The organism is Paraplanobispora takensis, assembly GCF_016863195.1.
GTDB classification, from domain to species: Bacteria; Actinomycetota; Actinomycetes; order Streptosporangiales; family Streptosporangiaceae; genus Planobispora; species Planobispora takensis.
Window position 1 is genome coordinate 114,154 of the sequence record NZ_BOOK01000004.1, and the last position, 57,671, is coordinate 171,824.

The following is a 57,671-nucleotide window of genomic DNA, read 5'->3' on the forward strand; positions in this document are numbered from 1 at the left end:
ACCACCCTCGACGCCGGCCCGGTGACCCTCACCGCCCGCCCGCTCTCCCACCCCGTCGAGGCGTACGGCTACCGCGTCGACGAGCCGGACGGCCGCCGCATGGTCCCCGAGGCGCTGCGGGAACGCGGCGTCGAAGGAGCCATGATCAGCCGGCTCCGGCGCGAGGGGACGGTGACCATGCCCGACGGGTCGGTCGTCGGGCTGGAGGACTGCAGCGAGCCCCGTCCCGGCCAGAGCGCCGCCTTCGTCATGGACACCCGGCTCTGCGACGGGGTGTTCGCGCTCGCCGAGGGGGTGGACCTGCTGGTGATCGAGTCGACGTTCCTGTCGGAGGAGGCGAAGCTGGCCGAGGCGTACGGGCACCTCACCGCGGCCCAGGCGGGCCGGGTCGCGGCGGAGTGCGGGGTCCGCCGCCTGGTCCTGACCCACATCTCCGAACGCTACGGCGCCGACGAGGAACCCCGCTTCATCGAGGAGGCCGGCCGGGCCTTCGACGGCGACGTCGTGCTCGCTCAGGACCTGGCGCGCGTGCCCGTCCCCAGGCGGGCCACGAAATAGCCCACCCCGTAGGGGGCGTCGTCGTAGAGGACCTCACCGTCGAACGGCCCGCCGCCCGCCGCGGCGAGGACCTGCAGCGCGGCCCGCCCGGCGACCCCGAGCTCCCGCGCCTCCCGGGGATCGAGGCCGGGTGCCTCCCCCCGGCCGAGCGCGCGGACGATCGCCGCGTTGTACGGCTGCGCGCGGGGGTCGAGATAGCCCGGGGACTTCTCGGTCAGGCAGGCCGAGCCGTCCGCCATGACCAGCATGGCCACCCGACCGGCCGTGTCCGCCAGGCGCGCGCCCAGCTCCGCGCACTCCTGCGGGGAGGCGTCGAAGGGCACCGCGTGGAACCCGCCGGAGGCGGTCAGGCCGCCGCCGTCGAGGATCCGGCGGCCGATCGCGAGCGAGAGCGGCAGCACCGGGGCGCCGTCGCCGTAGCGCACGTCCACCCCCCAGGGCGCCAGGCTCCCGGCGGCGTCCGGCCCGTAACCGCCGCCCTCCTGCGCACCGCCGACCACCACCAGCACGTCGGGCTCCGCCTCCGCCAGACTGCCCGCCGCGGCGGCGCAGGCCGCCCGGAGCCCGTCGAGCTCACCCGCGGCGGCACCGGCCAGCTCGGGGGCCATCAGCGGGGGGTGGGGGCACACGGCGGCGGCGACAAGCACGCGGCCAGCCTAGACGAGCAGGCCTTGGGGCAGCAGGGAGGGTACGGCGGCGCGTGCCGGGTGTCGCCTGTAGATGGGATGTACGCGTGGTGGGCCGCGCGCCGCCGTACCCGCTCGCAGTCTCAGGACTCACTCGCCCGGCCCGGATCGGCGGACCGGTGAGCATCGGTCAGGCGCCGGGGCGGGGCGTCAGTAGCCGCCGATCGGCCCCTTGGGCGGGACGAAGCCCGGTTCGCCGTCCGCTCGGGGGTCGACGGCGCCGTCCTCGAGCGGCGGTGTCTGGACGTCGCCCCGGCCGCCGGAGGACGAGGAGTCGGTCTCGTCGCCGGAGCCGGAGCCTGAGCCGGATTCGGCCGGGTCGGCGCCCGGACCGTCGCCTCCCCGCCTCCCGTCGCCGGAGTTCTCACCGGAGCCGTCGGATCCGTCCGGCCCGTCGGCCCCTTCGGTCCCGTCAGCCCCGTCGGCTCCCGAGGTGACGTTGTCGGGGTCGGAGACACCGGGATCGGCGGGGTCGTCGGCTTCCTGAGCTGAGCCGGGGCTCTGCGGGGCGCCGGACACTCCGGGCGCCGGTGAGGCGTCGCGGTCGTCACCGGTGAAGTGGACGAAGGCGAAGACGGAGCCCGCGCCCACCGCGGCGGCGACGAGGGCGGAGGCGACGACCACGGCCGGGCCGGGCTTCCGCCGGGGGGAGGGGTCACCGGCGGGACCGGTGAGGATCTCGGGTTCTCCCGGCGGCTCGGTGCGGCCGGAAGAGGAGGGGGCGTGCATAGGGACAACTCCCTGGGTTTTCGTTGGAAACCTCCGCAGCTTCCGAGGGTGTCGGACCACACTAGCCACAGCAGTCAATGCCTCGTATAGCAATCACAGAGGAATCACGACTTGTCATCCATTAAGAGGCTAGCTGGAGATTTCAAGGCTTATGTCCTATTCGGCGCCCTGATCACCACCGGCCTGGGCCTGCTCCTGGCGGCGGGCGCCGACCCGGAGCCCTCTCCGTTCATCCCCTCCGCCGCGCCCGAAGAGCGTCCCGCCGACGGGAAGGGCCCCTCCCCCGCCGGGGACTCCGCGGCCGGGCAGAACCTGCTCGCCGGGAGGGACCTCTCGTCCGGACGAAGTCCCGCGCCCGGAGAGGATCACGTCGCCGGGCATCGGCCGGTCCCGCACGGGCCCGTCTGGAGCTCGCCCGTTCCCCCGCCCTCCGGCCAGGACTCCCCCGGTCTTCTCTGGACCCTGCGGGTGCCCGGCCCTCCCGGACGCGAACCGCTCTCGCGCGCCGTACCCCCGGGTCTTCAGGATCGCCCCCCGCACCCGCCGCCCGCCGTACCGGACGCGCCGGGACGGGGCCCCGGCGCGATCTCTCCGTCCGGGGCGGATGACGGGCCCGGTGTACGGCGCGCACCCGGTGTACGGCGCGCACCCGACGCACCGCGCAGGCCCGAGGTCCGGCCCGCGCCCCGCCCGCGTCCCACGCCGGTCGCGCCGCCGCCCGGATCCGCGGGCCTGCCGCCGAACGTCCCCGACCCGTGCGCGACCTTCCACGACGTCCGCCGCGACTACTGCTACGCCGTCATGCGCGACATGCTGGACGGCTGAGCCGCACCGCGGCACCGGACGCGGACGGGCGGGCCGATCGGGAACAGAGGGACGCGGACGGGCCGGTCGGCGACAGGCGGGGTCGGCGACAGGCGGGGTCAGTGGGCGGAGCAGCCCGGGGTCTCCTGGGCGAGCGGGGCCGGGCGGCCGACGGAGGGCATGCCGAGCATGACGCCCGGACCCTTGCCGGCCGGGGCGCCCTGGCGGGCCTGCCAGGCGTCGCCCGCGCGGGTGCGGCGGAGCTTCAGCACGGGCCCGTCGGCGACCAGGTGGTGCGGCGCGGCGTAGGTGACCTCGACGGTGACCATGTCACCCGGGCGCGGCGCCCCCTCGCCTCCGTACCGCTCCCCGGGGGAGAAGTGCACCAGGCGGTTGTCGGGGGCACGGCCGGACAGCCGGTGGGTCGCCTCGTCCTTGCGGCCCTCGCCCTCGGCCACCAGCACCTCGAGGGTCCGGCCGACCTGCTTCTTGTTCTCCTCCCAGGAGATGTCGTTCTGCAGGGCGACGAGACGCTCGTAGCGCTCCTGCACGACCTCCTTGGGGATCTGGCCGTCCATGGTGGCGGCGGGCGTGCCGGGGCGGATGGAGTACTGGAAGGTGAAGGCGTTGGCGAAGCGCGAGGCGCGCACCACCTCCAGCGTGCCCTGGAAGTCCTCCTCGGTCTCGCCGGGGAAGCCCACGATGATGTCGGTGGAGATCGCCGCGTCGGGCATGGCCGCGCGGACCCGCTCGATGATGCCCAGGTAGCGCTCGGCCCGGTAGGAGCGGCGCATGGCCTTGAGGATCCGGTCGGAGCCCGACTGCAGCGGCATGTGCAGCTGGTGCATCACGTTGGGCGTCTCGGCCATGGCGGCGATGACGTCGTCGGTGAAGGCGGCCGGGTGCGGGCTGGTGAAGCGCACGCGCTCCAGGCCGTCGATCTCGCCGCAGGCCCGCAGGAGCTTGCCGAAGGCCAGCCGGTCGCCGAACTCGACGCCGTAGGTGTTGACGTTCTGGCCCAGGAGGGTGATCTCCAGGACGCCCTGGTCGACCAGGGTCTGCACTTCTTTGAGGATGTCGCCGGGGCGGCGGTCCTTCTCCTTGCCGCGCAGCGACGGCACGATGCAGAAGGTGCAGGTGTTGTTGCACCCGACCGAGATCGACACCCAGGCGGCGTAGGCGGACTCGCGCTTGGTCGGCAGCGTGCTGGGGAAGGTCTCCAGGGATTCCTTGATCTCGACCTGGGCCTCCTGCGCGATCCGGGCGCGCTCGAGCAGGACCGGCAGCGAGCCGATGTTGTGCGTGCCGAAGACCACGTCGACCCAGGGCGCCCTGCGGACGATCTCGCCCTGGTCCTTCTGCGCCAGGCAGCCGCCCACGGCGATCTGCATGCCGGGGTTGCCCGTCTTCGCCGGGCGCAGGTGGCCGAGATTGCCGTAGAGGCGGTTGTCGGCGTTCTCCCGCACGGCACAGGTGTTGAACACGACCACGTCGGCCGTCTCCCCCTCCGCGGCCGGGACGTAGCCCGCGTCCTCGAGGAGGCCCGACAGGCGCTCGGAGTCGTGCACGTTCATCTGGCACCCGTAGGTACGAACCTCGTACGTGCGGGCGCTCTCCACGGTGACAGTCATCTCAACACACAAGGGTAGGCGCTCCGCCGACCTCCGGGTACGGCTCCCGCGAAGCGCACGCAGTGTGATCGGCCCGCACCGCCCTCCACGGGGCGGCGGGGCCGTACCCGGACCTTCCCCAACCACCTACGCGATCTTTGACAATCAATGCCATATACCACTTTTCCAGGTCTTTTCATGCCAGGCATTCGCCTCGCCGGCGGGTTGAAACCTGCGATGACCCCACCCTTGGCCGTCCGTGATCGGATCGGTACCACAGGGTTAGCGCGACTTGCCCTTTACAGAATTACGTTGTGATCCATGACGGAGAACGGGGACTCGACTCCTCTGGTCGTGCTTGAAGGCGTCAACAAGCACTTCGGCAGCCTCCACGTGCTGCGCGACATCAACCTGACCATCTCGCGCGGCGAGGTGCTGGTCGTCATCGGCCCATCGGGCGGAGGCAAGTCCACTCTCTGCCGGGCGATCAACCGGCTGGAGACCATCGACGGCGGGACCATCCTCTTCGACGGGAAACCTCTCCCGGAGGAGGGCAAGGCCCTGGCGGGGCTCAGGTCCGAGGTCGGCATGGTGTTCCAGTCCTTCAACCTGTTCGCCCACAAGACGATCCTCGAGAACGTCACCCTCGGGCCGACCAGGGTCCGCGGCGTTCCCAAGGCGCAGGCCGAGCAGCGCGGCATGGAACTGCTGGAGCGGGTCGGCATCGGGGCCCAGGCGTCGAAGTACCCGGCGCAGCTCTCCGGCGGTCAGCAGCAGCGCGTCGCCATCGCCCGGGCACTGGCCATGGACCCCAAGATGATCCTGTTCGACGAGCCGACCTCGGCGCTGGACCCGGAGATGGTCCAGGAGGTGCTCGACGTCATGATCGGTCTGGCCCGTGACGGCATGACGATGATGGTCGTCACCCATGAGATGGGCTTCGCCCGGAGGGCGGCCAACCGCGTGGTCTTCATGGCGGAGGGGCAGATCGTCGAGGAGAACACTCCCGATGAGTTCTTCACCAACGCCAGGACCGATCGCGCCAAGGACTTCCTTTCCAAGATTCTGACGCACTGATCTCTCGGTCGGCTGGTCATCCCAGAGAAGAAGAGGACAGAACATGCGAGTATCGCGTATCGGCGCGGCGCTGGCCGCCGTGAGCGCACTCACCATGGGCCTGGCGGCCTGCGGTGACGACGGCGGCGAGGGCGGCGGCGACACCGCGGCCTACACCACGGTCGTCGACAAGGCCAAGGGCGCCAAGAAGCTGGTCGTCGGCACCAAGTGGGACCAGCCGAGCCTGGGCCTGAAGACGGGCGCCGAGCCCGAGGGCTTCGACGTCGACGTCGCCAAGTACGTCGTCAAGGAGCTCGCCGGCGGCGCGGACGTCGACATCGAGTGGAAGGAGTCCGCGTCGTCCAACCGCGAGGCCTTCCTCGCCAACGGCACCGTGGACATCATCTTCGCGACCTACTCGATCACCGACAGCCGCAAGGAGAAGGTGACCTTCGGCGGGCCGTACATCGTGGCCCACCAGGACGTGATGGTCCGCGCCGACGACACCTCGATCACCAAGCCGCAGGACCTGGAGAACAAGCGCATCTGCCAGGCCGCCGGCTCCAACTCCTACAAGCGGATCACCGACCCGCCGCCGGACGGCCAGCTCGACCTGGACGCCCAGCTCGTGGGTGCGGCCAACTACTCCGAGTGCGTGGCCAAGCTCAAGGGCAGCAACCTGGACGCGGTCACCACCGACGACCTGATCCTGGCCGGCTTCGCCAAGCAGGCCGGTGGCGGCTTCAAGATCCTCGGCCAGCCGTTCACCGACGAGAAGTACGGCGTCGGCCTGAAGAAGGGCGACACCAAGACCTGTGAGGCCGTCAACGCGGCCATCACCAAGATGTACCAGGACGGCACCGCGCAGAAGCTGTTCGAGAAGTGGTTCGCCGGCACCCAGGGCGTCACCGCCCCGACCGGTGTCCCGCCGTTCGAGGCCTGCGCCTGATCCTGCCGCATGTGGCGGCCGGCGATCCGGAGGAGCGGATCGCCGGCCGCCGCCGTCCTTTGGTGGAGCACGATGAATGATCTGATCAAATACGCGCCGGACCTGCTGGCGGGCTTCCTGAAGAACGTGCAGCTCTCGCTGGTCTGCGCGGTCTTCTCCATGATCCTCGGCACGGTCCTGGTGTCCATGAGGGTGTCGCCGACGCCGGTCCTGCGCGCGGCGGGAACCGGATACGTCAACATCGTGCGCAACACCCCGCTGACCCTGGTGCTGGCCTTCTCGGCACTCGGCCTCAGCGACACGCTCGGCGTGTCCTTCTCCGACGAGCCCAGCACCAACAGCTTCTGGCTGGTCGTCCTGGGCCTGTCCCTCTACACGGCGACCTTCGTCTGCGAGGCGCTGCGCGCGGGCATCAACACCGTCCCGATGGGTCAGGCCGAGGCGGCCCGCGCCATCGGGCTGACCTTCTTCCAGTCCCTGAGGATGATCATTCTTCCGCAGGCCTTCCGGGCCGTCATCGCCCCCCTGGGAAGCGTGATGATCGCGATGATCAAGAACACCACGGTGGCCATCGCCGCCGGATACCTGGCGGAGTCGGCCTTCGTCATGAAGGACACCTTCGACGACACCGGCGTGTCGATCCCCATCTTCGTCGGGATCGTCGTCGCGTTCATGCTCTTCACCCTGCCGATCGGGTTCTTCACCGGCTGGCTGGCCAACCGCCTGGCGGTGGCCCGATGAACGGGCAGGCCAGCGTCCTGTTCGACGCGCCGGGACCGCGCGCCCGGCTGCGCAACAACATCCTGACCCTGCTCGCCGCGGTCGTGATCGCGGCGCTGCTCTACGTCGTCTACGCCAGGTTCGCCGAGAAGGGCCAGTTCGACGGCCAGATCTGGAAGCCGTTCGCCGACCCGTTCACCTGGACCGAGTACATCATCCCCGGTCTGCTCGGCACGCTGAAGGCCGCCGGGCTCGGCGCCGTGTTCGCGCTGATCTTCGGTGCGGTCTTCGGCCTGGCCCGGCTGTCGGACCACCGGTGGATCAGGGTGCCCGCCGGGGCGATCGTGGAGACCTTCCGCGCGATCCCGCTGCTGCTGCTGATCTTCTTCCTGTTCTATCTGGCGCCCAGCGTGCTCGGCGGCGGCGACTACACGCTGATCGCCCTGGTGGCCGGCCTGACCCTCTACAACGGCTCGGTGCTGGCCGAGGTCGTGCGGGCGGGCGTGCGGGCGGTGCCCAGGGGGCAGTCCGAGGCGGCCTACGCCATCGGCCTGCGCAAGAACCAGGTCATGCGGCTGGTCCTCCTGCCGCAGGCGGTGACCGCGATGATGCCGGCGATCGTCAGCCAGCTCGTCGTGCTGCTCAAGGACACCGCGCTCGGCTACATCATCGCCTACGTCGACCTGCTGAACTACGGCTTCAAGATCATTCCTGCGGTCAACTTCGGATCCCTCATCCCCGCGGCGATCGTCATCGGAGTCATCTACGTCGGGCTCAACATGGCGCTCAGCGCTCTGGCCACCTGGCTGGAGAGGCGCAGCCGCCGCAGCCGCAAGACGTCCGCCAAGCCGATCGTCCCCCCGGGGGCGGTGGCGGTGGGCGACACCACGGCCGCCGTGGACTGACCGGCCGGGAGCCGCGGCCGTCGAGGACCGCGGTAGTCCATCGGAACGGTGGGGCGGTCACCCGATCGGGTGGCCGCCCCTCGCCGTCTGCGGATGCCGCGGCACACGATGAGCGTCATACCGGCGACACGCGGCGCGTTATCGGGCAGGATTACGCCATGTCCGCAGAGCGCGATGCCGTGCCGCACGGCACCTGGCCCTCGCCCGTCTCCACTTCCGACGTCGCCCGGTCGGGACTCCACCTGGGCTTCCCGACCGTGCTGGGCGAGGAGGTCTGGTGGACCGAGGACCGCCCCGCCGAGGGCGGCCGGACCACGATCGTGCACCGGGGCGCCGACGGTGCCCGGCGGGAGCTGCTCGCCGCACCGTGGAGCGCCCGGACCCGCGTGCACGAGTACGGCGGGCGGTCCTACGCGGTCGTCCCCGGCGACGGCTCCGGCCACGGCGTCGTCTTCACGAACCTGGCCGACCAGCGGCTCTACCTGCTGACCGACGGCGCCGAACCCCGACCGATCACCCCGCAGCCCGACCTGGACGCCGGCCTGCGCTATGCCGACCTGCTCTTCCACGACGGGCAGATCTGGTGCGTCCAGGAGCGGCACCACGACGGCAAGGTCAGCCGGTCGATCGTCTCCATACCGCTGCACGGCGGCGCCGAGCCCCGCGAGCGGGTCGGCGGCAACGACTTCTACGCCTTCCCCACGATCTCCCCCGACGGCGAGCACCTGGCCTACATCTGCTGGAACCACCCCCGCATGCCGTGGAACGGCACCGAGCTGCGGATCACCCGCCTGTCCGACGGCCACTCCTGGACCGTCAAGGGCGGCGCCGGCGAGTCCATACTCGCCCCGCAGTGGCGCGACGACCGCACCCTGTACCTCGTCTCCGACTGGTCGGGCTGGTGGAACCTCTACCGGATCGGGATGTACGGCACCTCCTCCCAGGCGCTCCACCCGGCCGAGGAGGAGTTCGCCGGGCCGCTGTGGCAGCTCGGCGGCCGGCCGTACGCCGTGCTCGACGACGGGCGGCTCGCGGTCCTGCACGGGCAGGGGGACCTGAGGCTGGCCCTGCTCGACCCCGAGGACGGCACGCTGACCGACCTCGACGTGCCCTACGACGGCTGGGCCCCGGTCCTGGCCGCCGACGGCCGCACGCTCGCCGGGATCGGCTACGGCCCGGCGGTGCCCCGGTCGATCGTCCGGGTGGACACGGTGACCGGGCGGGTGGAGGGGCTGCGCCGCGACGTCGGCGAGCTGCCCGACGTCGCCTATCTGCCGGTCCCCCGGTCCGTGGAGATCGAGGGGCGCTTCGGCCGCAAGGTGCACGCCCTCGTCTACCCGCCGTCGAACCCCGACGTCGTCGCCCACACCCCGCCGCCGTACGTCGTGTTCGCCCACGGCGGCCCGACCGGTCACAGCACGACGGCGCTCGACCTGGAGAAGGCGTTCCTGACCAGCCGCGGCATCGGCGTGATCGACGTCAACTACGGGGGCTCCACCGGCTACGGCCGCGCCTACCGCGACCGGCTGCGCGGCCAGTGGGGCGTGGTCGACGTGGAGGACGTGATCGCGGCCGCCGAGTGGCTGTCCGGCGAGGGGCTGGCCGACCCGGCGCGGATCGCGATCCGCGGCGGCAGCGCCGGCGGCTGGACCGTCATGGCGGCCTGCGCGCTGTCCGACGCGTTCGCCGGGGGCGTGTCCTACTACGGGGTGAGCGCCCTGGGCCCGTTCGCCGAGACCACCCACGACTTCGAGTCCCGCTACGTCGAGTGGCTCGTCGGCCCCCAGGACCCCATCCTGTACGGCTCCCGCGAACCCCTCGGCCAGGTCGCCGGAGTGACCTGCCCCATGCTCCTGCTCCAGGGCCTGTCCGACCCGGTGGTGCCGCCCGCGCAGTCCCAGGCCTTCGCCGACGCCCTCGCCGAGCGCGGCGTCCCCTGCACCTATCTCACCTTCGAAGGCGAGTCCCACGGCTTCCGCCGCGCCGAGACCCGCAGCGCCGCCCTGGCCGCCGAACTGGCCTTCTACCAGCAGATCTTCCGCACCTGACCCCCGGCCCCCACCGTCCCCTCCACCCGTGGGACCTTCCCCACCGCCGACACCACACGGCCATCACCCACCGTCCCCTCCACCCGTGGAGCCTTCCCCACCGCCGGCACCACACGGCCATCACCCACCGTCCCCTCCACCCGTGGGACCTTCCCCACCGCCGGCGCCACACGGCCATCACCCACGGATCCCGCCTCGCCCCGGCGCCGCACGGCCGTCGTCCACCGGCCCTTAAAGCCTCGGCGCCGGTACGGCGAGCAGTCGGGCGGCGGTGACCGGCGCCGCCGTATGGCGGGATCGGGCGGGTCAGCGGGCGAACTCGGTGGCGCGGGACTCGCGTACGACGGTGATGCGGATCTGGCCGGGGTAGGTGAGCTCCTCCTCGACCTGCTTGGCGACGTCCCGGGCGATCACCGAGGCCTGGATGTCGTCGACGGAGTCCGGCTTGACCATGACCCGGATCTCGCGGCCGGCCTGCATCGCGAAGACCTTCTCCACGCCCTCGTAGGACTGGGCGATCTCCTCCAGGCGCTCCAGCCGCTTGACGTAGGCCTCCAGCGACTCGCGCCGCGCGCCCGGCCTGCCGCCGCTGATCGCGTCGGCGGCCTGGGTCAGGACCGCCTCGACGGTGCGGACCTCGACCTCGTTGTGGTGCGCCTCGATCGCGTGGACGACGTCCTCGTGCTCGCCGTACCGGCGGGCGATCTCCGCACCGATCAGGGCGTGGCTGCCCTCGACCTCGTGGGTCAGGGCCTTGCCGATGTCGTGCAGCAGCGTGCAGCGCTTGAGTAGGGCCTGGTCCATCTTCAGCTCGGCGGCCATTATCCCGGCGATGTGCGCGGACTCGACGAGATGGGCCAGCACGTTCTGCCCGTAGGAGGTGCGATAGCGGAGCTGGCCGAGCAGGGTGATCAGCTCGGGGTGCATGTCGGTGATGCCGAGCTCCACCAGGGCGTCCTCGCCCGCGCGCACGCACAGTTCCTGGACCTCGGCCCTGCTGCGCTCGTAGGCGTCCTCGATGCGCTGCGGGTGGATGCGCCCGTCGAGGACGAGCTTCTCCAGCGTCAGCCGGGCGGTCTCGCGGCGGACCGGGTCGAAACACGACAGCAGCACCGCTTCGGGCGTGTCATCGATGATCAGGTTGACGCCGGTGGTCGACTCGAAGGCGCGGATGTTGCGGCCCTCGCGGCCGATGATGCGCCCCTTCATCTCGTCGCCGGGCAGGTGCAGCACGCTGACGACGGACTCGGCGGTCTGCTCGGCGGCCATGCGCTGGACCGCCAGAGTGACGATCTTGGTGGCCCGCTTCTCGCCCTCCTTGCGGGCGTCGGTCTCGATCTCCCTCACGATCAGCGCGGCCTCGCGCTTGGCCTGGTTCTCGATCTCCCGGACCAGCTCGGCCTTCGCCTGCGCACCGGTGAGCCCGGCCACCCGTTCCAGGACGGCCCTGCGCTCCTGGGAGAGCCGGTCGAGATCCTCGCGGCGGTCGGCCAGCTCGGTCTCGGTCTCGGCGAGCTTGCGGGCCCGCTCGGCCTGGCGCCTGGCCTCCTCGTCGAGCCGCTGCTCGCGTTCGGCCAGGCGGTTCTCTCTGCGCTCCAGGTCGGAACGGAGCTCCTTGAGCTCGTACTTGAGCACCTGGCTCTCTGCCTCGACCTCTTTGCGCATCTGGGCGGCGCTCTCGGCGGCGGCCTCGGAACGGCGCAGCACCGCCTCGGCGTCCTGCTCGGAACGGCGCATGACCTCTATGGCCTGCTGCTCCGAACGCTGGAGGATCTCCGCGGCCTCCTGCTCGGCCTTGACGCGGGTGTCCATCGCCTCGCGCCTGGCCTCTTCGAGCTCGGACTGGATCTCCGTCATGTGCTCAGGAGAGGGTCCGGCCGACCGGCCGGTGAGCCCTCCGGTGCGGCGCAGCAGCATGACCAGCACGGTTATCGTCACCCCGGCAAGGACCACCATCGCTCCCGCCAGCACGATGACCACAACTGGCTCCATGCGCGCCCCGCCCTCCTCGCGTCTCCGATATCAAGCACGCGAGGGTCACACGCACGGCACGAAAGCCCAAGCGGTGTCGCCACCAGGACAGATATAAACGGACCGGCGCCGCGCCGACTCCTTTCGCTGACACCCCGCCCGTCCGCGTCGCCAAGCCTGCTCGTCCGTAGTTCACCGTTATGACAATCCGCGCTGCGCGGAGTAACTCCTCACTGCCGTCGAGATTAAGCGTCAAAGTGGTAACGAGCAAGCAAAGACCCGCTGACTCCTGCGTTCGGATAAGGTCCCTTTCCCCCCGATCCACCAGCCGCGGATCCCCCGGCCCGCCCCGTCTCGGCCCGTCCTCCGCCACGTCCACACGACGGCGCCCGTTCCGCCCCGGCCCGTCCTGTCCCGGGCCATCCCCCGTCACGTCCACACGACGGCGCCCGCCCGGCCCTGCCCCAGCCCTGTCCCTGACGGCACCCGTCCCGGCTGTCCCTCACAACGGCGCCCGCCCCGACCCGTTCCCTACGACGGCGCGGGTCCCGCTGTGCTCTGTGCCCCACGGTCGCATCGCCGTCCACCCACCACCGTGGCGGCATGGCCGTACCGGCCGGCGCCCAGCGCATCGGGCGAATCACGCCTTCCCCATAGAGGGGCGACCCCTCCCGTAGAGGGGCGACATCGCCCTCTCCCAACGGGAGGCGACACCGCACCCGCCGTTCCCCGCTCCGCCGCGTTCGCCCGCCATCGCGAAATCCCGCTGCGAAGGAAACGCCGGCAAGCCCTCCGGCTCGGCCGGACAGCTCTTTCGAAGGAGCAATCGGTGTCCCGGCGAACCGGTCGGCGGCACATATCCGATCATGCTCAGACCAGGAGACCCGAGCATGATCGGATATCAAGACGCAGCAGGCTCGGCCCGAAGGACCGTGCCGGCGCAGGTGGGGCCATAGAGACCGCCTCGTCCCACCTGTCGCGGACCGGCGCCCCATGGCCGTTTTCCTGACGCCGGTGATGAACGGACAGCGGCGATCACGATGTGAGCCGAGGACGGCTCACGTCATGAATCCGCCGACCGGCGATGTCAGACCGAATCCAGCGGATAATCGGGGTCATCGGGAAATGCGGAGTCTTCCGTTTCCTCGTTTTCGAGGGCCTCGCGGATGACGCGGAAAGCCAGGCCCGGGCCGTACCCCTTGCGGGCGAGCATTCCGGCGAGCCGGCGCGTTCTCACCGTGGGATCGAGGCCGCGGGTCGCCGGGAGCTTGCGCTCCACGAGCCTGCGGGCGGTCTCCGCCTCCTGCTCGGGGTCGAGCTGCTCGACCGCTTCCTTGACCGTGTCCTCCTCGACCCCGCGGCGCCGTAGCTCGGCGGCCAGGGCCCGCCGGGCGAGGCCCCGGCCGGCATGGCGTGAGCTCACCCAGGCCGCCGCGAACGCCTCATCGTCGATCAGGCCGACCTCGGAGAAACGCTCCAGCACGGCCTCGGCGGCGTCATCGGGCACCTCGCGCTTGCGCAGTGCCTCGGCGAGCTGGGCGCGCGTCCGCGGTGCCATGGTCAGCAGCCTCAGACAGATCGCTCGCGCGACCGCCTGCGGATCGGCCGGCGGCCCCTGGCTCGCCGGAGAACCTTCCATCGGCCCGTCCGGCAGGAACCCACCGGACCCCGCCCTCCGGCCCTTCCGGGAACCCCGACGACCGGACTTCCCCCGGCCACCCCGTCCCGCCGTACCGGCCTCAGGGTCACGGCCGAGCTCCGAGCCGCCACCCTGCCCCACGGCATCCGTCTCGGGATCATCACCGGACCTCGCCCGGCCACCCGGTCCCGGCTCGTCCGGTGCGGAGGCCGGCTCGGGGTCTGCGGCGGCGGACGGTTTCTCGGAGTCCTTGGTGGGTGCTCGGGGGAAGCCGTCCCACACGGGACCGGTGGAATCGTCCGTGGTGCGTCGTGTGGAGCCCTGTGAGCCACGGCGCCTGCCGCCGGTGGGGCGGGCGGGCGGATCGTCCCGTGGAGCGGCCCCGGGGCCGGTCGCCGGACCGGCTCCGCCGATGAACGCCTCCCAGGCCGCCGCCGGATCACGGCGGGGCCGCTCTCGCTGGTCCGCCTCCCACGCCGCCGCCAGGTCGTGACGGGGCCGCGCGCGCCGGTCCGCCCCATCGGGGAGGCCGGGCTCGCGCCCGGTGGCGGAAGACCTCGATCGACGCCTTCCGCTGTCAGGCCCGGCCTGTGGCAGGTCGGGCCAGGCGCCCCAGTCTCGCGGCCCGGCCTCGTCGGCCGGACCGGAGTCGGGTCCCCTCGTCATCGGTCAGCTCCGGATCAGACGTCACCGGGCTTGGGGGTGGCGGCCGCCTTGGAGCCACGACCGGAGGGGGCGGGAGTGACCGGAGCGGCCGGCGGCGCGGCCTCGGGCGCGTCGACGCGGGGGCCGACGCCCAGCTTCTCCTTGATCTTCTTCTCGATCTCGTTGGCCATGTCGGGGTGGTTGCGCAGGAAGTTACGCGCGTTCTCCTTGCCCTGGCCGAGCTGGTCGCCCTCGTAGGTGTACCAAGCGCCGGACTTGCGCACGAAGCCGTGCTCGACACCCATGTCGATCAGACCGCCCTCGCGGGAGATGCCGATGCCGTAGAGGATGTCGAAGTCGGCCTGGCGGAAGGGCGGGGCCATCTTGTTCTTGACGACCTTCACGCGGGTGCGGTTGCCGACCGGCTCGGTGCCGTCCTTCAGCGTCTCGATGCGGCGGACGTCGAGACGGACCGAGGCGTAGAACTTCAGCGCCTTTCCACCGGTCGTGGTCTCGGGCGAGCCGAACATGACGCCGATCTTCTCGCGGAGCTGGTTGATGAAGATCGCGGTGGTGCCGGTGTTGTTGAGCGCGCCGGCGACCTTGCGCAGCGCCTGCGACATCAGGCGGGCCTGGAGACCCACGTGGCTGTCGCCCATCTCGCCCTCGATCTCGGCCTTGGGCACCAGGGCCGCGACCGAGTCGATGACCAGCAGGTCGATGGCGCCGGACCGGATCAGCATGTCGGCGATCTCCAGCGCCTGCTCACCGGTGTCGGGCTGGGAGACGAGCAGCGCGTCGGTGTCGACGCCCAGCTTCTTGGCGTATTCCGGGTCGAGCGCGTGCTCGGCGTCGATGAACGCGGCGATGCCGCCCTGGCGCTGGGCACTGGCCACCGCGTGCAGGGCGACGGTGGTCTTACCCGAGGACTCCGGACCGTAGATCTCGACGATGCGGCCGCGCGGGAACCCGCCGATGCCGAGGGCGACATCGAGGGCGATGGCGCCGGTCGGGATCACTTCGATGGGTGCGCGGGCGTCGTCGCCCAGACGCATGACGGAGCCCTTGCCGAACTGCCGCTCGATCTGAGCGAGTGCGGTCTCGAGCGCCTTCTCGCGGTCGTTAGCTGCCACTGGGAGCCCCCTGGAGGGTTGCGGGTCGAATCGGTGTTGCCAGAAAGCTACGGGGTGCCACCGACATTTTCCGGAGAGCACGCCACGAGGGATGGCATGTCCAATATAGCCGAACGACTGTTCGATCGTTGCTCAATCGCATCACGGGTTCCACGGGTGCGCAAGCCGTACGGCCCGCCCCGCCCGGCGGCCGGGTGACATTCCCGGGCATTCCGTCGAACCCGGTGTCACCGGGCTGACCTGGGGGAATCCTGGAGCCAAAACGATCCTGAGGTGTAGACGACGTGACCGACGCGTTCACTCAGCAGCGCCTGGCCCATCTCGAGGCCCTGGCCACCGAGCTGCCCGATCGGGGGATGGTCAGCCGCATGCTGGGAGGCGACGACCCCGTGCTGTGGGTCTGGCATCCGGACACCGGGAGGCAGACGATCGTCTTCGCCACCCCGGCCAAGAACGGCTGGCTCTTCCTGTGGTCGCCCGACGGACAGGAGGGCACCGGCGACCCCGGCCATGCGGCCGAGTCGGTCGAGAAGCTGCTGGGAGGCACCCCGGTCTCCTGAGAAGCCGCCGATGTCCCGGAACAGCCGGTCTCCCGCGACAGCCGAGGACAGCGGCCGCGCCTCCTCAGCGGAGCCTGGGAATCAGCGGAGCCTGGGGGCGACGTCCGTCACGCCGCACACGGCGTGCCAGACGTCCTTGGCCGACTCGCCGTCGGCCAGCGCCTGCACCACGGTCCGGCTGCCCAGGTCGGCGATGACGTAGTCGCGTGCCCACGACTCGGCATAGCCGTCACCGAAGTGCAGCTTCATCCGCTTCCAGAAATCCGACAGGCGCATGCCTCCAGTATGAGCGCTCCGGAATGACCTCCGGGACACATCGCGACCCGCCCGCCGTCGCACCCGTCCCCGCCGGACCGGCATTGGGCCTGGAAAGTCCCCGGCCACCGGGTGAGACTCGGGGACATGCTGAGACTCCCCCTGACCGTCGTCCTGTTCGCCTCGGCGCTGAAGCTGACCCATGCCGAGAAGGCCGAACGCCGCGCCCGCCGCCGCAGATTCCTCCGGGAGCTGCGCCTGTCCGTACAGCAGGACAAGGCCGAACGCGCGGAGAGGCACGCCGCACAGGTCCAGCCGCCGCGTGAGGGCAGACCGCGCACCCGGCGGGCGTCCCGGCGCTGAGGGGCGTCCGGGGACCGGCGATGTCCGGGGGCCGAGGACGTCCGGGGACCAGGGACGTCCGGGAACCGGGGACCCCGTCAGATCACGCGGGAGCCGTACATCTCGCCGAGCGGGTCGGCGAGCAGCTCCAGGCGGACCCCGTCGGGGTCCCTGAAGTAGATCGAGGCGCCGCTCTCGATCTGGTGCGGCACGCCTGCGGCCTCCAGCTTGCCCCGCAGCCGCTCCCAGGTCGACGGGTCCACCGAGATGGCGATGTGGTGGAGGCCGCCGACGACCTCCCTGTAGGGGTCGAGGTCCAGGCCCGGGAAGTCGAAGAAAGCCAGCAGGTTGCCGTTGCCGATGTCGAAGAAGAAGTGGTTGGAGCCCTTGTAGTCGCGGTTCTCGAAGATCTCCGTCAGGGGGAACTCCAGGAGACCCTGGTAGAAGGCGATCGTCCTTTCGACGTCGGAGGAGATCAGGGCGAAGTGATGCAGCCCTCTGGCGCTGCTCGGAGGGCGGTGCTCCCGGAGGTGCTCCGCCCTGATCCGTTCACGTGCCGTCTCGATGGCCGGATAATCGATGCTCATGCTGTGTCCCACCGATCAATGTGTCGGACGTTCGTCTGAGCTATCTCCGTGGCGACGGTGACTGAACCTGTCCATGGCGTCATGCCATGGTGGCGAGGATCTCCTCCACGATCTCCATGGTCGTGCCGGGATGCAGGAAGGCGAACCTCGCGACGGTCTCGCCCTCCCAGCCGGTGGGCGTGACGAAACCGATCTGCCCGGCCAGCAGCCGCTCGGACCAGTCGTGATAGTCCCGGCCCGTCCAGCCGGCCCGGCGGAAGAGCACGGCCGACAGCTCCGGCTCGCGGATCAGCTCCAGGTGCCCGGTCCGGTCGATCAGGGCCGCGGTCTCGCGGGCGAGGCTCAGCCCCTTCTCGATGGCGTCGGTGTAGGCGTCGGTCCCGTTCACCGCCAGGGAGAACCACAGCGGCAGCCCCCGGGCGCGCCGGGTCAGGTGGTAGGCGTAGTCGGTGGGGTTCCACTCGTCGCCCTCGGTGTGCAGGACGTCGAGGTAGGAGGCGTCCTGGGTGTGTACGGCGCGGGCCAGGCGGGGGTTCCTGTACAGCAGCGCCGCGCAGTCGAAGGGCGCGAACAGCCACTTGTGCGGGTCCACGACGAAGGAGTCGGCGTGCTCGATCCCGGCGTAGCGGTGGCGGATCGACGGTGCGAACAGCCCCGCGCCGCCGTAGGCGCCGTCCACGTGGAACCACAGGTCGCGCTCCCGGGCGACCTCGGCGACTCCGGCCAGGTCGTCGATGATCCCGGCGTTGGTGGTGCCGGAGGTGGCGACGACGGCGATCACGTTCGACGGGTCGGGGTCGGCGGCCAGGGCGGCGCGCAGGGCCTCACCGGTCAGGCGGTGGTCCTCGGAGGGGACGACGAGCGCGTCCACGTCGATGATCCGCAGAGTGTTGGAGATCGAGGAGTGCGCCTGGTCGCTGACCGCGACGCGCAGGCGTCCGCCGGGGATCCTGCGGCGGGCGGTGTCGCGGGCGACGACCAGCGCCGACAGGTTGCCCGCCGATCCGCCCGAGACGAAGCACCCGCCGGCGCTTTCCGGCATCCCCGCCCTGTCGGCGAGCAGGCGGAGCACCTGGTTCTCCGCGGCGATGGCCCCGGAGGCCTCCAGCCAGGAGATGCCCTGGAGCGAGGCGCAGGAGACCACCATGTCGAACAGCAGGGCGGCCTTGGTGGGGGCTGCGGGGATGAAGGAGAGGAACCTGGGGCTGTCGGCGGAGATGACCGCCGGGGCGAGCTGGGTGGCGTAGAGGTCCAGGACCTTCTCCGGGTCGGTGCCCCCGGGAGTGATGATCCCGGCCAGGGCGGCCTCGAGCTTGTCCTTCACCCCGGGGTTGTCGAGGGGGACGGGATCGAGGGACAGCCGGTCCTTCATGTAGTCGAAGACCAGGCTGGTCAGGCGCTCGTCGTAGCTGTGCACTTGAGAAGTATGGTGACAAAGCACCCAAAACAGGTAATAGACGTTTTGGATCTACCAAGCGGATTTTTTCTCCCTTCTGTACACCTCCGGGCGGCGCCGGTTCTGTCGGTGGCGCAGTGCACTATGGGACGGTGACCGGATCAGCTCTCGACCACTTCAGCCCGGTGACCAGGCAATGGTTCGCCGGGGCCTTCGCCGCGCCCACCGCCGCCCAGGAGGGCGCGTGGGCCTCGATCGCCCGGGGCGACAACACGCTGGTGGTCGCGCCGACCGGCTCCGGCAAGACCCTGGCCGCCTTCCTGTGGTCGCTCGACCGGCTGGCCGCCGAGCGCATGTCCGCCGACGGTCCCGCCGGCGCCCATGCGGACGCCCCGGCCCCGGGTGAGGCCGGCGGCTCCACGGCGGGCGGCTCCACGGCGGGCGGCTCTACGGCGGGCGGCCCTACGGCGGGCGGCCGGCGGGCGCGCGGAACCCGGGGGAAGGCCGGGGCCGCCGATCCCCCGCGGCGGTGCCGGGTCCTCTACGTGTCCCCGCTCAAGGCCCTGGCCGTCGACGTCGAGCGCAACCTGCGGGCCCCGCTGGCCGGGCTGCGGCAGACCGCCCGGCGGCTCGGCCTGCCCGTGCCGGAGATCTCGGTGGCGATCCGCTCCGGCGACACCTCGGCCGAGGAGCGGCGCAGGTTCGCCGCCAAGCCGTCCGACATCCTCATCACGACCCCGGAGTCGCTGTTCCTGATCCTGACCAGCCAGGCCCGCGAGGCGCTGAGCGGCGTGGAGACGGTCATCGTCGACGAGGTGCACGCGGTGGCGGCCACCAAGCGCGGCGCCCACCTGGCGCTCACCCTGGAGCGGCTCGACGCGCTGCTGCCCGCGCCCGCCCAGCGCGTCGGGCTGTCGGCCACCGTCCGGCCGGTGAGCGAGGTGGCCGAGTTCCTCGGCGGGTCCCGCCCGGCGACCGTGGTCCAGCCGCCGTCGGAGAAGGTCGTCGAGGTCGAGGTCGTCGTCCCGGTCGAGGACATGACCGAGCTCGACACCGCCCCGCGCCCCGGCCAGGACGACGACGCCTGGCTCACCGACCGGCCGGCCCGCAGATCCATCTGGCCGCACGTCGAGGAGCGGCTCTTCGATCTGATCGGCGACCACAGCTCGACGATCGTGTTCGCCAACTCCCGGCGGCTGGCCGAGCGGCTGTGCACCCGCCTCAACGAGCTGGCCTGGGAGCGGAGCGCCGCGGGCGGCGGCTCCGGCCCGGACGACCCCGCGGGAAACGGCTCCGGCGGGCCTGCGGAGCCCGTCCACTGGTCCGGGGGATTCCCCCGGCCCCCCGCGTCCGCCTCCACCCCGGCGGAGATGATGGCCCAGGCCGGGGCGAGCAAGGGGGTCGTCCCGGAGATCGTGCGGGCGCACCACGGGTCGGTGTCCAAGGAGGAGCGTTCCCAGATCGAGGAGGCGCTCAAGTCCGGGCGGCTGCCCGCCGTGGTGGCGACCTCCAGCCTGGAGCTCGGCATCGACATGGGCGCGGTCGACCTGGTGGCGTGTGTGGAGGCGCCGCCCAGCGTGGCCAGCGGCCTGCAGCGGATCGGCCGGGCCGGGCACCAGGTGGGCGCGGTCTCGCGGGGTGTGATCTTCCCCAAGTACCGCGGTGACCTGGTCCAGACGGCCGTGGTGGCCGAGCGGATGAAGCGGGGCGAGATCGAGGAGATGCGCTGTCCGCGCAACCCGCTCGACGTGCTGGCCCAGCAGATCGTCGCGATGACCGCGATGGACGAGTGGACCGTCGACGAGCTGGAGACCGTGGTGCGCCGCGCCGCGCCGTACCGCACGCTCCCCCGCAGCGCGCTGGAGGCGACGCTCGACATGCTCGCCGGGCGCTATCCCAGCGAGGAGTTCGCCGAGCTGCGCCCGCGCATCGTGTGGGACCGGGTCACCGGCACCCTGCAGGGGCGTCCCGGAGCGCAGCGGCTGGCGGTGACCAACGGCGGCACCATCCCCGACCGTGGGCTGTTCGGCGTCTTCCTCGTCGGGGAGAAGGCCTCCCGGGTGGGCGAGCTGGACGAGGAGATGGTCTACGAGTCCCGGGCCGGCGACGTCTTCGTGCTCGGCGCCACCTCCTGGCGGATCGAGGACATCACGGCCGACCGGGTGCTGGTCTCCCCCGCCCCCGGGCAGCCCGGCAAGCTGCCCTTCTGGCACGGCGACACCCCGGGCCGTCCCGCCGAGCTCGGCCGGGCGATCGGCACGTTCCTGCGCGAGCTGTCCGAGACGGGCGCCGGAGACACCGCCTCCGGGCGGGTCAGGGCCGCCGGGCTGGACGACTTCGCGACGGCCAACCTGCTGTCCTATCTGGAGGAGCAGCGCGCGGCCACCGGATACGTCCCCGACGACCGCACGCTGCTGGTCGAGCGCTTCCACGACGAGCTGGGCGACTGGCGCGTCGTGGTGCACTCGCCGTACGGCGCGCGGGTGCACGCGCCGTGGGCGCTGGCCATCGGGCGGCGGCTGCGCGAGCGTTACGGCGTCGACGTGCAGGCCGTGCACTCCGACGACGGCATCATCCTGCGCATCCCCGACACCCTGTCCGACCCGCCCTCGGATGTGGCGATCTTCGACGCCGAGGAGATCGAGCGGATCGTCACCGAGGAGCTGGGCGGCTCGGCGCTGTTCGCCTCCCGGTTCCGCGAGTGCGCCGGGCGGTCCCTACTGCTGCCGCGGCGCACGCCGGGCAAGCGGACCCCGCTGTGGCAGCAGCGCCAGCGGGCCTCCCACCTGCTGGGCGTCGCCAGCCGCTACGGCTCGTTCCCGGTCGTGCTGGAGACGATGCGCGAGTGCCTTCAGGACGTGTTCGACGTGCCGGGCCTGCTGCGGCTCATGCGCGACATCGCGGCGCGGCGGGTGCGGCTGGTCGAGGTCGAGACCTCCCAGGCCTCTCCGTTCGCGGCGTCGCTGCTGTTCAACTACGTCGGCGCGTTCATGTACGAGGGGGACGCCCCGCTGGCCGAGCGCCGCGCCCAGGCGCTCGCGCTGGACACGAGCCTGCTGGCCGAGCTGCTGGGCCAGGCCGACCTGCGCGAGCTGCTCGACCCCGACGTGATCGTCGAGACCGAGCGCGAGCTGGCCCGTCTCGACCGGCCGCTGCGCGACGCCGAGGATCTCGCCGACCTGCTCAGGTCCCACGGCCCCCTGCTCGCCGACGACGTGACCCTGCGCGAGGGCGACCCGGCGTGGCTGACCGCGCTGGAGGCCGCGCGCCGGGCGATCCGGGTGCGGGTGGCCGGGCAGGAGCAGTGGGCCGCCGTCGAGGACGCCTCCCGGCTGCGCGACGCGCTCGGGGCACCGCCGCCGGTGGGCGTGCCGCACGTGTTCCTGGAGCCGGTCGACGACCCGCTCGGCGACCTCCTGGCCCGCCACGCCCGCACCCGCACCCCCTTCCCGGCGAGTACGGCCGCCGCCAGGTTCGGCCTCGGCCCGGCCGTGGTCGTCGACGCGCTGCGCCGTCTGGCGGCCTCCGGCCGGGTGGTGAACGGCGAGTTCCGGCCCGGCGGCAGAGGTGAGGAATGGTGCGACGCCGGGGTGCTGCGGACGCTGCGCCGCAGGTCCCTGGCCCGGCTCCGCAAGGAGGTGGAGCCGGTCCCCGCCGAGACGCTGGCCGCCTTCTCGCCCGCCTGGCACGGGATCACCGGCGCCCCGCGCGCGGGCAGACCGCCGATCGACGCCCTGGTGAGCGCGATCGAGCAGCTCCAGGGCGCGGCGGTGCCCGCCTCGTCGCTGGAGACGCTGGTCCTGCCGTCCCGGGTGCCCGGCTACGACCCGTCCCTGCTCGACGAGCTGACCTCCTCCGGTGAGGTCGTCTGGGCCGGGCAGGGGTCTCTGCCCGGCGGCGACGGCTGGATCTCGCTGTACTTCGCCGACACCGCCCCGCTGCTGATGCCCGGCCCGCTGGAGATCACCATGACCCCGGTGCACGAGGCGGTCCTGGAGGTCCTCGGCGGCGGAGGCGCCCTGTTCTTCCGCGAGCTGGGCGCCCGCGTGGGCACGGCCCTCGCCGACTCCGGAGCACCGGACCCCGCGCCGCGGTCGGCGCTCGCCCCGGATGACACGATGCTCGCGGCGGCGGTGTGGGACCTGGTGTGGGCCGGGCTGGTCACGGGTGACACGCTCGCCCCGCTCCGGGCGACGCTCGGCACGGGACGGCCCGCGCACCGGCCCGCCTCCACGCGCAGGCGCCGGGCCGTGCTGCCCAGCCGGAGCGGGCCGCCCACCGTGGGCGGGCGCTGGTGGCTGCTTCCGGAGCCGGCCGGTGACGCCACCCAGCGCGCCCACGCCCAGGCGGAGGCGCTGCTGGAGCGGCACGGCGTGGTGACCAGGGGCGCGGTCACGGCCGAGCGGCTGCCCGGCGGGTTCTCCGCCGTCTATCAGGTGCTGCGCGCGTTCGAGGAGAGCGGCCGGTGCCGGCGGGGCTACTTCGTCGAGGGCCTGGGCGGCGCCCAGTTCGCCCTGCCGGGAGCCGTCGACCGCATGCGCGCCGCCGTCCCGCAGAGCCCCCCGCCCCCGCCGGGCGACCCCGACCCGTGGAGCACCTCTCCGTCCGGGTCCGCCGATCCGTGGAGCCCGTCTTCCACTTCAGAGGGCGGGGAGCCGTGGAGCGCCCCTCCGTCCGGGCCCTCCGGTCCGTGGAGCGCCTCCCGCTCATCCGCGTGGGGCTCCCCCGGTCTTCCCGCGCCGGGGACCGGCGACCGGCACCGCGCCCCGGGCCGGGCGGGCGAGGCCGCGCGACGGGCCGTGGTGCTGGCGGCGGCCGATCCGGCCAACCCGTACGGCGCGGCGCTGCCGTGGCCGGCCCATCCCGGTGACGTGTCCCACAAGCCGGGCCGCAAGGCGGGAGCCCTGGTGGTGCTCGTGGACGGCCACCTGGTCCTGTACGTCGAGCGCGGCGGCAAGACGCTGCTGTCCTTCACCGACGGCGACCGCCTCCAGCCGGCCGTGGACGCCCTCGCGCTGGCCGTACGCGACGGCGCGCTCGGGAAGCTGACCGTGGAGCGGGCCGACGGCACCGCCGTCGGCGACTCCCCCCTCGCCGCCGCCCTGGAGGCCGCCGGGTTCCATCCGACCCCCAGGGGCCTGCGCCTTCGGGCCTGACCCCCGGCTGCCCGGCGGGTCACCGGACCGGGTGGAGGCAGGGCGTCGACAGGCTTCCCGGAGTGGTCGGAACCGGACGCCGAGCCGTACCTCAAGGGCGTCGGCGAGGCGTTCCGGCACGGGGAGGGTCGGCATGGTGCCACCTGCCTCGAAGCGGGCGACCGCAGGTTGTTTGAGACCCGCACAGCTCGGCGGCTGCCCGGTGCACGGCTCGTCGAGAAGTACGCCGGCGTCGCGGGCGCGGCCGTACGGGGTCAGCGGCCGAGGCCGGCGTCGCGGGCGCGGATGATGGCCTCGGCGCGGTCGGCGACCTGGAGTTTGGCCAGGACGTTGGACACGTTGTTGCGGACGGTCTTGGGGGCCAGCACCAGGCGTTCGGCGATCGCCCGGTTGGACAGGCCGGCCGCGATGAGGTCGAGGATCTCCCGCTCTCGCGCGGTCAGCTGCGGGAACGGCTCCTCGGCGGCGGGGCGGAGGCCGGCCAGACGGGCGAAGTAGGCGGTGACCCGGCCGGCGAGGGCCGGGCCGAAGATCACTTCACCGCTGGCGACGGCGGTGACGGCGCGCAGGATCTCCCCCTGGTCGGCGCCCTTCACCAGATAGCCCCGGGCACCGGCGAGCATCGCGGCGAAGACGCTCTCGTCGTCGTCGTGCATGGTCAGGGCCAGCACTCCGGTGCCGGGATGGGCCGAGACGATTCTCCGCGTCGCCTCGATACCGCCCAGCTTGGGCATCTGCAGGTCCATCACGACGACGTCGGGCCGCAGCCGCCCGGCGAGGACGACGGCCTCCACACCGTCGGCGGCGGTGGCGACCACGTCGACGGCACCGGTGGAGGCGAGCATCATGCGCAGCCCGTCGCGGTAGACCGGGTGGTCGTCCACCAGGAGGACGCGGGGATGCGCGGGACCGCCCGGCGGGGAGGAGGGTTCGAAGGCCATCGGATCCCTTTCGGTACGGACCTCGCGGGCTCCGGCCCGGGGGGCATAGGGTACCCGCCTGCGGGACGCCCTCCCGGACGCCCTGTCATGGGACATGATCTCGGAACCTCGACGTCCGCCCCCCGGCACGGCTCTCACGGACTCCGGCCCGACGGGTCGGACGCGCCCGGCCGGGGAGGAGGGGCGGCTTCCCGGCCGCGTTCCGCCGGGCGTCATCCCGCGCCCGGGACCCCGCCTGAGGGGACCGAGGTGCGGGCGGCGGTGCCGTACGGGATGGACGCGTGGACCCGGGTGCCGCCGCCGGGGCGGGGTGCCACCGTGCAGTGCCCGCCCAGTTCCCCGGCGCGTTCACGCATGGCGACCAGGCCGACGCCGGCGTGGATCACGGGCGGCAGGCCGACTCCGTCGTCGGTGACCTCCACCTCCAGGGCGTCCGGGGTGGCCGACAGCCGGACCTCGCAGGCGGTGGCCCGGGCGTGGCGGGATACGTTGGCCAGCGCCTCGGTCGCGATCCGGTAGGCGGCGACCTCGACCGCGGCCGGCAGCCCCGGCAGGTCGCCCCCGGTGCGGACGCTCACCTCCAGGGCGCCGCCGGCGAACCCGGCCGCCCGCCGTTCCACCGCCCCGGCCAGCCCGAACTGGTCCAGCGCCGGAGGGCGCAGATCGTGCACCAGGCGGCGCACGTCCGCCAGCACGGTGGAGAGGTCCCCGCGCACCTCGGCCAGGGCCGCGTCGGCGGCCGGCAGGTCCCGCCCGGCCAGGTTGCGGGCCGCCTCGATCTTGAGGGCGGCCCCGGCGAGCAGGGGACCGAGCCCGTCGTGCAGGTCCCGGCGGAGCCTGCGTCGTTCCTCGGCGATGCCGGTGACGAGCTGCTCGCGGCTGCGCTGGATCTCCTCGGTGAGCGCGGTGGCCCGGGCGGCCGCGGCGGCCTGGCGCAGGACGTCGGCCAGCAGGCGCTGGTCGGCGTCGGACAGCCGGGTGCCGGCGCGGGGTGCCAGGGCCAGCCGCCCGATCTGCGTCTCCCGGTAGGCGAAGGGCAGCACCACCACGTCGTCGCGGGGGGCGCCGTGCTCCACGACGTGCGTGCCCCCGCCGGAGCGGTCCAGCTCGACCCGGACGTACGGCGAGCGGAACGCGGCCGACAGCACCGGGACCACCTCGCGCAGCAGCTCGTCCGGGCCGACGGACTCCTCCAGCCGCTCGGCCAGCGCGGAGACCACGTCGTACGGGTCGTCCCTGCCGGTCAGGACCCGGTCGGTCCAGCGCTGGATGCGCAGCCGCAGCGGCGCGTAGAGCACCCCGACCGCCCCGGCCCCGACCACCGCGGCCACGGGGTCGTCGACCAGCGTACCCGCGCCCACGAAGACGGCCGTGTCCACGGCGATCACGGCCGCGGCCAGGCCGCCGTACAGGATCGTCCGGCCGAGCAGCAGGTCCACGTCGTAGAGCCGGTGCCGGGCGACGGCGATGAGGACGGCGAGCGCGACGACGCCCAGGCAGAGCGGCCACAGCACCTTCTGGACGTTCGGCAGGTAGGGCCTGAGGGCGAAGATCGCGGCGATGATCACGAGGTTGACCAGGGCCGCGAGCAGCATCCAGCGCAGCCGTACGCGCAGTTCGGGGTCGGAGCCGCGGAAGCGGCCGATGAAGGCCGCCACCGGGATGGCCACGCTGACCAGCAGGAGTCCCACGATGATCACCCGGGTGGCCTGCCACACCGGGTCCGGCAGCGCGGGGGTGACCGGGTCCAGCCCGATCCCGGCCAGGCCCGGGAAGACCGGGTCGCCCTCGGAGATGATCCGCCACGGGATGGTGAACAGGATCAGGATCACCAGCCCGACGCAGCCCAGCGCCACCGCGGCCGGCAGGCGCCAGCGCGGCGAGGGCAGCCTCCCGTCGGGGAACAGCAGCAACACCAGGGGGACGATCAGGTTCTCCAGGGGGCCGGAGCGCCCGCCGACGAACAACGCGACCGCGGTGAGCGGCAGGTCGCCGCCGTGGCGCAGGACGGACAGCCCGGCGTAGGCGGCGCAGAATCCGCCGGCGGAGACCACCGCTCCCCCGCCGAGCAGCAGCCAGGCCATCGGGTGCCGGGGCAGCCGGTGGACGAGCACGGCTCCCATCGCGGCCAGGATGAGCCCGGCGGCCGCCGAGGTCCACGAAGGCCACGCGATCGGGTCGGGCCGGACCGCCCCGCCGAGCCGCGCGCCCGCCCACAGGCCCCCGGCGGCGACGAGAACGCAGAGCACGGCCAGGACGAGGGCCGCCGCCCGGATCAGCCGGTCGGACGGGCCGGTGCCGGGGAGGCGCGGCGCCCCGGCGCCCCGGGCGCCTGCGAAGGCGGAAGACCCGGCGTCCCGGGCGGCCAAGGAGGCACGAGATCCGGCCGCGGCCTCCGGACCCGGGACGTCGGCGGGGACGTCGGGTCCTGCGGGAGTCCTGGGGTCAGAGTGAGGAGCCACGTCCGAATTGTCCCATTGCGGGTGTCCCGTCCTCCCGGGCCCGCCGTCCCTGGTGGGGCGGGACGCCCGTCCCGCAGACCGGAGATCGCCGCCCCGGCCGAGGACGGGCCGATCCGGGACGGCGACGGCCGCGCGCTCCCTGGCCGCCCGGGACGGGGCGCGCCGACGCTGGTCTCCTCCGGGCGGCAGGCGTCACGGAGATCGACCACGAAGGGGACCGGCATGGAAGAACTCACCACGCAACGGCTGCTGTCCCGGGTACGGCTCGCCGGGGTGGCGCTGTCCGTCGGAGGGGTCGCCTGGGCGGCGGGGACGATCGTCGCGGGCGAGGACATCCAGACGCACATCGATCACTTCGGGACCGTCACCGGAATCCTCTATCTGCTGGGCGTCGCCGCGCTCGCCTGGACGATCATGGCGACCGGGGCCGCCGCCGGAGGCCGGGTGATCCCGATCGCGCAGCTCGTCCTGCTGGCGGGGGCGCTGGTCTACAGCTTCGCCTCCTTCGGCTACCGCCTCCACGACGACATGCCGGGCTGGCTCGTCGTGGCGGACGTGTGCTGGCCGCTGGCCAACCTGTGCACCCTGGTCATGGGGATCGCCGTGGCCGTGGCGGGCCGGTGGCGCGGCCTGCTGCGCTGGTACCCGCTGGTGTGCGGGGCCTGGCTGCTCGTCATGATCCCGGTGAAGAACACGATCGGGATGGGGGTGGGCGTCTACGTGAGCGCCGCCTGGATGCTGGGCTCCTACGCCGTGCTGGGGCTGCTGCTGGCGCTGCGCCCGGCCGCCGCCCTGTCCCCGCGCGGGGCGGCGGCCGAGGTCGTCACCTCCGGAGCATGATCACCTTCGCGACGGGTTCCGGATCCTCCGAGTCGGCGCGTTCCCGTACGGCCTGCAGACCGACCAGGTCGTCCGGGACGGCGTCCGGCATCTCCGCGTCGAAGCGGGACAGGGTCCGGGTCCGCATCGCGACCAGCGCGACGACCGCGATCGCGACCGCGAACAGCACGTACATCAGACCGACGCCGCGTCCCTCGCCGACGCCGATCACCGCGCCGACGGTGCCGGCCAGCGGCCCGCCGGGCAGCAGCAGCGGCTCGAACAGCGCGCTGCCGTACGGCGCGACCAGCCCGAAGCCGACCGGCAGCGCGGACAGGGCGATGAGCTGGTTCAGCGCCATGACCCGGCCGTGGAAGCGCTGCGGCACCTTGACCTGCACGATCGTGGCGTAGACGCCGTTGAGCACGGCCAGCCAGAACGACATGCCGAACGCGCCCACCGCGATCACCGCCAGGTCCTCCCGCACCCCGGTGACCAGGCAGAAGACGGAGAGCGCCAGGGTGGTCAGCAGCACGCCGCGCATCCGCAGGCGGCGCGGGCCGCCCCAGACGGTGATCACCAGACCGCCGAGGAAGACGCCCAGGCCGCCGAAGAACGAGACGCGGCCCACGTCCGCCAGGGTGGTGAAGCCCAGCACGAGCGGCGAGATGAGCAGGAACAGCGGGGACAGGAAGACGTTCAGCACCAGGAAGAAGATCAGCATGGCGCGGAACCACCGGTTGCCCCAGGAGAACTTCCAGCCCTCGACCATCTCTGCGACCAGCGACTCCCGGCGCCTGGCGGCCATCGTCTTGGGGAAGCGGACCATGAGCAGGACCGTGATCGCGAACACGTAGGAGGCGACGTCCAGGATGAGGATGCCCTCCAGGCCGATGACCGCCATCAGGCCGACGGCGGCCAGCGGGACGACGAGCTGCGCCGTCCCGGTGACCATCTGGACCACGCCGTTGGCGTGCCCGAGGAAGCGCTTGGGGACCAGCTGCGGGATCGCGGAGTTGTAGGCCAGGCGCTGGAAGGTCAGCGAGACCGAGAGCACGACCAGCAGCGGATAGATGTGCCACACCTGCAGGTTGCCCGTCCACAGCAGGACGCCGAGGGCGAGCTGGGTGCCGAAGGCGCCGACGTCCCCGGCCAGCATGACGCGGCGCCGGTCGTAGCGGTCGACCAGCGCTCCGGCCAGCGGGGAGACCAGCAGGCCGGGCAGCAGCGCCAGGACCGAGAACAGCGCGAAGTTCGCGAGCGACCCGGTGGTGACGTAGATCCACAGCGGGACCGCGAACTCGGTGAGCGACGACCCGATGATCGACACCAGCTGCCCGGCGGCCACCGCCCCGAAGCGCTTCATGCTCGGCGCCGGCCCGCCGGAGGCATCCGTGGGGGCCGGAGGGCCCGGAGCGTCCGGGTCCTCCGCGGGATCCACTCCGCCCGCGGGCCGGTGGGAGACGCCCTCCAGCCACCAGGTCGACCGCTCCGTACGGCGCAGCGGGCCGGTCTCGCCGGAGGCGACGGCGTGATGCGTGCCGGTGACGATGCCGGCCAGTTCCGCGGCCCGGTACTTCAGGAAGAAGTGCCCCGCCTCGTCCAGGACGACCAGAGACGCGGAGCCGGTCAGCAGGTGCCACTCGCGGTAGCGCTCCTGGTAGAACTCCGTCGCCGGGTCGCGCTCGCCCACGACCGAGACGATCGGCGCCCGGAGCGGCTCGACCCCCTCGGCCAGCAGCCGGGTGAAGTAGCGCTCGGTCTCCCGGGTGCCCTCCCGCCGGTTCTCGATCATCATCGTGAGCTCCTCGCGGCTGAGCTCGTCGATGTCGAGCCCGGCGGCGCGCAGCGCGTTGGCCCACGCCTGGTCGCCGCGGAAGCGGTCGAGCAGGTCGGCGACCCTCCCCAGCAGGGAGGACGGCCGGGCGAAGGGGAAGATCCCGCCGAGGTAGACGGCCTCGACTGGCCGTCCGGCGGCCTCCAGGCGGCGCGCGATCTCCACGGTGAGCATGACGCCCAGCCCGCAGTGGCCGTACAGCACGACCGGGCCGTGGACGCCGGCCAGGATCTCCGCCGCGCAGCCCTCGGCGACCTCGGCGACCGGCCGGGTCTCCTCGGACAGGCCCAGCTCCTGGCCGGGGACGGCCACCGCGTGCAGCGCCCAGTCCCCGGGGAGCTCGTCGGCCAGCGGCTGGTAGATGGCCGCGCTGCCGCCGTTGTACGGCACGCAGACCAGGGTCCCGGTCAGGGTCCCGGAGGTCCGGGGCGGGGTGAGGCGGTGCAGGAGCGGGCGCGGCCCGTCGGCGGCGGTCTCGGCGAGCCGGGCCAGCTCGCGGACGGTGCGGTGCTTGAACAGGTCGAGGATGCTGACCTGGCGCCCGCCCGCGGGGATGATCCTCCGCAGGCGGGCGACCACCTGTGCGGCGAGCAGCGAATGTCCGCCCAGGTCGAAGAAGTCGTCCAGCACGCCGACCCGGGCCAGCCCGAGCACCTCGGCCCACACCTGCGCGACGCCCTCTTCCAGGGGCGTCTCGGGCGGTGCGAACCCGGCGTCGTCGGGGCGCTCGTCACCGGGCTCGGGGAGCCGGGCGCGGTCGACCTTGCCGTGCGACTTCAGGGGCAGCTCGTCCAGCCAGACGAACCGCCCCGGGATCATGTACTCGGGCAGCCGGTCGGCGAGCCGGGCGCGCAGCTCGCCCACCGGGACGCGCTCGCCGACGAGATAGCCGACCAGCCGGTCGCCGCGCAGCTCCACGACGGCCTGTGCGACCCCCTCCTGGTCGACCAGGACCGACTCGATCTCCGGCAGCTCCACCCGGTAGCCGCGGACCTTGACCTGCAGGTCGCGGCGGCCCAGGAAGGACAGCTCCCCGGTGGGCAGCCAGCGGCCGAGGTCGCCGGTGCGGTACATGCGGGAGCCGGGCGCGCCGTACGGGTCGGGCAGGAAGCGGTCGGCGGTCAGGCCGGGCTGCCCGAGATAGCCGCGGGCCAGGCGGTCGCCGCCGATGTGGATCTCGCCGATCATGCCGGGCGGCACCAGGCGCAGGTGCTCGTCCAGCACGTACAGCCGGACGCCGGGCAGCGGCCCGCCGACCGGCAGGGTCAGCGCGGTCTCCGGCGCGGAGGTGACGGCGTGGGTGGCCACGCCGACCGTGGCCTCGGTGGGCCCGTAGTGGTTGGCCACGCTCGTGTGCCCGGCCAGCTCCCTGGCCCACGACCAGGTGGAGGCCTCGCCGCCGAGGATGAGCAGCTTGCGCGGGAGCAGCTCACGGGGGTCCGCGGCGGCGAGGAGCGAGGCGAGGTGCGACGGCGTCATCTTCAGGTAGTCGGTACGGCCCAGCGGCCCGGCGAGGTCCTCGACCGGGGCCTGCGGGTCGAGCAGGTGCAGCTCGCCCCCGGTGAGCAGCGACAGATAGAAGATCGTCACGCCGAAGTCGAAGGAGAGCGACTGCAGCAGGGTGAAGACCGAGCCCGGCTCGACGGCGAAGCGCTCGCGGACCCCGGCCAGATAGTTCAGCACCTGCCGGTGCTGCACGCCGACGCCCTTGGGCCGCCCGGTCGTGCCGGAGGTGTAGATCACATACGCCAGGTGCTCGGGGGTGGTGCCGGGGTCGGTGAACCCGGTCTCCTCCAGCGGCTCGGTGTCCAGGCAGATCACCGGGCAGCCGTCCGGGACGAGGTCCCGCCGGCCGGAGGTGGTCAGGACGGCGACGGCCCCGGAGTCCTGCAGCATGTACGCCAGCCGGTCGCGCGGCTGCTTGGGGTCGAGCGGGACGTAGGCGCCGCCCGCGGCCAGCACGCCGAGGACGGCCGCGGCCAGGTCGGTGGAGCGGTCGAGCAGGACGCCGACCCGGACGTCCGGGCCGACGCCGTGCCCGCCGCGCAGCAGCGCGGCGATCGCCTTCGTCCGGCGGTCCAGCCCGGCATAGGTCAGCCGGGCCGGGGCCCCTGCCGGGGCCGGCTCGCAGACCACGGCGGTCGCGTCCGGGGTCAGCGCGGCCTGGGCGGTCACGATGTCGCCGAGCAGGCGGTGGCCGGTCGGCCGCGGGTCGGCGGCCGAGCCGAGACGCAGCACGAGGTCCCGCTCGTCGCCGGAGAGGATCGACAACCGCCCGACAGGGGTGTCCGGGGCGGCGACGACGGAGCGCAGCAGCGTCTCGAACCGGGCCGCCAGCAGCTCCACGGTCTCCCGGTCGAACAGCTCGGTGTTGTAGGTGAAGTGCCCGGTCAGCCCCTCGGGGGTCTCGAACAGGTACAGCGCCAGGTCGTGTCGGGTGGTCCCGACCGGCGGGGGGACATAGGTCAGCCGGGGGTCGTCCCCGCCGTCGGCGTAGTTCTGCAGGACGAAGGCGACCTGGGCCAGCGGGGCCCGGCTGACGTCGCGCACCACGTTCAGCTCGGTGACCAGGCGGTCGAACGGCAGCTCCTGGTGGGCGTAGGCGTCCAGCGCGCTCTCCCGCACCCGCTCCAGGAACGCGGTGAACGGCGGGTCGCCGTCCAGGTCCGCCCGGAGCACCAGCGTGTTGACGAACATGCCGACGACGTTCTCCAGCTCGGGCAGGCCGCGCCCGGCCACCGGGGAGCCGACCCCGAAGTCCGTCTGTCCCGAATAGCGCGCCAGCAGCACCTGGTAGGCCGCCAGCAGCGTCATGTACGGCGTGGCGTTCACGCCGCGGCCCAGCTCGGTGAGCCGCCGGGTGAGATCGGCGTCGATGCGGACGGGGAGCGCGGCGCCGTCGTAGCCCTGCTCGGCCGGGCGCGGCCGGTCGGCGGGCAGCTCGATCGCGGGCAGCCCGGCCAGCCGGTCGCGCCAGTGGTCGATCTCGCGGCGCAGGTCGCGCCCGCGCTGCCAGATCGCGTAGTCGCCGTAGCCGATCGGCGGGGGCGGCGGGGTCTCGCCGTCGTACAGGGCGAGCAGTTCCCGGAAGACGATGTCGTAGGACCAGCCGTCGACGACGGCGTGGTGGGCGGCCACCAGCAGCATGTGGTCCTCGGGCGCGATCCTGGCCAGGACGGCGCGCAGCAGCGGGCCGCGCTCCAGGTCGAACGGTACGGCCAGCTCCGCCTCGAACAGCTCCAGCGCCGCGTCCGGGTCCGCCACCTCGGCGACGTCGAGGCGGACCGGTCCGGGCTCGTCGAGGACCAGCTCCGCGGTGCCGTCCTCGGTGGTCGGGAACCGCATCCGCAGCGCCTCGTGGCGGGCGGCGACCCCCGCGAGGGCGCGGCGCAGGGCGTCCTCGTCGAGCGGGCAGCGCAGCCGGACGACGGCGGGGACGGTGTAGGCGGTCATGCCCGGCCGGTACTGCTCCAGGAACCACAGGCGCTCCTGGGCGTGGGAGAGCGGCGGGACGGTGCCGGGCGGGCGGGGCGTGATCGCCCGGGTCTCCTCCCGGCGCCGCAGCCGCCGGGCGAGCAGCGCCCGCTTGGCCTCCGACAGGTCCGCGACCGGTGCGGTCGCGGCCGGCGGTTCCCCGGGCGCGGGCGGTGTCGTGGTCTCGGTCACTGGATCTCCTGGCGGAGTGCGGCCAGGAACAGGGCGGCGTCCCGGCCGTTGACGATGCGGTGGTCGTAGGCCAGGCCGATGTCGGCGACGGTCCGCGTGGTCACCGATCCGTCGGCGGCCAGAGCGAGCTCCGGCCGGGGGGAGGTCACCGCGAGGGCGGCGGCCGTACCCGGCAGGACGATCGGGACGGCGAGGACGACATCGGCGTCGGTGTGCAGGGTGACGGTGATGTTCGCCCCGGTCAGGTCCCTCTCCCGGAAGTCGCCTCCGGCGGCGGCCAGCCGGTGGCGCATCATCGCGGCGGCGATGTCGCGCAGGGAGCCGGTCTCGCGGACGACCGGCACGTACAGTCCCTCGCCCAGGTCGAAGGTGACCCCGACGCGTGGGGCGTCCGAGAGCCGGACCCTCGGCCCGCCGGGGCCGGTCGCGCCCGCCGCGCCGGTCGCGCCGGCCGCGTCGTCGGCTGAGGCGAACAGCAGCGGGAAGCTCCCGTGCAGCCCGGCCACCGCCTGCACGAACAGCTCGGGCAGCCCGACGGGCCTGCGCACCTCGCGGGTCAGCGCGCGGGCCCGCTCCAGAGCGGGGCCGACGTCGAAGCGCATGACGGTGTAGGCGGCCGGGACCGTCCGGTGGGAGAGGGTCACGGCCCTGGCCACGGCCCGCTGCACGCGCGGCAGCTCGTACCCGCCGTCCGCCGCCTCGTCCTCCGTGGAGGTCTCCGCAGAGGTGTCCGCGGAGGTCTCCGTGGAGGTGTCCGCGGCGGCGGCGAGGCGTTCGACGTCGGAGCGGCGGACCAGCGGCAGGCCCAGGGCCAGCACCCGGTCCTCGCCGACGCCCAGCTCCAGCATCGCGGCCCGCGCCGGGGCGGTGATCACGCAGTCGCCCGGGGAGCCCGCCGCGCCGGAGTCCGTACGGGGCACGGAAGCGGTGCCGCCCGCCGGGTCGCCCGCGGTGTCACCCGCCGGGTCGCCCGCGGTGTCGCTCTCGGAGAGGATGCGGGCCAGGACGGCGCCCGGGGCGATCCACGCGTCCTTGGCCGCGACGTGGACCAGCCGCCCGGAGGCCTCCGCCTCGATCTCGTCGGCGGCCTTGGAGGTCTCCAGGACCGCCACCGGCTCTCCGGCGCGCACCGGCCGGCCGTCGCCGACGAGCCACTCCACGACCAGGTACTCGGTGTCCTGGTTGTTCAGTTTGGGGACGAGGACGTCAGCCACGCAGGGCCTCCCGTACGGCGTGGTGGATGGCGGACGCGGTGAGCAGGACCTCCCGCTCCAGGTGGGCGGCGGTGGGGATGACCGACGCCGCGGAGTGGACCAGGCGGACCGGGCCGCGCAGCCGCTCCCAGATCCGCTGGTGGACCAGGTGGGCGACCTCGCCGCCCCAGGTGCCCCCGGCGGTGCCCTCCTCGGCCACCAGCACGACCTCGCCGAGGTGGGGCAGCAGCGCCTCGACGTCCAGCGGGTACAGCCGGGACGGCACCAGCAGCCGGCCGGAGATCTCCTCCTCCACCAGCAGCGACCGCATCGCCTCCAGCGCCCGGTGCGCCGTGCCTCCCGGCGTGACGATCACATAGTCGGGGCGGGCGGCCAGCTCGGGCACGACCGGGTCCACCACGGCCAGATCACCGTCGAGACGCGCCCGGAACAGCGGGTCCGCCTGGCCCATCGGCCTGGTGTACAGGACCTTGTCCTCGAAGAACAGGCACGGCTCGCCCCGGTCCGCCATGGCCGCGAGCACGTCGCGGTTGTCGTGGAAGGGCGACATCTCGTACAGCGCCAGGCCCGGCATGCCGACGAAGTGCTTCTGCAGGCTCTGGCTGTGCGTGGGGCCGTAGCCCCGGCCGCCGCCGGTGGGGCAGCGGACGATCATGCGCAGCGGCAGGCGGGAGCCGTACATCGAGACCGACTTGGCGGCGAAGTTGCACAGCTGGTCGAAGGCGAGCGCGGCGAAGTCGCCGAACATGATCTCGGCCACCGCGGTGTTGCCGGTCAGCGCGAGCCCGGCCGCGACCCCGGTGAGACCGCCCTCGCTGATCGGCGTGGTGATCACCCGGTCGGGGAAACGCGTGGAGAGCCCCTTGGTGACCTTGAAGGCGCCGCCGTACGGGTCGAGGACGTCCTCGCCCAGCACGTACGCCGTGGGGTCGTCGTCGAGCAGGCCGTGCAGGGCGGCGTTGAGGTTCTCGGCTACGCGCACGGCGACCACCTCGACGGCGGGCGGGCGGCGACCTCGTCGGCCACACCCCGGACCAGGGCCCGGGCCGGGCCGTCGAACCGGTGGAAGTGCTCGGGGTGGTCCTGGGCGTAGCGGGCGTACCAGTCGTTCTCCTGCGCCGCCCGGACCGCCTCCGGCGGACGGGTGTCGTCGCCCTTGCTGTGCGGGCCGAGGCGGTGGGTGACGAACTCCACGACCAGCGGCCGGCCTTCCCTGACCCGCGCGACCAGCGGTGCCAGCCCGGTGCGGATCTCGTCGACGTCGGCGGAGACGACCAGGTGGTGGTCGACGCCGAAGGCCGCCGCCCGTCCGGCGACGGTCCCGGCCATCTGCGCGGCGGTGGGCGTGGACTGGGCGATGCCGTTGTTCTCCACCACGACCAGCAGCGGCAGGTCCCACAGCGCGGCCATGTTCAGCGCCTCGTAGACCGCGCCCTCGCCCCAGGTGCCGTCACCGATGTGGACGCAGGCCAGCGCGCCCGGCTCGGTCCTGCGCAGGTGGAGCGCGACGCCGGCGGCCACCGGCAGGCTCTCGCCCTGCACCCCGGTGGACAGATAGCGGTCGCGGTGGATGTGCTGGCTGCCGCCCACCCCGCCGCAGACCGCGCCCTCCCGGCCCATGATCTCCGCCAGGAGCCCGTGCGCGTCGCCGAAGCGGGCCAGGTAGTGGCCGTGTCCCCGGTGGTTGCTGAAGACGAAGTCGGCGGGGCCCAGCAGCGGGCGCAGCGCCACAGGGACGTACTCCTGGCCCAGGCAGGTGTGGGTGGTGCCGTTCAGCTCCCCCCTGCCGTACAGCTGGAGCAGCGTCAGCTCGAAGTGCCGGATCAGCAGCAGGAGTTCGAGGTCGTCGTCGGCCAGGCGGGAGAGCGGGGGCCCGCCCGTCGCCGGGCCGAGGGCCGGGGTGAGCGTCTCAGTCATCGCCGAGGAGCTTGACGATGCCGGCGATGGTCGGGTTGTCGAAGAAGTCGTCCAGCTCGACCTCGACGCCGAGGCGCTTGCGCATGCGGACGATGATCTGCGTGATGGTCAGGGAGTGGCCGCCCAGGTCGAAGACGTCGTCGTGGTCGTCGATCGGCGAGATGCCCAGGACCTCCTCCCAGATCTCCCGGATCTGGTCGGTGAGGGTGGTGACGGAACCCATGTCGTGCTCCAGAGGATCGTGCGGGCTTGCGGTGGTTCTTCTGGTGGTGCTTCGGGTGACTCTGCTGTGGTCGTTCGGCGGCGGTCGTTCAGCGGCGGTCCATCAGGTCGCGCAGGCGCAGGTCGGGGTCGCGGGCGACCCGTCGCAGCAGCAGGCGCAGGTCGGCGGCCACCTGTCCGGCGTCGGGCACCGCCTCGGGGTCGTGGCGCAGGGCGACGGCCAGGCCGTCCGGCCCGTCCACGCACTGCAGGTGCAGCGCGCCGCGGACGCGGCCGTTGGGGACGGTACGGTCCACCGCGCAGTCCAGGCCGGTGAAGACCGGGTCCGGGACGCCCCGGGTGCGGTAGCTGACCGAGACGGGGGCCAGCGCCGCGTGCGGCCGCAGGCGGGGCAGGGCCCGGCTCAGCGGGACCCGGCGGAAGCGGTAGATCTCCCGCAGCCCGGCCCGCAGACCCGCGGCGAACGCGTGGAAGCTCTCCCCGGGCTCCGGTTCCGAGGCGACGGGCAGCTCGTTGACGAACACCCCGATGTGGCCGGCGGCCTCGGCGGGCCGGGTGGACAGGTCCACGGCCGTGGTGACGGCGGCGTTGCCGTACCCGGCCAGCAGGACGTGCAGCCCGGCCAGGAACGTCTCGAACCGGGTCAGCCCGGCGACGGGTTCGAGCCCGGCGGAGAAGCGGAGGGTACGGCCCCCGGCCGCCCGGCGGGAGCGCAGCGTCCGGCCGAGCACCGTCGTCTCGCCCGGCTCCCGCCACCGGGCCGCCCAGAACTCCCTGGCGGCCGGCAGCTCGGCGGCGACCCGCTCGCGCTCGGCCCGGCCGTGGTCGAGGGCGGGCAGCGGGGCGAGCCGCTCGCCGTTGTACAGGGCGGCGAGGTCGCGGACCAGGATGTCCTTGGAGTGGCCGTCGAAGACCAGGTGGTGGGCGCTGAAGGCGAGGGTGTGCCGCCCGGGGCCGGTCTCGGCGAGGGCGAAACGGGCCAGCGGCCCCTTCTCCAGGTCGAACGGCGCGAGGATCTCCTCCCGCAGCTCCCCCGGCCAGGTCTCCGGGTCCCCCGCCGCATGGGGCCAGGCCGGGTCCCCGCTCACGGCCGCCGTCTCGGGCCCGGCGTCCGGATCACCGGCGGCGTCCGCGTTACCTGCCCGGGTGTCCGCCGCGGGGATCCGCATGCGTCGTACCGGCACCGGGGCTCCGGGCACCAGCCGCAGGCCGCCGGCCGCCTCCGCCACCACCGAGCCCAGCATCGGGTGGCGCTCCGCGACCGCGGAACAGGCCGCCGTCAGGGCGGAGGGGTCCGCCTCGCCGCGCAGGTGGACCAGGATCGGCATGTGGTAGGCGGTCCCGGCGGCGCCCGCCTGCTCGGTCACCCACATCCCCTGCTGCAGGAAGGTGACCTCGGCGCCCTCCGGGCCCGGCGGCGGGTCCGGCTGGGCGGCCCGTTCCCCGCTCGTGAACCCCTCGCGCACGGAGCTCACGGGCTCCTCGCTCACGGACCCCTCACTCATGGGCCGGGGCCAGGTCCGCGGGGGCGGTCAGGGACGAGCGCAGGGCCCGTTTGTCGACCTTGCCGCCCGCGTTGCGGGGCAGCTCGCCGACCGTGACCACCTGGGCCGGCATCTCGTGCGGAGCGAGCCGGCCGGTCAGGAACAGGCGCAGTTCCTCGGCCGTCACGGGTTCGCGCACGACCATGGCCACGGCCACCACGGTCCCCATGACCGGGTGCGGCACCCCGAACGCGGCCGCCTCGACCACGTCCGGATGGCCGAACACGGCCTCCTCGACGTGGATCGTGGAGACCTTGTGGGCGCCGGACTTGACCACGTCGCTTTCGCGGTCGACGAGATAGAGGTATCCGTCGGGGTCCAGGTAGCCCAGGTCGCCCATCCGGATCCAGCCGTCGCGGAAGGTCCCGCTGCCGGGGTCGCCGTAGTAGGAGCGCGGCGCGGCCGGGGAGCGCATCCAGACCTCGCCCGTCTCCCCCTGCGGGAGCGGCTCCCCCTGCGGGGTGGCGATCCTGACCCGCCCTCCGGCCACCGCCCGGCCCACGCTGCCGGGCCGCTCGGGATCGAACATCATGATCGTCTGAGCGGGGGCCGCCTCGGTCGAGGTGTAGTAGTTGGTGATCGTCGCGTTGGGGAAGGCCCCGGTCAGGGCCGCCGCGACCGGAGCGGGCAGGGGCGCCGCGGCGGAGCCGAGCAGCAGCACGCTGGACAGGTCGTGCCGTCCGGCGATCCCCGCGTTGAGCAGTTCGATGGCCATCGCCGGGACGAGGAAGACCGTCCCCGCCCGGTAGGACTCGATCAGCGCGGCGAAGCGGCCCGGGGTGAAGCGCGGCAGGGTCACCACGGCGGGATGGGCGTCGAGCGCGTTGATCAGCATCGTCTGGCCGGCGTTGGTGCCGATCGGGAAGGCGTGCACCAGATGCCGGGAGTGCGCGAACGGGCGCCGCTTGCCGCCGCAGCCGTACGCCAGGTTGGCGTGGGTGGCGGCCACGCCCTTGGGGCGGCCGGTGGTGCCGGAGGTGTAGAGGATCTGCGCGAGATCGTCCGGCCGGGGAGGGTCCGTCACGGCGTCCCCGGCACTCCGTCCGTCATAGGAGGTCTGCGCCGACGCCTCCGCCCGCAGAACCCCGGGTGTCACGGTCCAGCCGTCCGCGGCCACCTCCAGCCCCTCGGCGTGGACGACCCCTGCGGCGCCGCAGTGACCGAGCATGAACCGCAGGTCGGCGGGGGCGAGGGCGTCCGACAGCGGTACGGCCGCCGCCCCCGCCTTGAGCACCCCGAAGAACGCCACCGCGTAGTCCGCCCAGTCTCCGTTGCCGAACACCAGGCCCACCCGGTCGCCGCGGGTGACACCGCGCTCCACCAGGCCGTTCGCCAGTTCGGTGGAGCGTTCGTCCCACCGGCCGTAGGTGAGCGGCGCCGAGCCCTGCACGATCAGCGCGACCCCCTCGGGGTCGGCCAGCGCCCGGTCTCTCAGCAATTGGGTGACGGTCAGGTTCACCACGTGAACCTCCCAACAAAAGATCGGATGTATGAGGGCCAAAAGCGTGCGGTCGCTACGGCCTCAACAGGAAAGAATCTTTACTATTCCGATTCGAGCGTCAGTCTTACATGATCGAAACCGCAGCGCAAGCCCTTTGCGGCAACACGGGGAACAGGTCCGCGACCCCGGCCCCACGGGGTCTTGCGCACCCTCGAAGGAGGTGTAAAACTGGCGAGCCGTACCCAACTGAAAGGTTTCTTTCCGGAAAGACGCCTTTCTGGAACCGCACTCAGCTGGGCCGATACGCGCGCCCCAGGGCTTTCTCGCCCATCATTTTTCCGCGCCCGTACGCACGTGAGCCCGCACCCGCCGAATGGAGACCCCGTGCCCCAGCCACAGACCGTCTCTGCCGGCCGACCGCACGCCGATCTCGCGCGTGAACATCCCCTCTCCCACGGCCAGCAGCGACTCTGGTTCCTTCACCGCTTCGATCCGGCCGATCCGAGCTACAACACCTCCTACGTTTACAGGTTGAAAGGTCGCCTTGACAAGGCCGCCCTGGCCGTCGCGTTCACCGCGGTCGCGGCCCGGCACGAGAGCCTGCGCACCCGTTTCCGCGAGACGGACGGGCAGCCCGTGGCGGTCGTCGACCCGCCCGCGCCGGTGGCCGTCCGGCACCTGACCGCCCGCGACGAGCAGGAGGCCCGGACCCTGGTCGCCGGGCTCACCAACACCGCCTTCGACCTGACCGCCGCCCCGCCGTTCCAGGTCGCCCTGATCGAGCTGGGCCCGGACGACCACGTCCTGTGCGTCGTCGTGCACCACATCAACAGCGACGGCTGGTCGCTCAACGTGCTGCGCGCCGAGGTCGCCGCCCACTACGGCAGCCGCGGTGCCGCGCCCCTGCCCGACCTGCCGCTCCAGTACGGCGAGCACGCCCGCCGGGCGCGCTGGACGGAGAGCGGCCTGCGCTGGTGGGCCGGGCACCTGGCCGGGGTCCCCCCGCTGGACCTGCCCGCCGACAGGCCGCGCCCGGCCCAGCGGTCCGCGGCCGGGGCCGCGCTCGACTTCCGGATCGACCCCGGGCGGGCCGCCGGGATCGCCGAGCTCGCCCGCCGGGCGCGCTGCACGCCGTACATGGTGCTGCTGGCCGCCTACCAGGTGCTGCTGGCCCGGCACACCGGCCAGGACGACTTCTGCGTGGGCGTCCCGTCGGCCGGCCGCGACCGCGTCGAGCTGGAGTCCGTGATCGGATTCCTGTCGGGCACGCTGCCCGTCCGCTGCGACCTGTCCGGCGACCCGTCCTTCACCGAGCTGCTGCAGCGCACCCGGCGCTCGGTGCTCGACGCGCTCTCCCGCCAGGACGTCCCCTTCGAGCGCCTGGTCGCCGAGCTCGACGTACCTCGTGACCTCAGCCGCACACCGGTCTTCCAGACGATGTTCGCCCTGCACACCCACGGCGAGGAGTACGACCCGCTGCCCGGGGTGACGGCCCTGCCGTTCCCCAACGGCTGGCACCCCGCGCGCCACGACCTGTCGGTGGACATGGCCGCCGAGCCGGACGGCGCCCTGAGCGGCCGGGTCATCTACAGCACCGATCTGTTCGACCCCGAGACCGTGGCCGGGTTCGTCGAGCGCTTCCTGGAGTTGCTCGATTCGGCCGTCGCCGGCCCCGGCACGCCCGTCAGCGCGCTGCGCATGCTGCCGCGGGCGGAGTCGGCCGCGATCGACGCCTGGAACGCGGCGACCGAGGCCGAACTGCCGGAGACGACCCTGGCCGAGCTGGTGCTGGCGCAGGCCGAGGCCACCCCGGACGCGGTGGCCGTCGTCTGCGGCGGCGACACGCTGACCTACGCGGAGCTGACCGGCCGGGCCGCCGACCTCGCCGCCCGGCTGGCCGCGGCGGGCGCGGGCCGGGGGTCCCTGGTCGCGATCCGGATGGAGCGCGGCGCCGACATGCTCCTCGCCCTGCTGGGCACGGCCATGAGCGGCGCGGCCTACCTGCCGGTGGACCCGGACTATCCCGAGGCCCGCATCGCCTACGTGCTCCGGGACTCGGCGGCCGCCCTGGTGCTGACCTCGCTCGACGACCTGCCCCCCGCCCCGGCCGGCACCGTCCCCGACCGGCCCCGCCCCGGCGACACCGCGTACGTGCTGTACACCTCCGGGTCCACCGGACGGCCCAAGGGCGTGGTGGTCCCCAACCGCGCGCTGGTCAACTTCCTGCTGGCGATGCGCTCTCTGGTGGGCTCCAGCCCGCGTGACACGTGGCTGGGCCTGACCTCGCTGTCGTTCGACATCTCCGCGCTGGAGCTGTACCTGCCGCTGGTGACCGGCGGCCGGGTGGTGATCGCGGACGCCGGGGCCGCCAGGGACGGGGAGCTCCTGGCCCGGCTGGTCCGCGAGAGCGGGGTCACCCACGTGCAGGCCACGCCGTCGGGCTGGCGGGTGCTGCTGACCGGGGACCTGCCCCGGGTGACGGCCCTCACCGGCGGCGAGCCGCTGCCCGCGTCGCTGGCCCGCGAGCTGCGCCCGCGCGTGGAGCGTCTGCTCAACGTGTACGGCCCGACGGAGACGACGATCTGGTCCACCGCCTGGGAGGTGCCCGCCGAGCCCGGGGAGATCGTGATCGGCCGCCCGATCGCCAACACCACGGTCCACGTCGTGGACGCCTGCGGCGCGGCGGTCCCCCTCGGGGTCCCCGGCGAGCTGCTCATCGGCGGCGCCGGGGTGGCCACCGGCTATCTGGGCCGTCCCGCGCTGACCGCCGAGCGCTTCGTCCCCGGCCCCGGCGGCTCGCGCCGCTATCGGACCGGCGACCGGGTGCGGCTGCTGCGCGACGGGACGCTGGAGTTCCTCGGCCGCACCGACAACCAGGTCAAGCTGCGCGGCCACCGGATCGAGCCGGGCGAGATCGAGGCCGTGATGGACGCCTGCCCTGGCGTCGGGCAGTCCGTCGCCGCGGTCCGCGGCGACCTGCTGGTGGCCTACGTCGTGCCGGACGCCGGGGACTCCCGAGCGGATACAGCGGGCCCGGCCGGTACGGCGGGCGGGGCCGGCGCCGGGGACGCGCACCGGGACCTGCTCGACCGGGTGCGCGAGCACCTGGGCCGGCAGCTGCCCGGCTACATGGTGCCCGCCGTGTTCACCGCGGTGGACGCGCTGCCGCTGACCCCCAACGGGAAGATCGACCGTTCCGCGCTGCCCGATCCGGTCGCCGCGGCCCGCGAGCACGCGGCCCCGCGCAGTGACGCCGAGGAGCTGGTGGCCGAGGTCTTCGCCGAGATCCTCGGCGTCACCGGGGTCGGCGCCTTCGACGACTTCTTCGCCCTCGGCGGCCACTCGCTGACCGCCGCCAGGGTCGTCGCCAGGATCCGCGCGCTCGCCGAGGTGGACGTGCCGATCCGCACGCTGTTCACACGCAGCACCGTGGCCGGGCTCGCGGCCGCGGTGGAGGAACTGCTGATCGCCGAGATCACCGAGCTGTCGGAAGAGGAGGCGGCACGCCTCATGGAAGCAGGGAGCTGAGATGAGCCACCTCGTCGTGGTCAACCACGAGGAGCAGTATTCGATCTGGCCGGCCGACCGGGAGCTGCCGTCCGGCTGGCGCGCGGAGGGCACCGCCGGCGACCGGCAGGAGTGCCTGGACCACATCGAGCGGGTCTGGACGGACCTGCGCCCGCTCAGCGCGAGAGGGGCCGGCGGGCCCGCGGCCCCGACGAACCCGGAGGGAACGCCCGATGCTTAGGGAACGACTGGCCGCGATGGTGGCCTCGGCCTCCGACGGGGCGGTCACCGCCCGGGAGGCCATGGAGGCCACGGTGCCGCTGTCGGCGCTGGGGGTCACCTCCCTGGCGCAGATGCGGCTGATCGACGCGGTGGAGAGCGAGTTCGGCATCGAGTTCGACCTCTCCCGCACCGGGGCCGGCGTGCTGGAGGACCTGGACGCCCTGGAGCGCTACGTCACCGGGGCGGCGTGATGGAGATCCGCTTCTCCGGGGGCCGGTCGGGGACGGCCCCGCTGACCTGGGGTCAGCGGGCCATCTGGGACACCGTCCGCAAGACCGCGCCGGACGACCGCTACTTCAACTTCGGCCGGATCCTGCCGGTGCCCGGACGGGCCGGGCCGCTGAGCCCGGAGCGGGCCGCGGAGATGCTCGGCGCCCTGGTGGAGCGGCACGAGTCGCTGCGGACCCTGATGGACGCGGACGGCTCGGGGACCCCTGCGGGCGCGGCCGGCTCGGGGGCGCGGATCCTGGACTGCGCGGAGCCGTACCAGGCGCTGCGGGACGCCGGCACGATCCCGCTCACCGTCGCCGCCGGCGACCCCGGGCGGCTGCTGGAGGAGCTGACCGCGACCGCCTTCGACTACGCCGCCGAGTGGCCGCTGCGGGCCGGGCTGGTGGTCGACGGCGGCGAGGTGACCCACATCGTGCTCGCCTTCTGCCACCTGGCCACCGACGGACTGGGCGCCGAGGTCGCCGTGCGCGACCTGCGGCTGCTGCTGATGCGCGGCGCCGTACCCGGCCCGCCCCCGCCGCAGCCGCTGGACCTGGCCCGCTGGCAGGAGTCGGGGCCCGGCCGGCGGGTGGCGCAGATCGCCGCCGAGCACTGGGAGGGCGAGTACCGGCGCATCCCGCCGACCATGTTCGACCGCCCCTCGGGCGAGGCCGCGGACCCGCCGGTGTGGCGGGCCAAGCTGGTGTCGCGGGCGATGGACCTGGCCGTCCAGCGCATCGCCGCCCTGCACGCCACGAGCACCTCGACAGTGCTGCTGGCCTTCTCCTCCCGGCTGGTGTCCGGCGTGACCGGGCACGGGGTGTGCGCGATGCTGCCGATCGTGGGCAACCGCTTCCGCGGCGACACCGTGAACGCGGTCACCACCCTGTCCCAGGAGGGACTGTTCGTCCTCGACTCCGGCCGCACGGATCCCGGGGACACCTCCGGGCTGCTGCGGGAGGCCCGGCCGGCCGCGCTGCGCGCCTACCGCTCCGCCTACCACGACCCCCGCGACCGCGACCGGCTGACGGCGGCGGTGGGCCTGGAACGCGGCACGGCCGTCCACCCCTACTGCTGCTTCAACGACATGCGCTTCACCGACCGCGCCGACGCCTCCCACGACGAGCGGGCGGTACGGCGGGCGCTGGACGAGACCACGCTGACCTGGCCGCTCAGCCAGGACCGGCTCAACTGCCGGTTCTGCCTGCACCTGACCGCCGAGCCCGGCGGGCTGGGGGTCTCGGTGACCGCCGACACCCGCTTCCTGTCCCGGCCGGCCATGGAGCGCTATCTGCTCGACCTGGAGTCGGCGCTGGTGACGGCGGCCTTCCAGCAGGTGCCGGAGCTCGTCGGTTGACCTCCTCGCCGCGGCCCCGGCCGCGGGCCTCTACGTCGAAGGGGACGCGATGACCGTCTACGCCTACGCCGAGTCCACCTCCCGCGCCCAGGGCGAACGGCTCGCATTCCACCTGGCCCACACCTCGCGGGCGCCGCTGCAGGGCCTGGTGCGCGTCGAGGACGTCGCCTCCGGCCGGGGCGTGCTCGACGCGGAGTTCGACGGCCCCCTGTGGAACCTGGACATCCCCGCCGAGTGGGCCAGCTCGCTCTACCGGGCCGTCTTCACCTCAGGCGAGGACTCCGGCGAGGACGGCGGCGAGGTGTACTTCGCGGTGCGGGCGGCCCGGCCGAGCTCGCCGATCCTGCTGTCGATCCCGTTCCCGACCTGGCAGGCCTACAACCGGGCCGGGATCCCCGGCGAGTCGCTCTACTGGAGCGAGGAGCCCACCCGCGCCGCGCGCGTCTCCTTCGACCGGCCGGGCGGCGGCCCGCCGCCGGAGCGCTGGGAGGAGGGCATGATCCGCTGGCTCGGGCCCGCCGGGTACCGGGTGGACTACTGCTCGGGGCTGGACCTGCACGAGGGCGGGGAGCTGCTGTCCGGCTACCGCCTGCTGGTGGTCAACGGCCACGACGAGTACTGGTCGGCGGGCATGCGCGACGCCGTCGAGGAGTTCGTCCGCCGGGGCGGCAACCTCGCGGTCTTCTCCGGCAACACCTGCTGGTGGCAGTTCCGGCTGGAGGACGGCGGGCGCACCATGGTCTGCCACCGCGACGCCGTCGCCGACCCCCTGTCGGCGGTGGAGCCGGGCCTGACCACCGTCGAGTGGTCCGGCTCCCCGGTCGACCGGCCGGAGAACGCGATGATCGGGGTGAGCTTCCGGCGGGGCGCGGGGACGTGGGGACCGTACATGCAGCGCATGCACGAGGAGTCCTACGTCGTGCGCTTCCCGGAGCACTGGGCGTTCGCGGGGACCGGGCTGGGCGAGGGCGACAAGTTCGGCCAGGGCGCGATCGGCTACGAGACCGACGCGTGCGACTTCGCCGAGGTCGACGGGGTCCCGCTGGCCACCGGCCGCGACGGCACTCCCCCCTCCTTCGTCATCCTGGCCACCGCCGACCTGCGCCACTGGCACCGGTACGGCCAGGGCGGCATGGCCACCATGGGCGTCATGCGCCTGGGCGCCGGGACGGTGTTCAACGCCGCCACCGTGAACTGGGGCAACGCCCTGCACGCTCCGGCCGTGGACCGGATCACCCGCAACGTATTGGACCGGCTCTCCGCGCCGATCCGCGGCTGGGAGGTGATCGGGACGGCGGACTCGCCGCGCGCGCTGGCCGTCCTGGGCACGACCCTGTACGGCGTGGGCCGGGACGGCTCGCTGCTGGCGCGCGAGGTCTGCGGGCAGAACCTGCGCTGGCGGCACGTGGGGACCGCCCCCGGGGTGATCGCCCTGGCGGTGCCCCGCGAGGCGACCGTCACCCGGCCCATCGGCCTGTACGGCCTGACCGAGGAGGGCCGCCTGGTCCTGCGCGAGCCCGACGGCTCGTGGACCGCGCTCGGCCAGGCACCCCCCGGCGCGGACGGCCTGGCCACGACCAACGGGGTGATGTTCGCCTCCACCGGCGAGACCCTGTGGCACCTGCCCGCCGAGGGCGGCTCCTGGACACCGGTGGACACCGCCCCGGGCGTGGTGGCCCTCACCGCCGCCAACGGCCGCCTCTACGCCGTGGACGCGGCCGGCCGCGTGCGCACCCGCCTGCCGCTGGCCGCCGCCGAGCCGTGGACGGACCTGTGCGACGCCGGCGGCGCCACCGTCCTGACGGCCCACGCCGGACGGCTGATCGGCACGGCCCCCGACCTGCCTCTCTCCTGGCGCCCCTGCGCGCCCGACCCGGGCCCCGTCCCGCCCGGGATCACCCCTGCCGGGGACCGTAGTGAGCCGCGGGAGCGCGGGTGACCATGGCCCAGTAGCGGTCGCCGTAGGACCAGTGCCACCACTCGGTGGGATAGTTGACCAGGCCCGCGTGCTCCAGGACCGCGCCGAGGAGCTTGCGGTGGTGACGGGCCTCGGCCGACAGGCCGGGGGCCGCGGTGTAGCAGGCGCCGTTGCTCTGCTCGGGGGTGGCGTTGACGGCGGTGCCCATGTCGACCTCGGCGCCGTCCTCGGTGCACAGGGTCAGGTCCACCGCCGCGCCCGCGGTGTGCGGGGCGACCTCCACGGGTGAGACGTACCGGCTGGCCGCCTCGCGCAGTTCGTCGGGCGATATCCCGGGGAACGTCTCCCGCAGGAACGCCGAGTATTCCTCGAAGATCTTCCGCTGCGCGGCGAGCGGGCGGTAGCCCTCCACGACCAGCAGCCGGTAGCCGGACGGGAGCTGCGCCTGCGCCTGCTCCAGCCGCTCCACCAGCCCCTGCCGCAGCAGCGCGAAGGCGCCCTCGGGGTCGGCCAGCCGGTCGTCGGCCCGCAGCCGCCCCCGGATGTCGATCAGTGGCTCTTCGTTCTCCTCGATCGGAATCGAGACGACTTGGGGGTCAGAGATCAACACGATTTCCCGCATATAGGCCATTGTCACACCGTGTCGGAGAACACTTCCTCGCGGGCCCGCTGGAGCGCCGAGACCAGGGCCCCGTGCAGGACGGGGTCGCCCTCGACCTCGGTGGTCACCACCCGGGGCTGGCTCGGGCAGACCCGGGCCACCGCCTCCTCGACCCTGGTCGCGAGGGCCTCGGCGCCGGCCCGGCCGACGTCGCCGCCGAGCACGATCAACTCGGGGTCCAGGACCACGGCCACCGCCGCCACGCCGACCGCCAGCCGCCCGGCGAGCTCGTCGAGGAAGCCCTCGGACCCGGCGGCCACGGCCGCGCGGACCCGGTCGCCCACCGACTCGCCGGCGACGCCGTACGCGCCCGCCAGGCCGGTGACGGCGTCCCCGCCGACCAGCCGCTGGAAGGAGCCCGACTGGGGCTCGCTCACGTCGGTCGGCAGCGGCTCGCCGGGGACCGGCAGCCAGCCGATCTCGCCCGCGCCGCCGGTGAAACCGCGGTGCAGGCGCCCGCCGAGCATGACCCCCAGGCCCTGGCCGACTCCGGCCCACACGAGCACGAAGTCGTCCATGCCCCGGGCGGCGCCGTGGGAGCGCTCGGCCAGCGCGGCCAGGTTCACGTCGTTCTCGATCGTCACCGGGATGCCCAGTTCGCGGCGGAGCTCGGCCAGCACCCCCTCGTGCCAGGAGGGCAGGTCGAAGGAGAAGCGCATGTCGCCGGTCCGGGGGTCGACGACGCCCCGGGCGCCGATCACGAAGGCGCGCAGCCGGGAGAGATCGATGCCCGCCGTCGCGCAGGCCTTCTCCACGACGCCGCGCACCAGCCGTACCGGGTCCTCGTGACCGGTGGGGTCGGCGAAGACCTCGGCGACGAGTTCGCCGGTGATGTCGGCGATCCCCGCGCTGATCCGGTCCGGCAGGACGTCGAGGCCGGCGACGTAGGCGCAGGAAGGCACCACGCCGTAAAGTGCGGCATTGGGACCGCGACCGCCGGCCTGCTCACCGACCACCGAGACCAGGGCCCGCTCCTCCAGCCGGGACAGCAGCTGGCCCGCCGTGACCTTGGACAGGCCGGTATGCTCTCCCAGCTCAGCCCGGGTCAACGGGCCGCTGGCGAGCAGGAGCTCCAGCGCCGCGCGGTCGTTGAGCTGGCGCAGCAGCCTGGGCGTTCCCGGACGTCGTGGCACGATCGGCCTCCCCCGTCACGATCCGCTAACGATCGTTTCTTTTAAGAAAGTTTCTTGTTAGTTTAGCCGCAGGCAGTCCGGCGGCAAGTAATCGAACCCCGGTACTGCGATAGCGCCGACCGCTCCTAGTGAGTGCAGAGGGTCGCGGGGACCCGAGCCGATACAGATGAGCGCGAACCCGACGAAAGCCGGGAAGGGAGAACCCCACAGTGAAGATCGCAAGGATCGCCGTTACGACGGCCACCACCGCCGCTCTGGCCCTGGGCCTCGCAGCCTGCGGTTCCAGCGAGCCCACCGAGACCGCGCCCAAGGCCGACGCCTCGGCCGCCGGCCCGAAGTTCGCGGGCGAGACGCTCACCATGTGGCGTCTCGGTGACAGCAACCCGGCCGCCCAGAAGTACACCGACGCGCTGGTCGCCGCCTTCGAGAAGCAGACCGGCGCGAAGGTCAAGGTCGAGTGGATCCCCTGGCCCCAGGTGAACGACAAGTTCACCGCCGCCGCCGCGGGCGGCGCCGGCCCGGACGTCACCGAGATCGGCAACGACCAGGTGCCGCTCTGGCAGAGCCAGGACGCCCTGCACCCGGTCACCCCGGTGCTCGGCGGCGGCGAGCAGGCGGAGATCCCCAAGAACCTGCTCGGCCTGGAGACCATCGACAACGAGATCTACGCCGTGCCGTGGGGCGGCGGCTCCCGCGCCGTCCTCTACCGCAAGGACTGGTTCGAGGACCTCAAGATCGAGATCCCGAAGACCTGGGACGAGCTGGTCGCCGCGGCCAAGAAGATCCAGGAGGAGAAGGGCAAGGACGTCGACGGCTTCGCCTTCAACGGCGGCTCCGACGCCAACCACCTCCTCGGCGCGCTCGCCTGGACCGAGGGCGGCGACTACGCCGTCAAGGAGGGCGACAAGTGGGTCGGCAAGGTGACCGACCCCGCCTTCAAGAACGGCTTCGCCACCTACACGAGCCTGGTGACCGAGGGCCTGTCCGGTAAGTCCCGCCTGACGCAGAACACCGTGGACATCCGCCGGCGCTTCGCCAACGACAAGGTCGGCATGTACCTGACCGCCGGCTGGGACCTGCCCGGGATCGAGGAGGACAGCAAGGGCAAGCTCAAGGGCGACAAGCTCGGCTTCTTCCCGCTGCCCTCCAAGACCGGCGGCGAGGCCGCGTCCTTCTTCGGCGGCAACGACATCGCCGTCTGGAACGACGCCAAGAACAAGGAGCTCGCGACCGAGTTCGTGAAGCTGGCCACCACCAAGGAGTGGGCGACCCGCTACGCCACCGAGGGCGGCCTGCTGCCGGTCTACCCGGACGCCCTGGCCAAGCTGAGCGAGGACCCGGCCCAGGCTCCGTTCGCGGCGGCCTTCGCCAAGGCCAAGGCCTTCCCGGCCGACCCCAACTGGACCGAGGCCAACGAGACCAAGGCCGTGCTGCAGAACGCGGCCCGCTCGGTCATCGAGGGCAAGGCCACCGCTGACGAGGCCCTGGCCAAGGCCAACACGGAACTCGAAGAGATCCTGAACCAGCAGTAACGATGACGAACACGTCGACGATCGCCCGGGGCGGGGGCAACCTCCCCGCCCCGGAGCGGTCCTCCAAGCGCTCCAGGCGCCAGGCGAAGCCCAGCGGGCTCCCCGGCTGGGTGATCCCGTATGTCCTGATCGTTCCCGGCCTCCTGGTCATCGCGGGCCTGCTGCTCTACCCGCTGATCCAGATGATCATCATCTCCTTCCAGAAGGTGGGACTGCGCCAGATCCGCGGCGTCCCCGCCGACTGGGTCGGCGGGGACAACTACACGCAGGTCCTCGACAACGAGATCTTCTGGTCCTCCCTCCGCAACACCGTGCTGTTCGCCGTCGTCACGGTGACCCTGACCCTGGTCCTGGGCACCGCGGTGGGCACGCTGCTCAACAAGCTGAGCAAGCGGATGTCCGCACTCGTGATCGTCGGCATCATGTCCGCCTGGGCGGTCCCGCCGGTGGCCCAGGGCGTCATCTGGCGCTGGCTCTTCGACGCCGACGCGGGAATGATCAACTGGGGGCTCAACCTGCTCCCCGACTGGTTCTCCGAGATGCTGTTCGGCCGCTCCGACTGGACCGGGGAGCCCTGGCTCAACGACCCGCTCAGCCTCTACATCGCACTGATCGTCTGCGTCGTGTGGGCCTCGTTCCCGTTCATCGCGGTCTCGGTGCTGGCCGGGCTCAAGGGCATCCCCTCCGAGCTGTACGAGGCGGCCAGGGTCGACGGCTCCGGCGCCTGGCGGACCTTCAGGAAGATCACCCTGCCGCTGCTCAAGCCGGTCTTCTCGGTGCTGACGATCCTGTCGATCATCTGGAACTTCAAGGTCTTCAGCCAGCTGTACGTGCTGATGAACGGGCCGACCAACCGGGAGGCCTTCAACCTGTCGATGTTCTCCTTCGCCGAGGCATTCCGGAGCCCGCCCAAGATGGGCACCGGCGCGGCGATCGCGGTGATCCTGACGGTGCTGCTGCTCATCGTCACCGCCGTCTACATCCGGCAGATCGTGAAGACGGAGGAGCTGTGACGACCTCGCTCGCCCCCCGGACCGCAGCCCGCCGGCAGCCCTCCCCCTCCGGGATGAGCCCGCTGGCCCGCAAGCGGCTGTCCAGGGCGGCCCTCAACACCGCCGGTGTGCTGGTCTTCCTGTTCGCGATCTTCCCGGTCTACTGGATGGTCTCCACCGCGTTCAAGACCAACGACCAGATCTTCACCACCGACTTCATCCCCATCCCCAGAGAGCTCACCTTCGAGCACGTCGAGCGGATCCTCACCGAGGGCGTGGCCGGCAACTCCATCTGGGTCTACATGCGCAACAGCGCGATCGTCGCGCTGGGCACCGTGCTCATCGGCGCGGTCTTCGCGCTGCTGGCCGCCACCGCCATCGCGCGGTTCCGGTTCCGGGGGCGCACCAGCTTCCTGATCCTGCTCCTCATCGTCCAGATGATCCCGGCCGAGGCCCTGCTCATCCCGCTCTTCCTCAACGTCAAGCGGCTCGGCCTCTACGACAGCCTGCTGGGCCTGATCGTGATCAACGTCGGTCTGACCCTGCCGTTCGGCGTCTGGATGCTGCGCACGTTCGTCGCCGCGGTGCCCAAGTCGCTGGAGGAGGCGGCCTGGATCGACGGCGCGAGCCGGTTCACGACCTTCTGGAAGGTCCTGTTCCCGCTCGTGGCCCCCGGCCTGGTCGCGACCAGCATCTTCTCCTTCATCACCGCGTGGAACGAGCTGGTCTTCGCGCTGATCCTGATGTCGGACTCCTCCGGCTACACGATGCCTGTCGCCCTGCAGTTCTTCTTCGGGCAGCGGGGCGTCGACTGGGGCGCCATCATGGCCGGCTCCACGATGATGACCATCCCGGTCGTCGTCTTCTTCCTTCTGGTGCAGCGGCGGATGGTCACCGGCCTCGTCGCGGGCGCCGTCAAGGGCTGACCCCCCTGGCGCTGGTACGGCCCGCGCTCACGAGGCGCGGGCCGTACCAGCCCTGCCCGCATTCCCCTATTCCCTACAGGTAAGGAGCGCTGCAGCGCCATGTCCGAGCTCACCACGGACCCCAGCGAGCGGGGGCTGTACCGCCTGGCGGCCGGCACGCTTCTCGTCGCCTTCCAGGGGACCACCGCTCCCGACTGGGTCATGCGAGGGCTGGAGAACGGTCTCGGCGGCGTCACCCTGTTCGGCTTCAACGTCGCCGACCCCGCCCAGTTGTCCGCTCTGACCGCGAGCCTGCGCGCGGCCGGCGACCCGGTCATCTCGCTGGACGAGGAGGGCGGCGACGTCACCCGGCTCGCCTACCACGTGGGCAGCCCCTACCCCGGCAACGCCGCCCTGGGCGCCGTGGACGACGTCGAGCTGACCCGCAACGTCTACCGCTCCATCGCCGACGACCTGGCACGCTGCGGCATCAACCTGGACATGGCCCCCGACGCCGACGTCAACACCGCCGACGACAACCCGGTGATCGGCACCCGCTCCTTCGGCTCCGACGCCGGGCTCGTCGCCCGGCACACCGTCGCCGCCGTGCACGGCCTGCAGGCCGCGGGCGTGGCCGCCTGCGTCAAGCACTTCCCCGGCCACGGCGCCACCCGCCAGGACTCCCACCTGGAGGTCCCCCTCGTCGAGGCCACCATGGACCTGCTGCACGAGCGCGAGCTCGTGCCCTTCCGCGCCGCCATCGAGGCAGGCACGAAGTCCGTCATGACCGCGCACGTCCGGGTGCCGGCCCTGACCGGCGACCTTCCCGCGACGCTCTCGCCCGCCGCCCTGACCGGCCTGCTCCGGGGCGAGCTGGGCTACGACGGCGTCGTGGTCTCCGACGCCCTGGACATGAAGGCGATCACCGACTCCTACGGCCTGGCCGGCGGCGCGGTGCTGTCCCTGGCGGCGGGGACCGACCTGCTGTGCCTGGGACCGATCCCCACCGAGTCCGACGTCCAGGAGATCATCACCGGCATCGTCGGCGCGGTCCGGGACGGCCGCCTGCCCGTCTCCCGCCTGGAGGAGGCCGCCGAGCGCGTGGCCCGCCTGCGCGCCTGGTTCGCCGAGCCCCGGCAGGTCTCCGCCGGGGAGAGCGTGATCGGCCTGACCGCCGCCCGGCGCGCGGTCACCCTGACCGGCTCGGCCTCCCCCCTGGTCGATCCCCTGGTGGTCGAGGTCGACACCCCGCCGACCATCGCGGTCGGCGACGTGCCGTGGGGCTTCACCCCCTGGCTCTCCCAGGCCGAGGTCATCCGGGTCAAGCCGGAGGGCGCCGACGTCGCGGCCATCCTGGAGCGCGCCGGCGGCCGCTCCCTGATCGTGGTCGTCAAGGACGCCCACCGCTACGAGGCCAGCCAGTCGGTGGTCTCCGCGCTGCTGACCGCCCGCCCCGACACCACGGTGGTGGAGATGGGCCTGCCGATCTGGCGCCCGGAGGCCGCCGCCTATCTCGCCACCTACGGCGCCGCCCGCGCCAACGCCCAGGCCGCCGCCGAACTCCTCGGCGTCTGACCGCCCCTCCCGGGAGCACGCGCCGCCCGTTCACCGAGGCCGCGTGCTCCCGGGACGCGACGGCCGTCCGGCGCACCCGCGGGGCGCCGTACCCGTCCGCCCCAGCCCGTGCTCCCGGAGCGGCGGGCCCGCGTCAGGAGGCGAAGATCTCCTCGCGGGCCTGCTCCAGAGCCGCCAGGACGGCCCCGCGCAGGACCGGGTTGCCGTCCACCTCGCTGGGCACCACCTGCGGGCGCACCGGGCAGATGCGGGCCACGGCCTCCTCGATCCGACCGGTGAGCACGCTCCCGCCCGCCTGGCTGACCTCTCCGGCGAGCACGACCAAGCCGGGGTCGAGCACCACGCACACCGACGCCACGCCCAGCGCCAGCCTGCCCGCGATGTCGTCCAGCAGGGGCTCGCCGCGCTCGCCCGCGCCGACCGCGGCGGCCACGCACTCGGCCGCGTTGCGCCCGGCGAAGCCGTACGAGGCGGCCAGCTCGGTCACCGTCTCGGCGCTCACCAGCGACTGCAGGCCGCCCGCCAGGGAGGGCAGCCGCCCGGGTACGGCCCGCACGTCGGCCGCCAGCGGCACCCCCGGCACCGGGAGGTAGCCGATCTCACCGGCGCTGCCGGAGCGGCCGCGGTGCAGCCGCCCGCCGAGCACCACGCCCAGGCCGATGCCGCGGCCCACCCACAGCAGCACGAAGTCGTCGGCGTCGCGGGCGGCCCCGAGGGTGCGCTCGGCGACGGCGACGAGGTTCACGTCGTTCTCGATCTTCACGTCGCGGCGCAGGTCGCGGGCGAGCGCCTCGTGGATGCCCTCGTGCCAGCCCGGCAGGTCGAAGGAGAAGCGCACGTCGCCGGTGCGCGGGTCGACCACGCCGGGCGTGCCGATCACGACCGCCCGCAGCTTGGAGAGCGCAACCTTGGCCGACCGGCAGGCCTTGACCACCGCGTTGTGCACGACCGCGACCGGGTCGTCGTGCTCGTCCGGCGCGACGGTCGCCTCGGCGACGATGTCCCCCCGGATGTCGGCCACGGCGGTGGTGACGAACTCCGGGCCGACGTCCAGCCCGGCCACGTAGGCGGAGGAGGAGACGATGCCGTACAGCGCCGCGTTGGGCCCTCTGCCCCCCGCCTGCTCGCCGGCCACCTCGACCAGCCCCCGCTCCTCCAGGCGGGCCAGCGTCTGCGACGCCGTCACCTTGGACAGGCCGGTGAGCTCCCCGATCTGACCCCGCGTCAACGGCCCGGAGGCGAGCAGCAGTTCCAGGGCGGCCCGGTCGTTGATCTCTCGCAGCAGCCTGGGCACGCCAGGACGTCGCTCCATGTATTTAAGCTCTCTTGTTCGCCGTTTCCCCGTCACCGTGACGATCAGGCTGAATAACGATCCCATCCATTTAACAAAGCTTCCAGAAGCTTAGCGCGAGGACGCGAATTCCCGAGAGTCCATGGGAGCGCTCCCGTGGCCGGTGGGAGCACCTTTCCGTTCTCCGCCGGGGGGCGTGCCGGTCATCCGGCGGATGAACGGGCCCGCGAACGGCGGACCACGCGCCCGAGCAGTGGGCGGAAGCCGGGATAATCGATCGTATGCGCCTATCCGCTCGTGTCGACTATGCCCTGCGCGCCGCAGCCGAGCTCGCGGCCGCCGGCGACGGCCCAACCACCGTGGGCGAGCTCGCCAAGGAGCAGGACATGCCGCCCAAGTACCTGGAGAACATCCTGCTCCAGATGCGCCGCGCCGGCCTGGTGCGGGGTCAGCGCGGCCCCGAGGGCGGCTACGTGCTGGCCAGGCCCGCCACGGAGATCACTCTGGCCGACGTGATCCGGGCCGTGGACGGCCCGCTGGCCAACGTGCGGGGCGAGCGCCCCGAGCACGTCGGCTACCGCGGGCCCGCCGAGTCGCTGCAGCAGGTCTGGATCGCGCTGCGCGCCAGCGAGCGGGCCATCCTGGAGGAGGTCACGCTCGACAGCGTGGCCACCGGCACGCTCCCCTCCCGGGTCCGCCAGCTCGCCTCCGACCCCGCCGCCTGGGACTAGGACCCCCGGCGGACGCCGTACACACACCGCTTGGGAGTCCGCCCCGCCGTCCGGGGACCGGCCCGCGCTCCGGGCACCGGCCTATACGCTGATCGCATGCCCGAAGGCGACGTCGTCTACCGCACCGCGGGGCGGCTCGGCCGGGCGCTGGACGGCCGGCCCCTGACCCGTTCGGACTTCCGCGTGCCCCGCTACGCCACCGCCGACCTGACCGGCAGGACCGTGCTGGAGACCGTCTCGCGGGGCAAGCACCTGCTCACCCGCGTCGAGGGCGGCCTGACCGTGCACACCCACCTGCGCATGGAGGGCTCCTGGCGCATGGCGCCCGCGGGACGCCGGACCCCGGTCGGCGACCGCGGCGACCTGGTCCGGCTGATCCTCGCCAACGCCGAGTGGCAGGCCGTGGGCGTACGGCTGGGCATGGTGGACCTGCTCGGAACCGACCAGGAGGACCGGGTCGTCGGCCACCTCGGTCCCGACCTGCTGGGGCCCGATTGGGATCCGGAGGAGGCCGTACGGCGGCTGCTGGCCCAGCCCGGCCGGACCGTCGGGGAGGCGCTGCTCGACCAGCGGAACCTGGCGGGCATCGGCACCATCTACCGGGCCGAGACGTTGTTCCTGTCGAAGGTCTCGCCGTGGCGGCCGGTGGAGGCCGTGGAGGACGTGAGAGGGCTGGTGGAGATCGCGCGCAGGTTGCTGGAGGCGAACAAGGAGCGGGTCGAGCGGACGACCACCGGTGATCTGCGCCCGGGACGGGACATGTGGGTCTACGGGAGGGCGGGACGGCCCTGCCTGCGATGCGGGGGCAGGATCAGCCGCGGGGAGATGGGGCCGCAGCCACAGGAACGGCTGATCCACTGGTGCCGCCGCTGCCAGCCTGAGTGACGGCCCGGGGCGTCGGCGCGCACGGTCGGGAGACCGCCCGCCGGCCCTCGGCGGGGGCGGGAGGGGACGCGGGCCGCCGTCAGGCGGCGACCATGTCCTTGACGTCCGGGGTGTGCTCGATGGGCGGGACGACGGCCCGGAAGCCCTCGAACGCGTCCTCGGGAAGGGATCCCGGCACGGTCTCGGCGATGGGCAGACGCTCCCGCTCGGGCACGTCGGCCAGCACCGGCGCGTGCTGGAGCTCGGCCAGCGCGAACTGGTCGGACACCTCACGGAGCACCTGGGACAACGGCACGCCCAGCGCACCGCAGATCGACGCGAGCAGCTCGGACGAAGCCTCCTTCTGACCGCGCTCCACCTCGGACAGATAGCCGAGGGAGACCCGAGCCAGTGTGGAGACCTCACGCAAGGTGCGACCCTGCCGCACCCGCAGCCGCCGCAGCACGTCACCGAGCAGCTGACGCAGCAGGACCATCTGTCGCTCCCTCCCCGGCGCGGACGCCTTCACGACGCCCCGCGCGGCCGGTTCGTGCCGCCCGTTCTTCGAACGCGACCCTTCGTACATTCGCCTCGCCGTCATCATCGCTTGACGCTGCCCTCACTCACAGATCCACCGTACCCGCATCGACCGACACCGCGGCAGACCGTCGTGAGCATGTTCGCTGGGGACGTAACGCGGTAATCATCCTGAATGTTCCCCAGAGTTCGACTCCAGAACATCTCCGAGCAGATCCACCGCCTCATCCACGGTCCGCTCCCGGATCTGCGCGCGCGTCCCACCGAGGTCCACATCCCGGTGCCATACCCGCCCGCCCGGGCCGCTAACGGCCAGGTGAACGGTACCGACCGGTTTTCCGTCCTGCGGGTCGGGCCCGGCCAC

45 protein-coding genes (2 of these 45 only partly in view) are annotated in these 57,671 nt (G+C 73.0%); 22 read left to right on the forward strand and 23 right to left on the reverse strand.

The window, feature by feature from the left end; translation table 11 throughout:
* On the forward strand, positions 1-558 hold the 3' portion of the coding sequence (locus tag Pta02_RS03150; RefSeq protein WP_203873109.1) for a ribonuclease Z. It extends 372 nt beyond the left edge of the window; 558 of the gene's 930 nt are visible here — the last part of the coding sequence; the start codon falls outside the window, past its left edge; the stop codon is at positions 556-558.
* Here the strand turns inward: Pta02_RS03150 and Pta02_RS03155 are convergent.
* A complete protein-coding gene (locus Pta02_RS03155) occupies positions 513-1,205 on the reverse strand; it encodes a class III extradiol ring-cleavage dioxygenase family protein (RefSeq protein ID WP_203873110.1) in 693 nt (230 codons plus the stop codon). The two genes, Pta02_RS03150 and Pta02_RS03155, sit on opposite strands and share 46 nt — an antisense overlap.
* Positions 1,206-1,394: 189 nt before the next feature.
* Positions 1,395-1,973 (reverse strand): hypothetical protein, encoded by a 579-nt coding sequence (locus tag Pta02_RS03160; RefSeq protein ID WP_203873111.1) that lies wholly within the window; start codon positions 1,971-1,973, stop codon positions 1,395-1,397.
* A gap of 111 nt (positions 1,974-2,084) precedes the next feature.
* Here Pta02_RS03160 and Pta02_RS03165 point away from each other — a divergent pair, with 111 nt between their 5' ends.
* Positions 2,085-2,798 carry a hypothetical protein gene (locus tag Pta02_RS03165; RefSeq protein WP_203873112.1) on the forward strand — a complete coding sequence of 238 codons (714 nt, stop codon included), beginning with the start codon at positions 2,085-2,087 and terminating at the stop codon, positions 2,796-2,798.
* Positions 2,799-2,896: 98 nt separating this feature from the next.
* Here Pta02_RS03165 and miaB read toward each other — a convergent pair whose 3' ends face one another.
* Complete coding sequence (miaB, locus tag Pta02_RS03170) at positions 2,897-4,408, reverse strand: tRNA (N6-isopentenyl adenosine(37)-C2)-methylthiotransferase MiaB (protein ID WP_203873113.1); 1,512 nt, start codon at positions 4,406-4,408, stop codon at positions 2,897-2,899.
* Between the two features lie 300 nt (positions 4,409-4,708).
* On the opposite strand from miaB, the gene Pta02_RS03175 reads away from it, so the two are divergent.
* The 5 genes from Pta02_RS03175 (at position 4,709) to Pta02_RS03195 (ending at position 10,065) form a co-directional block, all read left to right on the forward strand.
* Positions 4,709-5,464 (forward strand): amino acid ABC transporter ATP-binding protein, encoded by a 756-nt coding sequence (locus Pta02_RS03175; RefSeq protein WP_275423552.1) that lies wholly within the window; start codon positions 4,709-4,711, stop codon positions 5,462-5,464.
* Between the two features lie 43 nt (positions 5,465-5,507).
* Positions 5,508-6,392, forward strand: coding sequence for a glutamate ABC transporter substrate-binding protein (locus tag Pta02_RS03180; RefSeq protein ID WP_203873114.1), 885 nt, complete (start codon positions 5,508-5,510; stop codon positions 6,390-6,392).
* Between the two features lie 72 nt (positions 6,393-6,464).
* The gene (locus tag Pta02_RS03185; RefSeq protein WP_203873115.1) at positions 6,465-7,133 is read left to right on the forward strand and encodes an amino acid ABC transporter permease; all 669 of its coding nucleotides are present in this window, start codon (positions 6,465-6,467) and stop codon (positions 7,131-7,133) included.
* On the forward strand, positions 7,130-8,017 hold the full coding sequence (locus tag Pta02_RS03190; RefSeq protein ID WP_203873116.1) for an amino acid ABC transporter permease: 888 nt from the start codon (positions 7,130-7,132) through the stop codon (positions 8,015-8,017). The genes Pta02_RS03185 and Pta02_RS03190 overlap by 4 nt, the downstream gene beginning before the upstream one ends.
* A gap of 158 nt (positions 8,018-8,175) precedes the next feature.
* Positions 8,176-10,065, forward strand: a complete 1,890-nt coding sequence (locus Pta02_RS03195; RefSeq protein WP_203873117.1) for a S9 family peptidase — start codon at positions 8,176-8,178, stop codon at positions 10,063-10,065.
* 306 nt (positions 10,066-10,371) lie between these two features.
* Here the strand turns inward: Pta02_RS03195 and rny are convergent, their stop codons facing one another.
* The 3 genes from rny to recA all read right to left on the reverse strand — a co-directional run bounded on the left by rny (position 10,372) and on the right by recA (position 15,453).
* The gene (gene rny / locus Pta02_RS03200; RefSeq protein ID WP_239129414.1) at positions 10,372-12,057 is read right to left on the reverse strand and encodes a ribonuclease Y; all 1,686 of its coding nucleotides are present in this window, start codon (positions 12,055-12,057) and stop codon (positions 10,372-10,374) included.
* Between the two features lie 1,066 nt (positions 12,058-13,123).
* Positions 13,124-14,341, reverse strand: a complete 1,218-nt coding sequence (gene recX / locus Pta02_RS03205; protein WP_239129418.1) for a recombination regulator RecX — start codon at positions 14,339-14,341, stop codon at positions 13,124-13,126.
* 14 nt (positions 14,342-14,355) lie between these two features.
* Entirely contained in the window at positions 14,356-15,453 is a 1,098-nt protein-coding gene (gene recA, locus Pta02_RS03210) for a recombinase RecA (RefSeq protein WP_203873119.1), read from the reverse strand.
* Positions 15,454-15,737: 284 nt separating this feature from the next.
* Here recA and Pta02_RS03215 point away from each other — a divergent pair, with 284 nt between their 5' ends.
* On the forward strand, positions 15,738-16,013 hold the full coding sequence (locus Pta02_RS03215) for a hypothetical protein (protein WP_203873120.1): 276 nt from the start codon (positions 15,738-15,740) through the stop codon (positions 16,011-16,013).
* Positions 16,014-16,094: 81 nt separating this feature from the next.
* Here the strand turns inward: Pta02_RS03215 and Pta02_RS03220 are convergent, their stop codons facing one another.
* Entirely contained in the window at positions 16,095-16,289 is a 195-nt protein-coding gene (locus tag Pta02_RS03220; protein ID WP_203873121.1) for a DUF3046 domain-containing protein, read from the reverse strand.
* Between the two features lie 126 nt (positions 16,290-16,415).
* Between Pta02_RS03220 and Pta02_RS03225 the strand changes: the two genes are divergently transcribed.
* Positions 16,416-16,631 (forward strand): hypothetical protein, encoded by a 216-nt coding sequence (locus Pta02_RS03225; RefSeq protein ID WP_203873122.1) that lies wholly within the window; start codon positions 16,416-16,418, stop codon positions 16,629-16,631.
* Positions 16,632-16,708: 77 nt separating this feature from the next.
* On the opposite strand, the gene Pta02_RS03230 is transcribed toward Pta02_RS03225, so the two are convergent.
* The gene (locus tag Pta02_RS03230; protein WP_203873123.1) at positions 16,709-17,197 is read right to left on the reverse strand and encodes a VOC family protein; all 489 of its coding nucleotides are present in this window, start codon (positions 17,195-17,197) and stop codon (positions 16,709-16,711) included.
* A gap of 79 nt (positions 17,198-17,276) precedes the next feature.
* A complete protein-coding gene (locus Pta02_RS03235; protein WP_203873124.1) occupies positions 17,277-18,614 on the reverse strand; it encodes a pyridoxal phosphate-dependent decarboxylase family protein in 1,338 nt (445 codons plus the stop codon).
* Between the two features lie 131 nt (positions 18,615-18,745).
* Between Pta02_RS03235 and Pta02_RS03240 the strand changes: the two genes are divergently transcribed.
* Entirely contained in the window at positions 18,746-23,749 is a 5,004-nt protein-coding gene (locus tag Pta02_RS03240) for an ATP-dependent helicase (protein ID WP_239129430.1), read from the forward strand.
* Positions 23,750-24,003: 254 nt separating this feature from the next.
* On the opposite strand, the gene Pta02_RS03245 is transcribed toward Pta02_RS03240, so the two are convergent.
* A complete protein-coding gene (locus tag Pta02_RS03245; protein ID WP_203873126.1) occupies positions 24,004-24,690 on the reverse strand; it encodes a response regulator in 687 nt (228 codons plus the stop codon).
* 212 nt (positions 24,691-24,902) lie between these two features.
* The gene (locus Pta02_RS03250; RefSeq protein ID WP_239129440.1) at positions 24,903-27,059 is read right to left on the reverse strand and encodes a sensor histidine kinase; all 2,157 of its coding nucleotides are present in this window, start codon (positions 27,057-27,059) and stop codon (positions 24,903-24,905) included.
* A gap of 315 nt (positions 27,060-27,374) precedes the next feature.
* Here Pta02_RS03250 and Pta02_RS03255 point away from each other — a divergent pair, with 315 nt between their 5' ends.
* Positions 27,375-27,992, forward strand: a complete 618-nt coding sequence (locus Pta02_RS03255) for a hypothetical protein (RefSeq protein ID WP_203873127.1) — start codon at positions 27,375-27,377, stop codon at positions 27,990-27,992.
* Here the strand turns inward: Pta02_RS03255 and Pta02_RS03260 are convergent.
* The 7 genes from Pta02_RS03260 to Pta02_RS03290 all read right to left on the reverse strand — a co-directional run bounded on the left by Pta02_RS03260 (position 27,976) and on the right by Pta02_RS03290 (position 39,833).
* Complete coding sequence (locus Pta02_RS03260) at positions 27,976-33,474, reverse strand: non-ribosomal peptide synthetase/MFS transporter (RefSeq protein ID WP_239129447.1); 5,499 nt, start codon at positions 33,472-33,474, stop codon at positions 27,976-27,978. The two genes, Pta02_RS03255 and Pta02_RS03260, sit on opposite strands and share 17 nt — an antisense overlap.
* Positions 33,471-34,688, reverse strand: a complete 1,218-nt coding sequence (locus Pta02_RS03265) for a 2-oxo acid dehydrogenase subunit E2 (protein WP_203873128.1) — start codon at positions 34,686-34,688, stop codon at positions 33,471-33,473. Before Pta02_RS03265 ends, Pta02_RS03260 begins: the two co-directional genes overlap by 4 nt.
* Positions 34,681-35,670 (reverse strand): alpha-ketoacid dehydrogenase subunit beta, encoded by a 990-nt coding sequence (locus tag Pta02_RS03270; RefSeq protein ID WP_203873129.1) that lies wholly within the window; start codon positions 35,668-35,670, stop codon positions 34,681-34,683. The genes Pta02_RS03265 and Pta02_RS03270 overlap by 8 nt, the downstream gene beginning before the upstream one ends.
* Complete coding sequence (locus tag Pta02_RS03275) at positions 35,661-36,605, reverse strand: thiamine pyrophosphate-dependent dehydrogenase E1 component subunit alpha (protein WP_203873130.1); 945 nt, start codon at positions 36,603-36,605, stop codon at positions 35,661-35,663. The genes Pta02_RS03270 and Pta02_RS03275 overlap by 10 nt, the downstream gene beginning before the upstream one ends.
* Positions 36,598-36,828, reverse strand: coding sequence for a phosphopantetheine-binding protein (locus Pta02_RS03280; RefSeq protein ID WP_203873131.1), 231 nt, complete (start codon positions 36,826-36,828; stop codon positions 36,598-36,600). The genes Pta02_RS03275 and Pta02_RS03280 overlap by 8 nt, the downstream gene beginning before the upstream one ends.
* Positions 36,829-36,916: 88 nt before the next feature.
* Positions 36,917-38,317 carry a condensation domain-containing protein gene (locus Pta02_RS03285; protein WP_203873132.1) on the reverse strand — a complete coding sequence of 467 codons (1,401 nt, stop codon included), beginning with the start codon at positions 38,315-38,317 and terminating at the stop codon, positions 36,917-36,919.
* A 7-nt stretch (positions 38,318-38,324) separates the two neighbouring features.
* Positions 38,325-39,833, reverse strand: a complete 1,509-nt coding sequence (locus Pta02_RS03290) for a class I adenylate-forming enzyme family protein (RefSeq protein WP_203873133.1) — start codon at positions 39,831-39,833, stop codon at positions 38,325-38,327.
* A 363-nt stretch (positions 39,834-40,196) separates the two neighbouring features.
* Here Pta02_RS03290 and Pta02_RS03295 point away from each other — a divergent pair, with 363 nt between their 5' ends.
* Genes Pta02_RS03295 through Pta02_RS03315 form a run of 5 tightly spaced genes read left to right on the forward strand, consistent with a single transcriptional unit; the run spans position 40,197 to position 47,107 of the window.
* Positions 40,197-43,340, forward strand: a complete 3,144-nt coding sequence (locus Pta02_RS03295) for a non-ribosomal peptide synthetase (protein ID WP_203873134.1) — start codon at positions 40,197-40,199, stop codon at positions 43,338-43,340.
* Between the two features lies 1 nt (position 43,341).
* Entirely contained in the window at positions 43,342-43,560 is a 219-nt protein-coding gene (locus Pta02_RS03300) for an MbtH family protein (RefSeq protein WP_203873135.1), read from the forward strand.
* Positions 43,553-43,792, forward strand: coding sequence for an acyl carrier protein (locus tag Pta02_RS03305; RefSeq protein WP_203873136.1), 240 nt, complete (start codon positions 43,553-43,555; stop codon positions 43,790-43,792). The genes Pta02_RS03300 and Pta02_RS03305 overlap by 8 nt, the downstream gene beginning before the upstream one ends.
* The gene (locus tag Pta02_RS03310) at positions 43,789-45,168 is read left to right on the forward strand and encodes a condensation domain-containing protein (protein ID WP_203873137.1); all 1,380 of its coding nucleotides are present in this window, start codon (positions 43,789-43,791) and stop codon (positions 45,166-45,168) included. Before Pta02_RS03305 ends, Pta02_RS03310 begins: the two co-directional genes overlap by 4 nt.
* Before the next feature lie 49 nt (positions 45,169-45,217).
* Positions 45,218-47,107, forward strand: a complete 1,890-nt coding sequence (locus Pta02_RS03315; protein ID WP_203873138.1) for a N,N-dimethylformamidase beta subunit family domain-containing protein — start codon at positions 45,218-45,220, stop codon at positions 47,105-47,107.
* Here Pta02_RS03315 and Pta02_RS03320 read toward each other — a convergent pair.
* Both Pta02_RS03320 and Pta02_RS03325 read right to left on the reverse strand, forming a co-directional pair.
* The gene (locus Pta02_RS03320) at positions 47,064-47,696 is read right to left on the reverse strand and encodes a M15 family metallopeptidase (protein WP_239129450.1); all 633 of its coding nucleotides are present in this window, start codon (positions 47,694-47,696) and stop codon (positions 47,064-47,066) included. The genes Pta02_RS03315 and Pta02_RS03320 overlap by 44 nt on opposite strands.
* Before the next feature lie 23 nt (positions 47,697-47,719).
* Positions 47,720-48,880 (reverse strand): ROK family transcriptional regulator, encoded by a 1,161-nt coding sequence (locus tag Pta02_RS03325; RefSeq protein WP_203873140.1) that lies wholly within the window; start codon positions 48,878-48,880, stop codon positions 47,720-47,722.
* 209 nt (positions 48,881-49,089) lie between these two features.
* Here Pta02_RS03325 and Pta02_RS03330 point away from each other — a divergent pair, with 209 nt between their 5' ends.
* The 4 genes from Pta02_RS03330 to Pta02_RS03345 all read left to right on the forward strand — a co-directional run bounded on the left by Pta02_RS03330 (position 49,090) and on the right by Pta02_RS03345 (position 53,884).
* Complete coding sequence (locus Pta02_RS03330) at positions 49,090-50,412, forward strand: extracellular solute-binding protein (RefSeq protein ID WP_203873141.1); 1,323 nt, start codon at positions 49,090-49,092, stop codon at positions 50,410-50,412.
* A gap of 2 nt (positions 50,413-50,414) precedes the next feature.
* Positions 50,415-51,425, forward strand: coding sequence for a carbohydrate ABC transporter permease (locus Pta02_RS03335; RefSeq protein WP_203873142.1), 1,011 nt, complete (start codon positions 50,415-50,417; stop codon positions 51,423-51,425).
* Between the two features lie 53 nt (positions 51,426-51,478).
* Positions 51,479-52,330 carry a carbohydrate ABC transporter permease gene (locus tag Pta02_RS03340; RefSeq protein WP_203873333.1) on the forward strand — a complete coding sequence of 284 codons (852 nt, stop codon included), beginning with the start codon at positions 51,479-51,481 and terminating at the stop codon, positions 52,328-52,330.
* Positions 52,331-52,429: 99 nt separating this feature from the next.
* A complete protein-coding gene (locus Pta02_RS03345; protein WP_203873143.1) occupies positions 52,430-53,884 on the forward strand; it encodes a glycoside hydrolase family 3 protein in 1,455 nt (484 codons plus the stop codon).
* A 133-nt stretch (positions 53,885-54,017) separates the two neighbouring features.
* Here Pta02_RS03345 and Pta02_RS03350 read toward each other — a convergent pair whose 3' ends face one another.
* Positions 54,018-55,196, reverse strand: a complete 1,179-nt coding sequence (locus Pta02_RS03350; RefSeq protein WP_203873144.1) for an ROK family transcriptional regulator — start codon at positions 55,194-55,196, stop codon at positions 54,018-54,020.
* A 260-nt stretch (positions 55,197-55,456) separates the two neighbouring features.
* On the opposite strand from Pta02_RS03350, the gene Pta02_RS03355 reads away from it, so the two are divergent.
* Together Pta02_RS03355 and Pta02_RS03360 are read left to right on the forward strand one after the other, a co-directional pair.
* Positions 55,457-55,906 (forward strand): RrF2 family transcriptional regulator, encoded by a 450-nt coding sequence (locus Pta02_RS03355; RefSeq protein ID WP_203873145.1) that lies wholly within the window; start codon positions 55,457-55,459, stop codon positions 55,904-55,906.
* Positions 55,907-56,002: 96 nt separating this feature from the next.
* Positions 56,003-56,791 (forward strand): Fpg/Nei family DNA glycosylase, encoded by a 789-nt coding sequence (locus Pta02_RS03360; RefSeq protein WP_203873146.1) that lies wholly within the window; start codon positions 56,003-56,005, stop codon positions 56,789-56,791.
* Between the two features lie 79 nt (positions 56,792-56,870).
* Here Pta02_RS03360 and Pta02_RS03365 read toward each other — a convergent pair whose 3' ends face one another.
* The gene (locus tag Pta02_RS03365; protein ID WP_203873147.1) at positions 56,871-57,266 is read right to left on the reverse strand and encodes a helix-turn-helix domain-containing protein; all 396 of its coding nucleotides are present in this window, start codon (positions 57,264-57,266) and stop codon (positions 56,871-56,873) included.
* A 207-nt stretch (positions 57,267-57,473) separates the two neighbouring features.
* Positions 57,474-57,671, reverse strand: partial view of a CinA family protein gene (locus Pta02_RS03370; protein ID WP_203873148.1) — the final stretch only. It continues 309 nt past the right edge of the window; 198 of the gene's 507 nt are visible here — the last part of the coding sequence; the start codon falls outside the window, past its right edge; it ends in the stop codon at positions 57,474-57,476.

Excerpts from the sequence above, each read along its gene's own strand:
- Pta02_RS03160 (WP_203873111.1), bottom strand. The coding sequence starts at position 1,973 with ATGCACGCCCCCTCCTCTTCCGGCCGCACCGAGCCGCCGGGAGAACCC.
- miaB (WP_203873113.1), bottom strand. The coding sequence starts at position 4,408 with ATGACTGTCACCGTGGAGAGCGCCCGCACGTACGAGGTTCGTACCTAC.
- Pta02_RS03175 (WP_275423552.1), top strand. The coding sequence starts at position 4,709 with ATGACGGAGAACGGGGACTCGACTCCTCTGGTCGTGCTTGAAGGCGTC.
- Pta02_RS03180 (WP_203873114.1), top strand. The coding sequence starts at position 5,508 with ATGCGAGTATCGCGTATCGGCGCGGCGCTGGCCGCCGTGAGCGCACTC.
- Pta02_RS03185 (WP_203873115.1), top strand. The coding sequence starts at position 6,465 with ATGAATGATCTGATCAAATACGCGCCGGACCTGCTGGCGGGCTTCCTG.
- Pta02_RS03190 (WP_203873116.1), top strand. The coding sequence starts at position 7,130 with ATGAACGGGCAGGCCAGCGTCCTGTTCGACGCGCCGGGACCGCGCGCC.
- Pta02_RS03195 (WP_203873117.1), top strand. The coding sequence starts at position 8,176 with ATGTCCGCAGAGCGCGATGCCGTGCCGCACGGCACCTGGCCCTCGCCC.
- rny (WP_239129414.1), bottom strand. The coding sequence starts at position 12,057 with ATGGAGCCAGTTGTGGTCATCGTGCTGGCGGGAGCGATGGTGGTCCTT.
- recX (WP_239129418.1), bottom strand. The coding sequence starts at position 14,341 with ATGACGAGGGGACCCGACTCCGGTCCGGCCGACGAGGCCGGGCCGCGA.
- Pta02_RS03220 (WP_203873121.1), bottom strand. The coding sequence starts at position 16,289 with ATGCGCCTGTCGGATTTCTGGAAGCGGATGAAGCTGCACTTCGGTGAC.
- Pta02_RS03225 (WP_203873122.1), top strand. The coding sequence starts at position 16,416 with ATGCTGAGACTCCCCCTGACCGTCGTCCTGTTCGCCTCGGCGCTGAAG.
- Pta02_RS03230 (WP_203873123.1), bottom strand. The coding sequence starts at position 17,197 with ATGAGCATCGATTATCCGGCCATCGAGACGGCACGTGAACGGATCAGG.
- Pta02_RS03245 (WP_203873126.1), bottom strand. The coding sequence starts at position 24,690 with ATGGCCTTCGAACCCTCCTCCCCGCCGGGCGGTCCCGCGCATCCCCGC.
- Pta02_RS03255 (WP_203873127.1), top strand. The coding sequence starts at position 27,375 with ATGGAAGAACTCACCACGCAACGGCTGCTGTCCCGGGTACGGCTCGCC.
- Pta02_RS03275 (WP_203873130.1), bottom strand. The coding sequence starts at position 36,605 with ATGACTGAGACGCTCACCCCGGCCCTCGGCCCGGCGACGGGCGGGCCC.
- Pta02_RS03280 (WP_203873131.1), bottom strand. The coding sequence starts at position 36,828 with ATGGGTTCCGTCACCACCCTCACCGACCAGATCCGGGAGATCTGGGAG.
- Pta02_RS03300 (WP_203873135.1), top strand. The coding sequence starts at position 43,342 with ATGAGCCACCTCGTCGTGGTCAACCACGAGGAGCAGTATTCGATCTGG.
- Pta02_RS03305 (WP_203873136.1), top strand. The coding sequence starts at position 43,553 with ATGCTTAGGGAACGACTGGCCGCGATGGTGGCCTCGGCCTCCGACGGG.
- Pta02_RS03315 (WP_203873138.1), top strand. The coding sequence starts at position 45,218 with ATGACCGTCTACGCCTACGCCGAGTCCACCTCCCGCGCCCAGGGCGAA.
- Pta02_RS03335 (WP_203873142.1), top strand. The coding sequence starts at position 50,415 with ATGACGAACACGTCGACGATCGCCCGGGGCGGGGGCAACCTCCCCGCC.
- Pta02_RS03340 (WP_203873333.1), top strand. The coding sequence starts at position 51,479 with ATGAGCCCGCTGGCCCGCAAGCGGCTGTCCAGGGCGGCCCTCAACACC.
- Pta02_RS03345 (WP_203873143.1), top strand. The coding sequence starts at position 52,430 with ATGTCCGAGCTCACCACGGACCCCAGCGAGCGGGGGCTGTACCGCCTG.
- Pta02_RS03350 (WP_203873144.1), bottom strand. The coding sequence starts at position 55,196 with ATGGAGCGACGTCCTGGCGTGCCCAGGCTGCTGCGAGAGATCAACGAC.
- Pta02_RS03355 (WP_203873145.1), top strand. The coding sequence starts at position 55,457 with ATGCGCCTATCCGCTCGTGTCGACTATGCCCTGCGCGCCGCAGCCGAG.
- Pta02_RS03360 (WP_203873146.1), top strand. The coding sequence starts at position 56,003 with ATGCCCGAAGGCGACGTCGTCTACCGCACCGCGGGGCGGCTCGGCCGG.
- Pta02_RS03365 (WP_203873147.1), bottom strand. The coding sequence starts at position 57,266 with ATGGTCCTGCTGCGTCAGCTGCTCGGTGACGTGCTGCGGCGGCTGCGG.